Origin of the sequence: Leifsonia stereocauli (assembly GCF_038432415.1) — a bacterium.
In the GTDB taxonomy this organism is placed as follows: domain Bacteria; phylum Actinomycetota; class Actinomycetes; order Actinomycetales; family Microbacteriaceae; genus Orlajensenia; species Orlajensenia stereocauli.
The window spans coordinates 1,249,830-1,306,835 of the sequence record NZ_JBCAUN010000001.1 but is presented as its reverse complement, the minus strand read 5'-3'; the positions used below and the strand labels follow the sequence as shown (position 1 = coordinate 1,306,835).

The 57,006-nt window shown below is 68.1% G+C and carries 55 protein-coding genes, 2 tRNA genes and 1 pseudogene (2 of these 58 running past the window's edge); 40 read left to right on the top strand and 18 right to left on the bottom strand.

The genetic code is table 11. The features are described 5' to 3' along the window. From murD to dnaE, 13 genes are all read left to right on the top strand, one after another. Positions 1-371 carry the end of a UDP-N-acetylmuramoyl-L-alanine--D-glutamate ligase gene (gene murD / locus AADV74_RS06345; RefSeq protein ID WP_342112621.1) on the top strand. The gene continues 1,171 nt to the left of window position 1, outside the view, so only the last 371 of its 1,542 coding nucleotides appear in the window; the start codon falls outside the window, past its left edge; its stop codon occupies positions 369-371. Beyond that, positions 337-1,560 carry a putative lipid II flippase FtsW gene (gene ftsW, locus AADV74_RS06340; protein ID WP_342112620.1) on the top strand — a complete coding sequence of 408 codons (1,224 nt, stop codon included), beginning with the start codon at positions 337-339 and terminating at the stop codon, positions 1,558-1,560. Before murD ends, ftsW begins: the two co-directional genes overlap by 35 nt. Beyond that, positions 1,557-2,657, top strand: a complete 1,101-nt coding sequence (locus AADV74_RS06335) for a UDP-N-acetylglucosamine--N-acetylmuramyl-(pentapeptide) pyrophosphoryl-undecaprenol N-acetylglucosamine transferase (protein WP_342112619.1) — start codon at positions 1,557-1,559, stop codon at positions 2,655-2,657. The genes ftsW and AADV74_RS06335 overlap by 4 nt, the downstream gene beginning before the upstream one ends. Positions 2,658-2,703: 46 nt before the next feature. Then, on the top strand, positions 2,704-4,104 hold the full coding sequence (gene murC / locus AADV74_RS06330; protein ID WP_342112618.1) for a UDP-N-acetylmuramate--L-alanine ligase: 1,401 nt from the start codon (positions 2,704-2,706) through the stop codon (positions 4,102-4,104). 13 nt (positions 4,105-4,117) lie between these two features. Next, positions 4,118-5,224, top strand: a complete 1,107-nt coding sequence (locus tag AADV74_RS06325; protein ID WP_342112617.1) for a cell division protein FtsQ/DivIB — start codon at positions 4,118-4,120, stop codon at positions 5,222-5,224. Between the two features lie 205 nt (positions 5,225-5,429). After that, positions 5,430-6,626, top strand: a complete 1,197-nt coding sequence (gene ftsZ / locus AADV74_RS06320; protein WP_342112616.1) for a cell division protein FtsZ — start codon at positions 5,430-5,432, stop codon at positions 6,624-6,626. A 22-nt stretch (positions 6,627-6,648) separates the two neighbouring features. Then, the gene (locus tag AADV74_RS06315; RefSeq protein WP_056163553.1) at positions 6,649-7,332 is read left to right on the top strand and encodes a YggS family pyridoxal phosphate-dependent enzyme; all 684 of its coding nucleotides are present in this window, start codon (positions 6,649-6,651) and stop codon (positions 7,330-7,332) included. A gap of 30 nt (positions 7,333-7,362) precedes the next feature. Continuing rightward, positions 7,363-7,842 carry a cell division protein SepF gene (locus AADV74_RS06310; protein ID WP_056163549.1) on the top strand — a complete coding sequence of 160 codons (480 nt, stop codon included), beginning with the start codon at positions 7,363-7,365 and terminating at the stop codon, positions 7,840-7,842. 6 nt (positions 7,843-7,848) lie between these two features. Further along, positions 7,849-8,145: a YggT family protein gene (locus tag AADV74_RS06305; protein ID WP_342112615.1), complete on the top strand. Its 297-nt coding sequence runs from the start codon at positions 7,849-7,851 to the stop codon at positions 8,143-8,145. Between the two features lie 124 nt (positions 8,146-8,269). After that, positions 8,270-8,944, top strand: a complete 675-nt coding sequence (locus AADV74_RS06300; RefSeq protein WP_342112614.1) for a DivIVA domain-containing protein — start codon at positions 8,270-8,272, stop codon at positions 8,942-8,944. Next, positions 8,934-9,590: a signal peptidase II gene (gene lspA, locus AADV74_RS06295; RefSeq protein ID WP_342112613.1), complete on the top strand. Its 657-nt coding sequence runs from the start codon at positions 8,934-8,936 to the stop codon at positions 9,588-9,590. Before AADV74_RS06300 ends, lspA begins: the two co-directional genes overlap by 11 nt. Before the next feature lie 2 nt (positions 9,591-9,592). Then, positions 9,593-10,513: an RluA family pseudouridine synthase gene (locus tag AADV74_RS06290; RefSeq protein WP_342112612.1), complete on the top strand. Its 921-nt coding sequence runs from the start codon at positions 9,593-9,595 to the stop codon at positions 10,511-10,513. Positions 10,514-10,657: 144 nt separating this feature from the next. Next, the gene (dnaE, locus tag AADV74_RS06285) at positions 10,658-14,128 is read left to right on the top strand and encodes a DNA polymerase III subunit alpha (RefSeq protein WP_425287275.1); all 3,471 of its coding nucleotides are present in this window, start codon (positions 10,658-10,660) and stop codon (positions 14,126-14,128) included. A gap of 82 nt (positions 14,129-14,210) precedes the next feature. Here the strand turns inward: dnaE and AADV74_RS06280 are convergent, their stop codons facing one another. The 3 genes from AADV74_RS06280 to AADV74_RS06270 all read right to left on the bottom strand — a co-directional run bounded on the left by AADV74_RS06280 (position 14,211) and on the right by AADV74_RS06270 (position 16,469). Further along, positions 14,211-14,819, bottom strand: coding sequence for a GNAT family N-acetyltransferase (locus AADV74_RS06280; RefSeq protein WP_342112611.1), 609 nt, complete (start codon positions 14,817-14,819; stop codon positions 14,211-14,213). A 9-nt stretch (positions 14,820-14,828) separates the two neighbouring features. Continuing rightward, complete coding sequence (locus tag AADV74_RS06275; protein ID WP_342112610.1) at positions 14,829-15,806, bottom strand: hypothetical protein; 978 nt, start codon at positions 15,804-15,806, stop codon at positions 14,829-14,831. 120 nt (positions 15,807-15,926) lie between these two features. Next, positions 15,927-16,469 carry a flavin reductase family protein gene (locus tag AADV74_RS06270; protein ID WP_056163531.1) on the bottom strand — a complete coding sequence of 181 codons (543 nt, stop codon included), beginning with the start codon at positions 16,467-16,469 and terminating at the stop codon, positions 15,927-15,929. 129 nt (positions 16,470-16,598) lie between these two features. Between AADV74_RS06270 and hisD the strand changes: the two genes are divergently transcribed. The 6 genes from hisD to AADV74_RS06240 all read left to right on the top strand — a co-directional run bounded on the left by hisD (position 16,599) and on the right by AADV74_RS06240 (position 21,845). Beyond that, positions 16,599-17,900: a histidinol dehydrogenase gene (gene hisD, locus AADV74_RS06265; RefSeq protein ID WP_342113105.1), complete on the top strand. Its 1,302-nt coding sequence runs from the start codon at positions 16,599-16,601 to the stop codon at positions 17,898-17,900. 106 nt (positions 17,901-18,006) lie between these two features. Beyond that, positions 18,007-18,489 carry a helix-turn-helix transcriptional regulator gene (locus tag AADV74_RS06260; protein ID WP_342112609.1) on the top strand — a complete coding sequence of 161 codons (483 nt, stop codon included), beginning with the start codon at positions 18,007-18,009 and terminating at the stop codon, positions 18,487-18,489. 10 nt (positions 18,490-18,499) lie between these two features. Continuing rightward, positions 18,500-18,910 (top strand): VOC family protein, encoded by a 411-nt coding sequence (locus tag AADV74_RS06255; protein WP_342112608.1) that lies wholly within the window; start codon positions 18,500-18,502, stop codon positions 18,908-18,910. Between the two features lie 52 nt (positions 18,911-18,962). Further along, positions 18,963-19,436 (top strand): transcriptional regulator NrdR, encoded by a 474-nt coding sequence (gene nrdR, locus AADV74_RS06250; protein WP_055904295.1) that lies wholly within the window; start codon positions 18,963-18,965, stop codon positions 19,434-19,436. 5 nt (positions 19,437-19,441) lie between these two features. Next, positions 19,442-20,470: a quinone-dependent dihydroorotate dehydrogenase gene (locus AADV74_RS06245; RefSeq protein ID WP_342112607.1), complete on the top strand. Its 1,029-nt coding sequence runs from the start codon at positions 19,442-19,444 to the stop codon at positions 20,468-20,470. Positions 20,471-20,783: 313 nt separating this feature from the next. Continuing rightward, positions 20,784-21,845 carry a ScyD/ScyE family protein gene (locus AADV74_RS06240; protein WP_342112606.1) on the top strand — a complete coding sequence of 354 codons (1,062 nt, stop codon included), beginning with the start codon at positions 20,784-20,786 and terminating at the stop codon, positions 21,843-21,845. 16 nt (positions 21,846-21,861) lie between these two features. On the opposite strand, the gene AADV74_RS06235 is transcribed toward AADV74_RS06240, so the two are convergent. The 4 genes from AADV74_RS06235 to AADV74_RS06220 all read right to left on the bottom strand — a co-directional run bounded on the left by AADV74_RS06235 (position 21,862) and on the right by AADV74_RS06220 (position 25,092). Then, on the bottom strand, positions 21,862-23,175 hold the full coding sequence (locus AADV74_RS06235; RefSeq protein WP_342112605.1) for a DUF445 domain-containing protein: 1,314 nt from the start codon (positions 23,173-23,175) through the stop codon (positions 21,862-21,864). Between the two features lie 81 nt (positions 23,176-23,256). Further along, positions 23,257-24,174, bottom strand: coding sequence for an alpha/beta fold hydrolase (locus tag AADV74_RS06230; protein WP_342112604.1), 918 nt, complete (start codon positions 24,172-24,174; stop codon positions 23,257-23,259). Beyond that, positions 24,171-24,875 (bottom strand): hypothetical protein, encoded by a 705-nt coding sequence (locus AADV74_RS06225; RefSeq protein WP_342112603.1) that lies wholly within the window; start codon positions 24,873-24,875, stop codon positions 24,171-24,173. The genes AADV74_RS06230 and AADV74_RS06225 overlap by 4 nt, the downstream gene beginning before the upstream one ends. A gap of 143 nt (positions 24,876-25,018) precedes the next feature. Further along, a tRNA-Gly gene (locus AADV74_RS06220) sits at positions 25,019-25,092 on the bottom strand. Between the two features lie 224 nt (positions 25,093-25,316). Between AADV74_RS06220 and AADV74_RS06215 the strand changes: the two genes are divergently transcribed. The 8 genes and pseudogenes from AADV74_RS06215 to AADV74_RS06180 all read left to right on the top strand — a co-directional run bounded on the left by AADV74_RS06215 (position 25,317) and on the right by AADV74_RS06180 (position 32,433). After that, a tRNA-Pro gene (locus AADV74_RS06215) sits at positions 25,317-25,393 on the top strand. A gap of 41 nt (positions 25,394-25,434) precedes the next feature. Further along, entirely contained in the window at positions 25,435-26,868 is a 1,434-nt protein-coding gene (gene tig / locus AADV74_RS06210) for a trigger factor (RefSeq protein ID WP_342112602.1), read from the top strand. 72 nt (positions 26,869-26,940) lie between these two features. Continuing rightward, entirely contained in the window at positions 26,941-27,444 is a 504-nt protein-coding gene (locus tag AADV74_RS06205; protein ID WP_342112601.1) for a tetratricopeptide repeat protein, read from the top strand. 88 nt (positions 27,445-27,532) lie between these two features. Next, the gene (locus tag AADV74_RS06200; protein WP_342112600.1) at positions 27,533-28,120 is read left to right on the top strand and encodes an ATP-dependent Clp protease proteolytic subunit; all 588 of its coding nucleotides are present in this window, start codon (positions 27,533-27,535) and stop codon (positions 28,118-28,120) included. Between the two features lie 28 nt (positions 28,121-28,148). After that, positions 28,149-28,832 (top strand): ATP-dependent Clp protease proteolytic subunit, encoded by a 684-nt coding sequence (locus AADV74_RS06195; protein WP_425287253.1) that lies wholly within the window; start codon positions 28,149-28,151, stop codon positions 28,830-28,832. Between the two features lie 184 nt (positions 28,833-29,016). Then, a complete protein-coding gene (clpX, locus tag AADV74_RS06190) occupies positions 29,017-30,291 on the top strand; it encodes an ATP-dependent Clp protease ATP-binding subunit ClpX (protein WP_056163499.1) in 1,275 nt (424 codons plus the stop codon). A gap of 8 nt (positions 30,292-30,299) precedes the next feature. Continuing rightward, positions 30,300-31,598: pseudogene (locus AADV74_RS06185) on the top strand (benzoate/H(+) symporter BenE family transporter). Then, positions 31,576-32,433, top strand: coding sequence for a hypothetical protein (locus tag AADV74_RS06180; RefSeq protein ID WP_342112599.1), 858 nt, complete (start codon positions 31,576-31,578; stop codon positions 32,431-32,433). The pseudogene AADV74_RS06185 and the gene AADV74_RS06180 overlap by 23 nt, the downstream one beginning before the upstream one ends. Here the strand turns inward: AADV74_RS06180 and AADV74_RS06175 are convergent. Together AADV74_RS06175 and sepH are read right to left on the bottom strand one after the other, a co-directional pair. Beyond that, entirely contained in the window at positions 32,430-32,717 is a 288-nt protein-coding gene (locus AADV74_RS06175; RefSeq protein WP_342112598.1) for a hypothetical protein, read from the bottom strand. The genes AADV74_RS06180 and AADV74_RS06175 overlap by 4 nt on opposite strands. 101 nt (positions 32,718-32,818) lie before the next feature. Further along, positions 32,819-33,910: a septation protein SepH gene (gene sepH / locus AADV74_RS06170; RefSeq protein ID WP_342112597.1), complete on the bottom strand. Its 1,092-nt coding sequence runs from the start codon at positions 33,908-33,910 to the stop codon at positions 32,819-32,821. 200 nt (positions 33,911-34,110) lie between these two features. On the opposite strand from sepH, the gene AADV74_RS06165 reads away from it, so the two are divergent. Continuing rightward, positions 34,111-34,404, top strand: coding sequence for a DUF4193 domain-containing protein (locus AADV74_RS06165; RefSeq protein WP_342112596.1), 294 nt, complete (start codon positions 34,111-34,113; stop codon positions 34,402-34,404). Here the strand turns inward: AADV74_RS06165 and AADV74_RS06160 are convergent. Beyond that, complete coding sequence (locus AADV74_RS06160; protein ID WP_342112595.1) at positions 34,401-34,871, bottom strand: DUF3093 domain-containing protein; 471 nt, start codon at positions 34,869-34,871, stop codon at positions 34,401-34,403. The two genes, AADV74_RS06165 and AADV74_RS06160, sit on opposite strands and share 4 nt — an antisense overlap. Positions 34,872-34,909: 38 nt before the next feature. On the opposite strand from AADV74_RS06160, the gene dut reads away from it, so the two are divergent. The 4 genes from dut (at position 34,910) to acnA (ending at position 39,805) form a co-directional block, all read left to right on the top strand. After that, the gene (gene dut / locus AADV74_RS06155; RefSeq protein WP_342112594.1) at positions 34,910-35,383 is read left to right on the top strand and encodes a dUTP diphosphatase; all 474 of its coding nucleotides are present in this window, start codon (positions 34,910-34,912) and stop codon (positions 35,381-35,383) included. Next, positions 35,380-36,006 (top strand): DUF3710 domain-containing protein, encoded by a 627-nt coding sequence (locus tag AADV74_RS06150; protein ID WP_342112593.1) that lies wholly within the window; start codon positions 35,380-35,382, stop codon positions 36,004-36,006. Before dut ends, AADV74_RS06150 begins: the two co-directional genes overlap by 4 nt. Further along, on the top strand, positions 35,999-36,805 hold the full coding sequence (locus AADV74_RS06145; RefSeq protein WP_342112592.1) for a DUF3159 domain-containing protein: 807 nt from the start codon (positions 35,999-36,001) through the stop codon (positions 36,803-36,805). Before AADV74_RS06150 ends, AADV74_RS06145 begins: the two co-directional genes overlap by 8 nt. A gap of 186 nt (positions 36,806-36,991) precedes the next feature. Further along, positions 36,992-39,805, top strand: a complete 2,814-nt coding sequence (gene acnA / locus AADV74_RS06140; RefSeq protein ID WP_342112591.1) for an aconitate hydratase AcnA — start codon at positions 36,992-36,994, stop codon at positions 39,803-39,805. Between the two features lie 98 nt (positions 39,806-39,903). On the opposite strand, the gene AADV74_RS06135 is transcribed toward acnA, so the two are convergent. Continuing rightward, entirely contained in the window at positions 39,904-40,251 is a 348-nt protein-coding gene (locus AADV74_RS06135; RefSeq protein WP_342112590.1) for a LysR family transcriptional regulator, read from the bottom strand. A gap of 164 nt (positions 40,252-40,415) precedes the next feature. Here AADV74_RS06135 and dxs point away from each other — a divergent pair, with 164 nt between their 5' ends. From dxs to AADV74_RS06115, 4 genes are all read left to right on the top strand, one after another. Beyond that, positions 40,416-42,359, top strand: coding sequence for a 1-deoxy-D-xylulose-5-phosphate synthase (dxs, locus tag AADV74_RS06130; RefSeq protein ID WP_342112589.1), 1,944 nt, complete (start codon positions 40,416-40,418; stop codon positions 42,357-42,359). Positions 42,360-42,413: 54 nt separating this feature from the next. Then, positions 42,414-42,797 (top strand): MerR family transcriptional regulator, encoded by a 384-nt coding sequence (locus tag AADV74_RS06125; protein ID WP_342112588.1) that lies wholly within the window; start codon positions 42,414-42,416, stop codon positions 42,795-42,797. Continuing rightward, positions 42,794-43,765, top strand: coding sequence for an aldo/keto reductase (locus AADV74_RS06120; RefSeq protein ID WP_342112587.1), 972 nt, complete (start codon positions 42,794-42,796; stop codon positions 43,763-43,765). The genes AADV74_RS06125 and AADV74_RS06120 overlap by 4 nt, the downstream gene beginning before the upstream one ends. 180 nt (positions 43,766-43,945) lie before the next feature. Beyond that, positions 43,946-44,722, top strand: a complete 777-nt coding sequence (locus tag AADV74_RS06115; RefSeq protein WP_342112586.1) for a DarT ssDNA thymidine ADP-ribosyltransferase family protein — start codon at positions 43,946-43,948, stop codon at positions 44,720-44,722. Between the two features lie 69 nt (positions 44,723-44,791). Here AADV74_RS06115 and AADV74_RS06110 read toward each other — a convergent pair whose 3' ends face one another. The 4 genes from AADV74_RS06110 to AADV74_RS06095 form a co-directional block, all read right to left on the bottom strand. Beyond that, a complete protein-coding gene (locus AADV74_RS06110) occupies positions 44,792-46,930 on the bottom strand; it encodes a 3-hydroxyacyl-CoA dehydrogenase NAD-binding domain-containing protein (RefSeq protein WP_342112585.1) in 2,139 nt (712 codons plus the stop codon). A gap of 6 nt (positions 46,931-46,936) precedes the next feature. Next, a complete protein-coding gene (locus AADV74_RS06105) occupies positions 46,937-48,142 on the bottom strand; it encodes a thiolase family protein (RefSeq protein WP_342112584.1) in 1,206 nt (401 codons plus the stop codon). Between the two features lie 75 nt (positions 48,143-48,217). Then, positions 48,218-49,417, bottom strand: a complete 1,200-nt coding sequence (locus AADV74_RS06100; RefSeq protein WP_342112583.1) for a ribonuclease D — start codon at positions 49,415-49,417, stop codon at positions 48,218-48,220. After that, complete coding sequence (locus AADV74_RS06095; RefSeq protein ID WP_342112582.1) at positions 49,414-50,004, bottom strand: DUF3000 domain-containing protein; 591 nt, start codon at positions 50,002-50,004, stop codon at positions 49,414-49,416. Before AADV74_RS06095 ends, AADV74_RS06100 begins: the two co-directional genes overlap by 4 nt. A 79-nt stretch (positions 50,005-50,083) precedes the next feature. Here AADV74_RS06095 and AADV74_RS06090 point away from each other — a divergent pair, with 79 nt between their 5' ends. Then, entirely contained in the window at positions 50,084-51,274 is a 1,191-nt protein-coding gene (locus AADV74_RS06090; RefSeq protein ID WP_342112581.1) for an alpha/beta hydrolase family protein, read from the top strand. 67 nt (positions 51,275-51,341) lie between these two features. On the opposite strand, the gene AADV74_RS06085 is transcribed toward AADV74_RS06090, so the two are convergent. Continuing rightward, positions 51,342-51,779 carry a SufE family protein gene (locus tag AADV74_RS06085; RefSeq protein ID WP_342112580.1) on the bottom strand — a complete coding sequence of 146 codons (438 nt, stop codon included), beginning with the start codon at positions 51,777-51,779 and terminating at the stop codon, positions 51,342-51,344. A 58-nt stretch (positions 51,780-51,837) separates the two neighbouring features. Continuing rightward, positions 51,838-52,743, bottom strand: coding sequence for a sulfurtransferase (locus AADV74_RS06080; protein WP_342112579.1), 906 nt, complete (start codon positions 52,741-52,743; stop codon positions 51,838-51,840). A 144-nt stretch (positions 52,744-52,887) separates the two neighbouring features. Here AADV74_RS06080 and zapE point away from each other — a divergent pair, with 144 nt between their 5' ends. The 3 genes from zapE (at position 52,888) to AADV74_RS06065 (ending at position 56,016) form a co-directional block, all read left to right on the top strand. After that, complete coding sequence (zapE, locus tag AADV74_RS06075) at positions 52,888-53,931, top strand: cell division protein ZapE (protein WP_342112578.1); 1,044 nt, start codon at positions 52,888-52,890, stop codon at positions 53,929-53,931. 215 nt (positions 53,932-54,146) lie between these two features. Beyond that, on the top strand, positions 54,147-55,406 hold the full coding sequence (locus AADV74_RS06070) for an ammonium transporter (protein ID WP_342112577.1): 1,260 nt from the start codon (positions 54,147-54,149) through the stop codon (positions 55,404-55,406). A 304-nt stretch (positions 55,407-55,710) separates the two neighbouring features. After that, entirely contained in the window at positions 55,711-56,016 is a 306-nt protein-coding gene (locus tag AADV74_RS06065) for a type II toxin-antitoxin system PemK/MazF family toxin (protein ID WP_342112576.1), read from the top strand. Between the two features lie 93 nt (positions 56,017-56,109). On the opposite strand, the gene AADV74_RS06060 is transcribed toward AADV74_RS06065, so the two are convergent. Beyond that, positions 56,110-57,006: the 3' portion of a cation diffusion facilitator family transporter gene (locus tag AADV74_RS06060; RefSeq protein ID WP_342112575.1), read on the bottom strand. It continues 15 nt past the right edge of the window; only the last 897 of its 912 coding nucleotides appear in the window; its start codon lies beyond the right edge, outside the window; the stop codon is at positions 56,110-56,112.

Sequence of the window (57,006 nt, the reverse complement as noted above, 5' to 3'; positions counted from 1 at the left end):
GGATCGCGGGCGGCCTGCTCAAGGGCGTCGACATCGACGATCTCGTGCGCAGCCACGTCTCACGCCTGCGCGGCGCCGTCGTCATCGGGGTCGACCGCAGCGAGCTCGTCGCCGCATTCGCACGACACGCCCCCGCCCTGCCTGTCGTGGAGGTCGTGGTCGATGACACTGGAGAGGTGATGCCCCGCGCAGTCCGACTGGCTGCCGAGGTGGCCGGAGCCGGAGACACGGTTCTCCTCGCACCGGCCGCGGCCTCGATGGATCAGTTCGCTGACTACGCGGAACGCGGGCATCTGTTCGCACAGGCTGTACGAGAGTTCTTGGGAGGTGAGGCGGATGACCAGTCCGCCTCGGACCGACCCGACGCCTAGGCTCGCCCCCGTCGAGGACGCGGTCTCCTCTGCCCGCATCTCGCTCGGCCGTGTCTTCCAGGCCGAGGGCTCCACCTACTTCCTCCTCCTCGGCACCACCCTCTTCCTCGTCGTCTTCGGCATCGTCATGGTGCTCTCGTCGTCGTCGGTCGGCTCCTACCTCGACAACGAGACGCCGTTCGGCGGAGCCTGGAAGCAGCTGCTGTTCGCCAGCCTCGGCATCCCGCTCATGCTCATAGCGAGTCGGATGCCGGCCATCTTCTGGCGGCGGGTCTCGTGGCCGGCGCTCCTGATCGGCTGCGTGCTCCAGATCATCGTGGTCGCGACGCCGCTCGGCATCGAGGTCGGCGGCAACACCAACTGGCTCGCGGTCGGCTCGTTCCAGTTCCAACCGTCGGAGATCATCAAGGTCGCCCTCGTGATCTGGCTCGGCAACATCCTCTGGATGAAGCGCGACAAGCTCGACGACTGGAAGCAGACACTCATCCCGGTCTTCCTCGTCGGCGGCGGTTCCACCGCTCTGGTGCTGCGAGGAGGCGACCTCGGCACTGTCATCGTGATGGGCTCGATCCTCTTCGGGGCGCTGTTCTTCGCGGGCGTGAAGCTCCGCCACATCGCGATCCCGCTGGTCGTCGCCGTCGTCCTGGCACTCTTCGTCGCGGTCTCGAGCGAGAACCGCATGAAGCGCATCACCGCATTCTTCAGCGAGTCCTGCGCCGGCAAGGAGCAGGGCGACTGCTGGCAGACCAACAACGGCGACTACGCCCTGGCAAACGGCGGCATCTTCGGCGTCGGCCTCGGCAACTCCAAGGCCAAGTGGTCGTGGCTTCCGGCAGCCGACAACGACTTCATCTTCGCCGTCATCGGCGAGGAGCTCGGGCTCATCGGCGCCATCGTCGTACTCGCGCTGTTCGTGCTCCTCGCGATCACGTTCCTCCGCATCATGCGCCAGGCGCCCGACCTGTTCTCCAGGGTCACCACCGGCTCCGTCATGGTCTGGATCATCGGCCAGGCCTGCATCAACATCGGCGTCGTGCTCGGAGTGATCCCGGTGCTCGGCGTTCCGCTCCCGCTCATCTCGGCCGGAGGAACGGCATTGCTCACCACACTCTTCGCCATCGGCATCGTGCTGTCCTTCGCGCGTGCAGGATACAAGCCCCTCGTCGCTCCGGCCCGGCGGCTGTCGTGAAGCGCTATCTCCTCGCCGGCGGAGGTACCGCCGGCCATGTGAACCCGCTGCTCGCCGTCGCCGACACCATCAGTGCCGCCGAGGAATCGAGCGAGGTGCTCGTGCTCGGCACGGCCGTCGGCCTCGAGGCGCGTCTCGTGCCCGCACGGGGCTACGAGCTCCTCACCATCCCGAAGGTGCCCTTCCCGCGACGACCGAACACCCAGGCCGTCACCTTCCCCCGACGATTCCGCGCCACCATCGACGCCGTCGAGGCGATCATCCGCGAGCGCTCCATCGACGTCGTCGTCGGCTTCGGCGGCTACGTGTCGACTCCCGCCTACCTCGCCGCGCGCCGGGCGGGCATCGGCATCGCCATCCACGAGGCCAACGCGAAGCCCGGCCTCGCCAACCGCCTCGGAGCCCGGTACACGAAGCAGGTCGGGGTGGCGTTCGCCGGAACCCGCCTACCGAACGCGCGGTTCGTCGGCATGCCGCTGCGACCCGAGATCGAACAACTCGACCGCGAGGCGGCCCGCCCCGTCGCCGTCGCCTACTTCGGTCTCGACCCCGACCGTCCCACACTGCTCGTCACGGGCGGCTCCCTGGGGGCGCGTCGCATCAACGGCACGATCGTCGAGTCGGCCGCATCCGTCGTCGACGCGGGCTGGCAGGTGCTGCACATCACGGGTGACGCCGCCGAGATCACAGACCCCGGCATAGCGGGCTACACGATCCTGCCGTACTGCGACCGCATGGACCTCGCCCTCGCGGCTGCCGACTTCGCCGTCTCGCGGGCCGGAGCCGCGACGGTGAGCGAGCTGTCGGCACTCGGCATCCCCGCCGTCTACGTTCCCTATCCCGTCGGCAACGGCGAGCAGCGCTTCAACGCCGCCGGTGTCGTCGAGGCCGGAGGGGGAATCCTCGTGGATGACGCGCGATTCCTGCCGACCTGGGTCACCAGCGAGCTGCTGCCGATCCTCGACGATGAGCCGGGTCGGGAGGCGATGGCGGATGCCGCAGCCTCCGTCGGCGTGCTCGACGGGTCGCAGCGCTTCACGGCTCTGGTGGCCGAGGCGCTGCGGGGCGATCCGGGGAAATCCAGCGCGGACGCGTAACGTTGACGGCGACCCCGTTCCAGAGACACGAGAAGAGCACCGCGCAGTGACGATCAAACCCGACCTCGGCATCACGATCCCCGACGACCTCGGAACCGTGCACTTCGTCGGGATCGGCGGCTCGGGCATGAGCGGCATCGCGCGGCTCTTCCTCGGCGCCGGACACGCTGTCAGCGGCTCCGACGTGCGCGACTCCGCCAACGTGCAGGCCCTGCGCGATCTGGGCGCGACGGTGCACATCGGCCACGATGCCGCCAACGTCGGCGACGCGGACACCCTCGTCGTCACCGGAGCGCTCTGGCAGGACAACCCCGAGTACCAGCTCGCGCTCGAGCGCGGCCTGCCCGTGCTCCACCGCTCGCAGGCCCTCGCCTGGCTCGTCTCCGGTCAGCGGCTCATCGCCGTCGCCGGCGCGCACGGCAAGACGACCTCGACCGGCATGATCGTCACCGGACTGCTCGGCCTCGGAGAGGACCCGAGCTTCGTCAACGGCGGCGTCATCGACACCCTGGGTGTCAGTTCAGCCCGCGGCGATGGCGAGCTGTTCGTCGTCGAGGCCGACGAGTCCGACGGGTCATTCCTGCTCTACGACACCTCCGTCGCCCTGATCACGAACGTCGACCCCGACCACCTCGATCACTACGGCTCTCTCGAGGCGTTCCAGCAGGCCTTCGTCGACTTCGCCTCGGCCGCGAGCGAGACCGTCGTCATCTCCTCCGACGATCCGGGAGCGGTGCGCGTCGGCGCTGCTCTGACCGGCGGCAACGTCATCACCTTCGGCCAGGCCGCAGATGCCGACGTGCGCGTCTTCGACGTGGCCACAGACGGCCCCGTCGCCTTCACCCTGTCGTGGAAGGGCGAGGAGTACCGCGCCCAGCTGCGCATCCCCGGCGTGCACAACGCCATCAACGCCGCCGGCGCCTTCGCGGTGCTCGTGAGCGTCGGCCTCGACCCGGCGGCCTCGCTGGCCGCCATCGCCCAGTTCGGCGGAACCGAGCGCCGCTTCCAGCTGCACGGAACAGTGCGCGGCGTGAGCGTCTACGACGACTACGCGCACCACCCGACCGAGGTCGCCGCAGCCCTCTCCGCTGCGCGCACCGTCGTGGGCGATGGTCGCATCATCGCCGTGCACCAGCCTCACCTGTACAGCCGTACGCGCCTGTTCGCCCAGGAGTTCGCCGACGTGCTTGAGCAGTACGCGGACGAGACCGTCGTGCTCGACGTCTACGGAGCCCGCGAGGACCCGGAGCCCGGAGTCACCGGCGCCCTCGTCAGCGAGCGGTTCACCGATGCCTCACACGTCGCCTTCGTGCCCGACTGGCAGGCTGCTGCAGACCACACGGCCTCGATCGCCCGCGACGGCGACTTCGTGATCACGCTCGGATGCGGCGACGTCTACCGCATCGTTCCGCAGCTGCTCGGTTCGCTCGAGGCCGAGCGCGAATGAGGCGGTCCGCCCGATGAAGCGGCCGCAGGGCTTCGAGCCGCCGCCGGCGGGCAAACGGCCGGCGCAGCCCCAGTCCGACGCACCCCAGTCGTCGACGACGTCGACGAAGAAGAAGAAGACGATGACGGATGCCGCACATTCGGCATCCGTCGATTCCGTCGCGCCGGTGATCCTCTTTGATCGGGAGGCCGCCGAGGCGGCGGCAGCCACCGCAGCCGCCGAGGCCGAGCGCCGCGCGGCCAGGAAGACACGCGGATCGCGGTCGGCGAAGGGTGCGTCGACGGCGGCATCCGTCGGCGGTTGGTCCGAGGCGTCCTCAGGCTCGACCGAGACCTCCGCAGCCACAGGACCGGACGAGCCCGCTCGCTCCGCCTGGGCAACGGCCGCAGGCATCCGCGCGGCCAGACGCGGCCGCAAGCGCTACGAGCGCGCGGAGGTGCGCCGCTTCACCGCAGCGTCCCGTCGTCGTCGCCGTACCTGGCTCATCAGCGGGGGAGCACTGCTCGCGATGGTGCTGGTCGTCGCCGGCACGGCCTTCTCGCCGATGATGGCGCTGCGCGTCGTCACGGTTGAGGGTGCCCAGCGCGTGGCTCCCACGCAGATCGTCACGGCACTGAGCGACCAGCTCGGCACGCCGCTGCCCCTCATCGACCTCGCCGCCGTGCGCGAGAAGCTCTCGGGCATGACCCTCATCCAGAGCTACTCGACCGAGAGTCATCCGCCCGACACCCTCGTCATCCGCATCGTCGAGCGCGACCCGATCGGTGCGCGGACCACTGATGCCGGATTCGAGCTCGTCGACTCCGCCGGCGTCGTCATCTCGTCCTCTCCCGAGCGACCGGCCGGCTACCCGCTTCTCGACACCCCGACGCCGACGGCTCTGGCCGCAGCCGGAGAGGTGGTCCGGGCGCTCCCGGCCGACCTCCGCGCGGGCCTGGACTCCGTCACGGCCGGGACCCGGGACGATGTCACGCTGCAGCTCGCCGGTGGCCCGTCCATAGTCTGGGGGAGCGCCGACGACTCGGTCATCAAGGCGACGGTGCTCGCGAGGCTCCTGGCCGTCGCTCCCGGTGCGGCGAACTACGACGTCTCATCGCCGTCGAGTCCCGTCTACAGCTGACGATCGCCTCCGGATTCCGTCCGGCATCCGCCCGGTTCCCGTGGGAATCGGTGTCAGCGCGGCGACTTTCGGCCCGGTGTTCCGACACGCCCGCGCTTGTCTGACCCGCTTCGCCCCGGTCGACCTAACGTCAAGTCAAGAAATGCATACCCAGCATAACTTTAAGCTTCCACTTGAGGTTTAGGGTTTCAACCGGAGGCCGGACGTGTCAACAAACCAGAACTACCTCGCCGTCATCAAGGTCGTCGGAATCGGCGGCGGCGGCGTCAACGCCGTCAATCGAATGATCGAACTGGGCTTGCGCGGAGTCGAGTTCATCGCCATCAACACGGATGCCCAGGCACTGTTGATGAGCGACGCCGACGTCAAGCTCGACGTGGGCCGCGACCTCACCCGCGGCCTCGGTGCCGGAGCGGATCCCGAGGTCGGCCGCCGCGCCGCCGAGGACCACGCCGAGGAGATCGAGGAGGCCCTCGCCGGGGCCGACATGGTCTTCGTCACTGCCGGAGAGGGTGGTGGAACCGGAACCGGCGGCGCACCCGTCGTCGCCCGGATCGCCAAGTCCATCGGAGCGCTCACCATCGGTGTCGTCACGAAGCCGTTCGGCTTCGAGGGACGCCGTCGTCAGACCCAGGCCGAGCAGGGCGTCGCGAGCCTCAAGAACGAGGTCGACACCCTCATCGTCGTTCCGAACGACCGGCTGCTCGAGATCAGCGACCGCGGCATCAGCATGCTCGAGGCGTTCTCGACGGCCGACCAGGTGCTCCTGGCCGGTGTGCAGGGCATCACCGACCTCATCACCACGCCGGGACTCATCAACCTCGACTTCGCCGACGTGAAGTCCGTCATGCAGGGTGCAGGCTCCGCCCTTATGGGCATCGGCTCCTCGCGTGGCGCCGACCGTGCCATCAAGGCAGCAGAGCTCGCCGTGGCGAGCCCGCTGCTCGAGGCGTCCATCGACGGCGCGCACGGCGTGCTCCTCTCGATCCAGGGCGGATCGAACCTCGGAATCTTCGAGATCAACGACGCCGCGCGCCTCGTGCAGGAGGCCGTCCACCCGGAGGCCAACATCATCTTCGGTGCCGTCATCGACGACACCCTGGGTGACGAGGTGCGGGTCACCGTCATCGCCGCAGGCTTCGACGGCGGAGAACCGCAGCCGATCGACGAGGCAGCCCGCAAGGCCGGCCAGACCAAGGCCAGCCTCGGTGCCGCCGCGGCCGCCGTCGGCATCGCGGTGAGCCCGACGGCCGCCGACTCCCTCGACGGGGAGTTCGACATCGAGGAGCTCGTGGACTCGCCGGTCTGGACCGCCGACTCCGGTGTCGTCGAACAGGTCGTCGCCGATCCTGCGTTCGCCGACGACAGCGAGGACATCGACATCCCCGACTTCCTGAAATAGGACGCGGGCGAAGCGACTCACGATGACGGATGCGACGCTCGCCGAACGCCTCGGCTCCCTGCGGCTCGCCGTCTCCGACGCCGCAGCGGAGGCGGGTCGATCCGTCGACGACATCACCACGATCGCCGTCACGAAGTTCCACCCGGCCGCGCTCATCCGCGACCTGGTGGAGCTCGGCGTGCACGACATCGCCGAGAACCGTCATCAGGAGGCCAGGGACAAGGCCGCCGAGCTGTCGGGGCTGCCCATCCGCTGGCACTTCGTGGGCCAGGTGCAGGGCAAGAAGGCCAGGCAGGTGCGGGCCTACGCCGACGTGATCCACTCCGTAGACAGGTCGTCGCTCGTCGACGCACTGGCGTCGGAGGAATCGAGCATCGACTGCTTCGTGCAGGTGAACCTCACCGCGGACGAGTCCCGCGGCGGGGCTACGCCGGCCCGGCTTCCCGGGCTCGTCGACGAGGTGCTCGCCGCCCCCGGGCTGCGGCTGCTCGGCCTCATGGCGGTCGCCCCGCTCGATGAGGACCCGCGCCGGGCGTTCGCCCATGTGCGAGCACTGTCCGAGCGAATCCAGCGGCAGGCGCCGCACGCCACCTCGCTGTCCATGGGCATGTCCCAGGATTTCCGAGCCGCCATCCTCGAAGGGGCGACACACCTTCGAATCGGCACCATCATTACCGGGAATCGTCCTGACCCCCGGTTAATCTGAACCTGTAGTGATCACGCAACGGAGGTAGCGATGTCCAACCCGCTCAAGAAGACCATGGTCTATCTGGGTCTGGCCGACGAGGAGCTCGAATACGAGACTCCCGCGGCGGCTCCTGCCGCGCCCGTCGCGGCGGCACCGGCTCCGGCACCCGCTCGCGGTGGCGCACCGGTGACCCCCCTGCGCAAGTCCTCGACTCCGAAGGTGGTTGCACCCGTGGCATCCGAGATGAACGAGATCCTGACCGTGCACCCGCGCCAGTACCGCGACGCCCAGGTCATCGCCGAGAGCTTCCGCGAGGGCATCCCCGTGATCATCAACCTCTCGCAGATGTCGGACGGCGACGCCCGTCGCCTCATCGACTTCGCGAGCGGACTGTCTCAGGGCCTCTACGGCAAGATCGAGCGCGTCACCAACAAGGTCTTCCTGCTCTCGCCGCAGCACGTCATGATCTCCGGTGAGAACGGTGCTGCGGAGTCCGACGTCGAAGCGTCGTTCTTCGCGCAGCCGTAACAGTACGTGGCGATCGTCTCGCTCCTCGCGAGCATCCTCTACTACCTGCTGCTGATCTACTTCTTCGTCATGTGGGCGCGTTTCGTGCTCGACCTGGTGAAGACCTTCAACCGCAGTTGGCGTCCGCATGGCTTCGGTCTGGTGCTCGCCGAAGGCGTGTACACGGTGACCGAACCGCCCATCCGTTTCTTCCGCCGTCTGCTTCCTCCGCTGCGGGTCGGCGGTGTGGCGTTCGACTTCGGCTGGAGCCTGACGATGCTCATCGTCATCATCCTGATGTGGATCGTCCCGCTCTTCGCCTGAGCGGGCGCCCGATGTCGATACGACGTCGGACGTCGGCGCGCCGTGCGAATCCCCAGCGGACTTTGCTAGCGTTAGTCGAACGTTTCCAAGACCAGTTCGAATCAAGTTCAAAGGGTGGCAGGCCATGGCGCTTACTCCGGAAGATGTTGTCAACAAGCGGTTCCAGCCGACGAAGTTCCGTGAGGGATACGACCAGGACGAGGTCGATGACTTCCTCGACGAGGTCGTCGTCGAACTGCGCCGTCTGAACGGCGAGAACGAGGAGCTGCGCCAGCAGCTCGCGTCGTCCGGTTCGCGTGGCGAGGAGGCTCCGGCCGCCGTCGCTCCGGTGCCCAGCTTCGCCGAGCCCGTCGCAGCCGTCCCGGCACCCGTCGTCGCGGCCCCGGTGGCAGCGGTCGAGGACGAGCAGACCAGCACCACGAACCTCCTGCAGCTGGCTCGCCGCCTGCACGAGGAGCACGTGCGCGAGGGCATCGAGAAGCGCGACGCGCTCATCGCCGAGGGCCACGCCACCGCAGCGCGCGTCGTCGCCGAGGCCGAGGCCAAGCAGCGCGCCCAGATCGGAGCGCTCGACGCCGAGCGTCAGGGTCTCGAGACCCGCATCGACGAGCTGCGCAACTTCGAGCGCGACTACCGCTCCAAGCTCAAGGGCTACATCGAGGGTCAGCTGCGTGAGCTCGACGCGTCGGGCGGAGCCTCGGCTGCACCCGCTGCAGCCCCCGCTGGCCAGACCTTCGGTTCGCCGGTGAGCGCCTCCGGCGACCAGCAGGCTCCGAGCTTCCAGGGCTTTGGCGCGTAGCGCCGGCACGAAGAAGAGGGTCAGCTCCACCACACTCGCGCTTCTGGCCGGGGTCGCGCTCTGCGCATACGGCCTCGACCAGTTGAGCAAGTACCTCGTCGTCAGCAACCTGACGGAGGGGGAGACGGTACCGGTTCTCGGTCCCGTGCTGCAGCTCCTGTTCGTGCGTAATTCCGGAGCTGCGTTCTCCCTCGCGAGCGGCATGACGTGGATCTTCACGATCATCGCCTCGCTCGTGATCGTGTTCATCATCTGGTTCGCCACGCGCATCCGCTCCAAGGCGTGGGCCGTCGTGTTCGGCCTGCTCCTGGGCGGGGTGCTGGGCAACCTCACCGATCGCTTCCTGCGGGAGCCCAGCTTCGGCATGGGGCACGTGATCGACTTCATCTCGACACCGTGGATCGTGCCGGCCATCTACAACGTGGCCGACATGGCCATCGTGTCGAGCATGATCCTGTTCCTCATCCTGACCCTGAGGGGCATCGGCCTCGACGGTTCACGACCGAGCAAGGACAAGCCCGACGCTGAGCCCGATGCGGCAGGCGCCGTTGACGCCGATGCGACGGTGACGGATGCCGCAGCTCCCGCTGCGCCGGCGGCGCCCACAGCTCCGGCAGCACCCACTGCTCCCGAGAGTCGCGACTGAGCATGGAGACGCGCTCCCTGCCCGTGCCCGACGGTCTGGACGGCACCCGCGTCGACGCCGCGATCGCCAAGCTCCTCGGCTTCTCCCGCACCTTCGCGGCCGAGGTCGCGGAGGCAGGCGGCGTCAGTGTGGACGGGCGCACCGTCGACAAGTCCGACAGGCTGCGGGGCGGCTCCTGGCTCGAGGTGAGCTGGGCGCCGAAGCAGGCTCTCGAGATCGTGCCGATCCCGGTGCCCGACCTCGGCATCGTCCACGACGACGACGACATCGTCGTCGTCGACAAGCCTGCAGGCGTCGCAGCGCATCCCTCAGTCGGCTGGGAGGGTCCGACCGTGGTCGGCGCTCTCGCCGCCGCCGGTTTCCGCATCTCCACGTCGGGGGCTCCAGAGCGCGCCGGAGTCGTGCACCGCCTCGATGCCGGCACCAGCGGCCTCATGGTCGTCGCCAAGAGCGAGAAGGCCTACACGGCCCTAAAGCGCGCCTTCCACGATCGCGAGGTCGAGAAGATCTACCACGCCGTCGTGCAGGGGCACCCCGATCCGCTCCTCGGCACGATCGACGCGCCCATCGGGCGGCATCCGCGCTCCGACTGGAAGTTCGCCGTCATCGCCGACGGCAAGCACTCCGTCACCCACTACGAGACACTCGAGGCGTTCCCCTACGCCTCCCTGCTCGAGGTCCACCTGGAGACAGGGCGAACGCACCAGATCCGCGTGCATATGGCGGCCCAGCGGCATCCGTGCGTCGGAGATGCCATGTACGGAGCGGACCCCAAGCTGTCGGCCAAGCTCGGTCTCACCAGGCAGTGGCTGCACGCCCACCAGCTCAGCTTCGACCACCCGTCGAGCGGAGAATGGGTCACCTTCCGGTCGCCGTACGCGCCAGAACTGCAGCACGCCCTCGACGTTCTGCGCGGCGACTGACCGACACGCTCGCGACGCGCCGATGCGCGGCCGCGCAGGTCTTAAGCTGGACACTCACCACCCGCTCGTCCCCTCTCGTCAGGAGTGAATCTGCCCTCCAACGGTGACTCCTTCGTCCACCTGCACGTACACAGCGAGTACTCGATGCTCGACGGCGCCGCGCGCGTCAAGCCGCTCATCGAGGCCGCTGTCGAACAGGGCATGCCCGCCGTCGCCGTCACCGACCATGGCAACGTGTTCGGAGCATTCGACTTCTGGCGCACGGCCACCGAGGCCGGCATCAAGCCGATCATCGGCACCGAGGCCTACGTCACCCCGGGCACCCACCGCGGCGACCGCACGCGGGTGCGGTGGGGCAACGGTGGCGAGGACGACGTGTCGGGTGCCGGCGCCTACACGCACATGACCCTGCTGTCGTCGACGACCGAGGGCATGCACAACCTGTTCAGGCTCTCGAGCAAGGCGTCGATGGAGGGCTACTACTTCAAGCCCCGCATGGACCGGGAGATCCTCTCCGAGTACAGCACCGGCCTCATCGCCACGACCGGCTGTGTGAGCGGCGAGGTGCAGACCCGCCTGCGACTCGGGCAGTACGACGAGGCGGTCAAGGCCGCCGCCGACTTCCAGGACATGTTCGGCAAGGAGAACTACTACGCCGAGATCATGGATCACGGCCTGCCGATCGAGCGGCGCACCATGAACGACCTGCTCAAGCTCGCCAAGCAGCTCGACATGCCCCTCGTCGCCACCAACGACCTGCACTACACGCACGCCCACGACGCGACCAGCCATGCCGCCCTCCTCTGCGTGCAGTCCGGTTCCACCCTCGACGACCCGAACCGCTTCAAGTTCGACGCAGACGAGTTCTACCTGAAGAGTGCGGACCAGATGCGGTCGCTGTTCCGCGACTACCCGGAGGCCTGCGACAACACCCTGCTCATCGCCGAGCGCTGCAACGTCGAATTCGACACCAACGCCAACTACATGCCGCGCTTCCCCGTGCCAGAGGGGGAGACCGAGGACTCGTGGTTCACCAAGGAGGTCGACGCCGGCCTCGCCGAGCGCTACCCGAACGGCATCCCCGACGACGTGCGCAAGCAGGCCGACTACGAGGTCGGCGTCATCCTGCAGATGGGCTTCCCCGGCTACTTCCTCGTCGTCGCCGACTTCATCAACTGGTCGAAGCGCAACGGCATCCGCGTCGGCCCCGGCCGTGGCTCGGGTGCCGGATCGATGGCCGCCTACGCCATGAAGATCACCGACCTCGATCCGCTGCGCCACGGGCTCATCTTCGAGCGCTTCCTCAACCCCGACCGCGTCTCCATGCCCGACTTCGACGTCGACTTCGACGATCGTCGCCGCGGCGAGGTCATCAAGTACGTGACCGAGAAGTACGGCTCCGAGCGCGTCGCCCAGATCGTGACCTACGGCACCATCAAGGCCAAGCAGGCGCTCAAGGACTCGTCCCGCGTGCTCGGCTTCCCCTTCGGCATGGGCGACAAGCTCACGAAGGCGATGCCGCCGCCCGTCATGGGCAAGGACATCCCGCTCACCGGCATCTTCGACAAGGCGCATCCGCGATTCAAGGAGGCCAGCGACATCAGGGCCGTCGTCGAGACGGACCCCGACGCCCGCACGGTCTTCGACACGGCTCTCGGCATCGAGAACCTCAAGCGCCAGTGGGGCGTGCACGCTGCCGGCGTGATCATGTCGAGCGACCCGCTCATCGACATCATCCCGATCATGAAGCGCGAGCAGGACGGCCAGATCGTCACGCAGTTCGATTACCCGGCCGCTGAGTCGCTCGGCCTGATCAAGATGGACTTCCTGGGGTTGCGCAACCTCACGATCATCTCCGACGCCCTCGACAACATCGAGGCGAACCGCGGTCACAGGCTCGACCTCGAGTCGCTCGAGCTCGACGACCAGCCCTCCTACGACCTGCTCGCCCGTGGCGACACCCTCGGCGTGTTCCAGCTCGACGGCGGGCCCATGCGCGGCCTGCTGCGCCTGATGAAGCCCGACAACTTCGAGGACATCTCGGCCGTGCTGGCGCTCTACAGGCCCGGCCCGATGGGTGCCGACTCCCACACCAACTACGCGCTCCGCAAGAACGGCCTGCAGCCGATCACGCCGATCCACCCCGAGCTGGCCGAGGCCCTCGAGGACGTGCTCGGTGGCACCTACGGCCTCATCATCTACCAGGAGCAGGTGATGTCGATCGCCCAGAAGGTGGCCGGCTTCTCGCTCGGCCAGGCCGACATCCTGCGGCGCGCGATGGGCAAGAAGAAGAAGAGCGAGCTCGACAAGCAGTTCGAGGGCTTCTCAGGCGGCATGACGGCGAACGGGTACTCCGCTGCCGCGATCAAGACGCTATGGGACATCCTGCTGCCGTTCTCCGACTACGCCTTCAACAAGGCGCACTCGGCGGCCTATGGCGTCGTGTCGTACTGGACCGCGTACCTGAAGGCGCACTATCCGGCGGAGTACATGGCCGCGCTGCTCACCAGCGTCGGCGACTCCAAGGACAAGATGGCCATCTACCTGAACGAGTGCCGCCGCATGGGCATCAGGGTGCTGCCGCCCGACGTGAACGAGTCGATCGGCTTCTTCGCCGCAGCAGGCGAGGACATCCGCTTCGGCCTCGGCGCCGTGCGCAACGTGGGCATGAACGTCGTCGACGGCATCCGTGCCGCCCGAGAGGAGAAGGGCCGCTTCGAGTCGTTCCACGACTACCTGCGCAAGGTCCCGATCCACGCTACGAACAAGCGCACGATCGAGTCCCTGATCAAGGCCGGCGCCTTCGACTCCCTCGGCAACACCCGCCGCTCGCTCGTGGAGATCCACGAGCAGGCCGTCGAGTCCGCGGTGAAGATCAAGCGCGACGAGGACAACGGCAACGTCGGCTTCGACTTCGACAGCCTGTTCGAGGACGCGGGGGCCGCGCCCGTCTCGCACGTTCCCGATCGCCCGGAGTGGTCGAAGCGCGACAAGCTCGCCTTCGAGCGCGAGATGCTCGGCCTCTACGTCTCCGACCACCCGCTCGCGGGGCTCGAGGTTCCGCTGGCCAAGCACGCCGACATCGCGATCGCCGACCTCATGGCGAACGAGAACACCCAGGACGGCGAGACAGTCACGATCGCCGGCCTGGTCACGAGCGTGCAGCACCGCACGGCGAAGAACTCGGGCAACCAGTACGGCATGATCCAGGTGGAGGACTTCGGCGGCGAGATCACCGTGATGTTCATGGGCAAGGCCTACCAGGAGTTCGCCCCCGCCCTGGTCGGCGACTCCATCGTGGTCGTGCGCGGGCGCGTCAGCCTGCGCGATGACGGCATGAACCTGCACGCCTACAGCATCTTCAGTCCCGACCTCGGTCAGGGCGACATGGATGGCGCACCCGTCGTCATCTCGGTGCCGGAGTCGCGGGCGACGACCGACATCATGCAGTCGCTCGGCGATGTCCTCATCCGTCACTCCGGCGAGACCGAGGTGAGGCTGAAGCTCGTGAAGGGCTCGACGGCGCGCGTGTTCGAGGTGCCCTATCCCGTGCGCGTGACGGCCGACCTCTACGGTGAGCTCAAGAGCCTGCTCGGCCCCAACTGCCTGGTCTGACCATGTCTGCTCGCTGAGGCCCGCGCAGCGCGCGGTCGACGCGCTACCTGACGGCGCTTCGACCACGGACTCCGTCCGGGCCTCAGCGAGCGGGGCCCAGCTCCACCGTGAACACGATCGGGCCGTCGCCGGCGCGTTCCTGCCTCGTGAAGCCCACGCGCGGATAGAACGCCTGCCCTCCGACGTTCCGAGGGTCGACGGCCAGATGCAGCCCGGTCACGCCGGCCTCCCGCAGCGCGTCGAGCGCCTTCCCGATGAGGACTCGCCCGAGCCCCTGCCCCTGCAGGCGCGGGTGCAGGTCGATGTGGAGGTGCGCCGGGTAGCGCACCAGCACGTCGTCGGCGATGCGCTCGGGCTCGTGGAACAGCGCGACGAGGGCGTTGTCGGCATCCGTCGCGGCTGATCCCACCGGGTACTGGGCGCGCAGGGCCGGCCACCACTCGCTCTCCTCCCACGCCTCGAAGGCACGGGTGTCCGGTGCGGCGAGCACGTACCCGCCGATGCCGCGCTCGTCGGCGACGACGAAGGCGAACTCCGGATGACGCACGGCGTACGGGCCGGCGTAGACGTGTCCGATCAGGTCGGGGTTCTCGTACACGCCCCTGCCGTCGGCGCCGGCATCACCCGTCGCCAGGCAGATGTCGTAGATGCCGGGCAGGTCGTGGGGGAGCGGATGGCGGATCTCGGTCACGCGTCAACGTTAGCGGCGCGCTGCTGCACCCTGACGGAGGCTGAGCCCGATGCCGATCAGCGCCACGCCCACGATCGCCGCGCCGCCGAGCAGGGTGGCTGCGTCGGGCAGCATGATGGACTGCCCGCGCAGCGCCTGCCACGTCACCAGCGCCATGACGGCACCGTAGATCGCGAAGGTCGTCCAGACCAGGCCGACCCGCACGCGCACGTCGGCGAGCACGGCGACGCGACGCGCGGCGAGCTCGATGAGCAGCAGCGCGAGAGGAAGCACCTGCAGGGCGTGCATGCCGATGAAGTGCGGGATGCGCAGGTCTCCGTGCTCGGTGCTCCAGCCGAGCAGGAGCAGGCCGGACCCGCCGTCATCGGCTCCCACGGTGTGGGCGCCGATGATGCCCTCGTAGTCGTCGAGTTGCGCGGGCAGGGGCATCGTCATGAGGAAGCCGAGGCCGAGACCCACGAGGCAGAGTGCCGCCCCGAGCCTGATCGCCAGCGAGCGCGCTCGATCGGCCAGAGGCGTGAACCACAGCAGCACGGCGGCGACGAGGGTGGCGATCCAGAGCACGGCGATCGATGTGCCCATGATCGACCAGACGGCCTCGTCGAACGGGTTCGCCTGGTTGAAGTGGCTGCGATGACCGCGCACCGTCTGCAGCACCATCAGCACGGTCTCGATCGCGAGGGTGGCGGCGATCACCGTGCCAGCCCACCAGGCCGTGCGTCGGAACCGTGTGAGCTGACCGATGAGCCACGCCCAGGTCACGGCGTAGATCGCGATCGAGATGGCGAACTTCAGCGGCTTCGCCCACACGGGCGCACCCACGAGTTCGCGCTGGTCGACCAGTAGGCCGATCGTGGCCACCACTCCGAGGACGACCATGCCGATGGCGAGGGCGATCAGCGGTCCATGCCAGCGGACGGGCGGCGGAAGCAGCATCGGCGAGCCCGCCGGCGTCGTGGCCGCCCTGGTCGGAAGTGTCGTGGACATGGTCGCCTCGTCTCTCGACCCGGTGGGTCTCGAGAGCACGGTAGCGACGGTCGACGCGTGGCCGGCATCCGCTCGCCCCCCGAGGAATGCGGGGGAATACCCCCGAAAAGCGAGGGATGCTCAGTCGGAGAGCACGTCACCCGGGGCGTGGTAGAACCGCTCGTGGTAGAGCAGCGGGGCGTCGATCGGGCCGAGGGCGCCGGTCTCTATCTGCACGACCACGACGGCGCTGTTGTGCACCAGGACGCGCTCGATGATCCGGCCCTGCATCCACGCCGTCACGTCGGTGAGCACGGGGAGGTCGTGCGGGCCGGGCGTCCAGTGGTCGCCCGAGAAGCGCTCGGCGGCAGGACCCGCCATGATCTGCGCGAGCCCGCGGTTGCGGCGCCCGAGCATGTGGATGACGAGCCGATCGGTCTCGGCCAGCGCCGGCCACGAACTGGCGGAGCGCGCCATGTTGAAGGTCGCGAGCGGCGGGACGGCCGAGAGCGACGCGAGCGAGGTGGCCGTGAAGCCGACAGGGGTTCCCGACGAGTCGAGCGCCGTGATGACGGCGACTCCCGCCGCATGACGGCGGAACGCCTGCTTGAACGAGAGCAGGTCCTCGGGCGTTGCAGCGTCGGAGAACGTGATGGAGCTGGAGGCGGGGGCTGACTCATTCATACGAATGCTTCAATCATCGTCCTGCCGGGGCTATTCCTGAAACGGGGTCGTCACGAGGGTACGTATTCGCCGCGAGGCTTCGTCTCCGAACGCGGATGCCGCGGCCCGGCCCATAAACTCGAAGGCGTGATGCACACGATCGACCTCCGAGGCCGCACCCACACGTCGGCAGAACTGCTCGCGCTCGTTCCGAGGGCTGCAGTCGACGTCGCCGTGGCCAGCGAGGCCGCTTCGGCACTCATCGACGAGGTGCGCGTGGGCGGATCGGAGGCGCTGCTCGCCCAGGCCGATCGCTTCGACGGCGGACGCCCGCCGGCCCTCCGCGTTCCGGCGGCCGAGATCGCAGAAGCTGTCTCGACCCTCGACCCCGCCGTCCGCCGGGCCCTCGAGGAGACCATCCGCCGCGTCAGGCTCGCGAGCACGGCCCAGGTGCCTCCGAACACCGTCACCGAGATCGGGCCCGGCGCGCGCATCCGTCAGCGCTGGCAGCCCATCGCCCGTGTCGGCCTCTATGTGCCCGGCGGCAAGGCCGTCTACCCGTCGAGCGTCGTCATGAACGTGGTGCCGGCCCAGGTCGCCGGGGTCACCTCGATCGCCCTCGTGTCGCCGCCGCAGCGCGACCACGGCTCGCACGTGCACCCCGTCGTGCTCGCGGCCGCCGGGTTGCTCGGCATCGACGAGGTCTACGCGATGGGCGGTGCCGGTGCCATCGGCGCCCTCGCCTACGGCGTCGACGACCTCGGCCTCGAGCCAGTGCAGCTCGTCACCGGGCCGGGCAACGTGTATGTCGCCGCGGCCAAGCGCCTCATCCGCGGCCAGGCCGGAATCGATGCCGAGGCGGGTCCCACCGACATCCTCGTGATCGCGGATGCCGCAGCCGACGCCAGGCTCGTGGCCGCCGACCTCATCAGCCAGGCCGAGCACGACGAGCTCGCCGCCGCCGTGCTGGTGACGGACTCGACCGAGCTCGCCGATGCCGTCGTCGCAGAGGTCGAGCGCCAGGTCGCTCTCACGACCCACCGTGAGCGCGTCACGGCGGCGTTGACCGGTGAGCAGTCCGCCGTGGTGCTCGTCGACGATCTCGACGCGGCCGCCGCCTTCAGCAACGCCTTCGGACCGGAGCACCTGGAGATCCAGACGACGGATGCCGAGGCCGTGCTCGCCGGCATCCAGAACGCCGGCGCCATCTTCCTCGGACCGCACTCGCCGGTCAGCCTCGGCGACTACGCCGCAGGCTCCAACCATGTGTTGCCGACGGGCGGACAGGCACGATTCGCCGCTGGGCTGAACGCCGCGACCTTCCTGCGGTCGCAGCAGGTCGTCGAGTACACGAAGGACGGCCTGTCCGATGTCGCCGAGTCGATCGCCGCGTTGTCGGCGACCGAGGCGCTGCCGGCCCACGGCGACGCCGTCGTGGCGCGCTTCAGCTGAGGCGCGGCGGCTCCGGAGGTCGAGCCTGCGAACGGCCACGACCGCGGCCGGACGTCGCGCCCGCGGCATCCGTGACCTGCGAAAACCGCGGTGCTACCGTGGGATCATGACGCCGCAGGAGCTCGAGAACCTCGCTCACCTGCGCCGTGCCCGCGACCTGATCGACCGCGACTACGCCCAGCCGCTCGACGTGCCGACCATGGCGGCGAAGGCCCTGATGTCTCCGGCGCACTTCTCGCGCAGTTTCCGAGCCGCATACGGAGAGACGCCGTACAGCCATCTCATGACCCGCAGGATCGAGCGGGCCATGGCGTTGCTGCGTGCCGGGTCGAGCGTGACCGATGCCTGCATGGCCGTCGGGTGTACGTCGCTCGGATCGTTCAGCTCGCGCTTCCTCGAGATCGTGGGCGAGACGCCCTCGGCCTACCGCAGCCGGGGACACGACGCCGTGGAGGCGATGCCGGCCTGCATCGCGAAGGTGTACACGCGGCCGAAGCGCACTGCGACGAGTGCCAGTGAGCCGGCTGCTCCGGCAGCGACGTCGGATTCGAGCAGGATCGGAGAAGCGGGCGTCTCGAGCGCGGCGTAGCGTCGGCTTCATGACCATCGCACTCCAGTTCACCAACATCACCGTCAACGACGTCGACGAGTCGCTGCCGTTCTACCGCGACGCCCTCGGGCTCGAGGTTCAGAACGACGTCGCCTCTGGCGATTACCGCTGGGTCACCCTGGGCAGTGATGCCCAGCCGGGACTCGGCATCGTGCTGTCCGTGCCGCACGCCGGACGTTCTCAGGCCGACGGCGACGCCATGCAGGAACTCCTCACGAAGGGCGTGCTGCCGCTGCTCGTGTTCGCCTCCGACGACGTCGACGCCACCTTCGAGACCCTGCGCGCCTCGGGCGCCGAGGTGCTGCAGGAGCCGATCGACCAGGGCTGGGGTCCGCGCGACTGCGCCTTCCGCGACCCGTCGGGCAACACCGTGCGCATCGCCCAGGCCCCCGCGGCCTGAGCGACCTGCGGCATCCGGAACCCGCCCGCCCGTTCGCTAGGCTGGGGGCACGATGTTCTGCCCTTTCTGCCGTCACCCCGACTCCCGCGTCATCGACTCCCGCACCAGCGATGACGGCCTCAGCATCCGTCGTCGTCGTCAGTGCCCCGAGTGCGGTCGACGCTTCTCCACCACCGAGACGGCGAGCCTCTCGGTGATCAAGCGCAGCGGAGTCGTGGAGCCGTTCAGCCGCGAGAAGGTCGTCAGCGGCGTGCGCAAGGCCTGCCAGGGGCGTCCGGTGACGGATTCCGACCTCGCGGTGCTGGCGCAGAAGGTCGAGGAGACCATCCGTTCGACCGGTGCATCGCAGCTCGACGCGAACGACATCGGCCTCGCCATCCTCCCGCCGCTGCGTGAGCTCGACGAGGTCGCGTACCTCCGCTTCGCCAGTGTCTACCAGGCCTTCGAGTCGCTCGACGACTTCGAGTCGGCCATCGAGCAGCTCCGCGACGAGCACGGCCGCCTCCCGGCCCGCCCGCAGGAGTAGCGCCGGTGTACGACTTCATCTTCCGCACCTTCTTCGCGCGCATGGACCCTGAGCGCGCCCATCACCTGGGCTTCGTGGTCATCCGGATGCTGGGCTGGCCGGTCATCGGACCTCTCGTCGCCCGCTTCACGCGTTCACCGAAGCCGCAGCCCGTCCGCGCGCTCGGCCTGACCTTCCCGACGCCGTTCGGTGTCGCTGCAGGGTTCGACAAGAACGCGCACGCCGTGATCGGCCTCGGCCGTCTCGGCTTCGGCCACATCGAGGTCGGCACCATCACGGCCCACGCCCAGCCGGGCAACGAGACCCCGCGCCTGTTCAGACTCATCCCAGACCGTGCCGTGATCAACCGCATGGGATTCAACAACGCCGGTGCTGATGTCGCGCGCACCCGTCTCGTCGCCCTGCGGCGCAGGCGCAACCGACCCGTCATCGGCGTGAACATCGGCAAGAGCCGCATCACGCCGGTCGAGGAGGCCACCGAGGACTACCTCGCCTCGACCCGCCTGCTCGCGCCCCTCGCCGACTATCTCGTCGTCAACGTCTCGTCGCCGAACACCCCGGGCCTGCGTGGCCTGCAGGAGCTGGAGCTGCTGACGCCGCTGCTCACCGCGGTGAAGGCTGCTGCAGGCACGACTCCGCTGCTCGTGAAGATCGCTCCCGACCTCGAGGACGACGCCATCGACCGCATCGCCGGCCTCGTCGTCGAGCTCGGACTCGACGGCATCATCGCCACCAACACCACGATCTCCCGCGAGGGTCTCGCCACGGCGGCGTCGGTCGTCGAGGCAGCCGGCGCCGGCGGTCTCTCGGGTGCGCCGCTCGCGGCTCGCTCGCTGGCCGTGCTCCGCCGCATCCGTGCGGTCGTGCCCGACTCGCTCTGCGTGATCTCCGTCGGCGGTGTCGACACTGCGGCGGATGTCGCAGAGCGCCTGGCGGCCGGAGCAACGCTCGTGCAGGGCTACACGGCGTTCCTCTACCGCGGCCCGCTCTGGGCGCGTCAGATCAACCGCGGCCTGGCGTCGCTCCGCCGGTAGCTCGGCGCCGGTAGCTCCGCCGCGAGCCCCGCGCGCCCCTGCGAGTCAGCGGAGTTCGGCGCCCTAACGCGCCAGGATCGCCGGTCTGCAGCATCCGGGGCCCCTCAACTCCGCTGACTCGCACGCGCTTCATGAGAAACGGAGCCCACTCCTTGACCTCGGCGCCGCAGCGGAGGAGCGTGTTGTGCAGCTGCGGTGGCGAAGGAGCATGCAGCGGTGTTCTGATTCGTCTCGAGCGGCTCCACCCAACGCCGGTCGCTCGAGTGACGCATGGCGGCCGGTACCGACGCATGTCGACCGGAGGAAAACTCTCATGAGAATCAGAAGAACGCTGCTCTCGGGCGCCGCTGTCGCGGCTCTCGTCCTCTCGTCGCTGCTCGCCCCAGCTGCGGCGAGCGCGACCACGCAGTCAGGCGGAGGCAACGGCCATGGCGGCCCCGCCGAGACCATGCTCGTCTCGGGGCTGCAGGGTGCCAGTGGCAGCACCATCGGACCTGACGGCGCGCTCTACGTCACCGAAGGCGCGATAGGCCAGGTGACGCGGGTCGATCTGCGAACCGGGGCGACGTCCCCACTGGTGACAGGGCTCCCGCCCGCGATCATCGGCATCGGCGGTGCCATCGACGTGGCATTCATCGGTCGCACCGCCTACGTGCTCGTGACGATGGTGGGCGATGACGTGCCCGGTGCCACGACCAATGACACCGTCGGCATCTACAGGGTCGACGGACCGGACAGCTTCACCGTCGTCGCCGACATCGGCCAGTGGTCGATCGAGAACCCGCCCCCGGCCGACATCGACATCTTCATCGCACGTGGAGTGCAGTTCGCGATGCAGCCTTCACGTGGGGGATTCCTCGTGACGGATGGGCACCACAATCGAGTGCTCAAGGTGTCGCTGTCCGGGGCGATCAGTCAGCTCGTCCAATTCGGCAACATCGTTCCGACCGGCCTGACGACCCGCGGCTCCGTCGTGTACATGGCCGAGGCCGGCCCGGTGCCGCACGACCCCGCCACAGGCAAGGTCGTCTCCTTCGGTCGATGGAACCCGAATCCCCGCGACGTCGCATCCGGCTACAGCCTGCTCGTCGACGTGGAGTACGGCGCCTGCGGGCTCTACGCGCTCTCACAGGGCGACTCGCCGGGCGCGGTTCCCGAGGGATCGCCCGCCCTGCCCGACAGCGGTGAGCTGCTGAAGGTCAACCGCAACGGCACGTTCTCCGTCGTGGTCGACGGCCTCGACCTGCCGACGTCCGTCGACTTCAGGGGCGACACCGCCTATGTCGTCACGCTCGGTGGTGAGGTGTGGAAGATCACCGACATCGCGAACCACCACCGTGGCGGTTGCGGAGGGACCGGGCATCACGGACGGTGATGCGACCTGACACCCATCAGAACAGCGCGTGCACCCCTGTGGCGACCGCGTAGATCGTGACGCCGGCCAACGCTCCCACCACGGTGCCGTTGATGCGGATGAACTGCAGGTCCTTACCGACCTGCAGTTCGATCTTCTCGGTCGTCTCGCTGGCGTCCCAGCGCTCGACGGTCTCGGTGATCACAGCGGCTAGGTCGTGCCTGTAGTTGAGCACCACGTAGGTGGCGGCATCCGCGATCCACGCGTCGACCTTGCCCGCCAGCACCGTGTCCTTCGAGAGTCGCTGTCCCACCTCGACGAGCGCGGCTTCAGCGCCGACGCGGAGTTCGCTCGACGGGTCGGCCAGCGAATCGGCCAGGCTCACCTTCACCGAGCTCCACAGCTCCTCGGCGAATTCGCGCAGCCTGGGGGAGTCGAGGAAGTCGGCCTTGATCGCCTCGACGCGCTCGATCATCTCGGGGTCGTGCTGCAGCCTGTCGGTGACTCCGGCGAGGTACTGGTCGATCGACAGGCGGAGGGGATGCTGCTGATCCTCGCGCACCGCCTGCAACAGCTTCAGCACCTCGCGGTGCGCGCGGTCGTCGACGATCCCGCTGACGAAGCCGGGCACCCAGCGTGGGAGGCGCTCCGAGACCACGTCGCCGAGAGCATCCGGATGCGCCACCAGCCACGTCTCGGTGGCATCGAGCACGGCATCCACCGCGGCCCGCTGCTGGTCGGCCGCCACGAGCTGCGACCCGACCCGACCGAGCGACGGCGCCCACTCCGGCTCGAACAGGTGACGACGCGCGAGCCGCTCGATCACGTCGCGCACGTCGTCGTCGCTGAGCAGCTTCAGCATGCCCTGCGCCGCGACGGCCCCCTCGGCGCTGACGCGAGCTGCGTTCCGCCGATCCGCCAGCCAGGTTCCCACCTTGTCGGCGACGCTGAAGGTGGCGAGCTTGCCGCGCACGACCTCCTCCGACAGGAAGTTCTCCTCCACGAACTCGCCGAGGCTCGCCCCGATCTCGTCCTTGCGGGTCGGGATGATCGCCGTGTGCGGAATCCTGAGGCCGAACGGATGCCGGAAGAGCGCAGTCACAGCGAACCAGTCGGCGATGGCGCCGACCATCGCGCCTTCGGCGGCGGCGCGCACGTACGCGAGCCACGGGTAGACATCCTGCAGTGAGAAGGACACGGCGAACACGACGGCGGCGAGCACGAGGAGCCCGCCGGCGATGCGCTTCATCTGCCGGAGCGCGACCAGCCTGTCGGCATCCGCGTCGCTCAGGATTCGCGTCGCCGGGTCCACGCCACGCGTCGCAGTGAGCGGATCTGCCTCCCGAGTCATCGAGCCCCCTTCAGATGGTGAGTGTCACTCCTCCCACCGTAGGCCTCGTCGAGCCTGCACTCGCTCGTGCGCGGGATGCGGCTACTCGGCACCGATGGGAGGAAGGTGTTCGCTCCGGTGGATCTCGTAGGTCACGGCGTTGCCCGGGGAGTCCGGATCGTCGGTGATCGGCTTGTCGTCCATGAACAGCCGGATCGCGTGGGCCAGCTCACCAGGGTGGCTGAAGTTGATGGCGTGCGCGGCACCCTCGATGACGACGAGGAGGATGTGGTTGTCGGTGCGCACGGCGATGTCGTGCACTCTTTGCGGCCCCGGCATCAGCGGGTCTCGCGTGCCGAGCACCACGAGAGTGGGGATCTGCAGGGCGAGCAGGCGCTCGAGCGATGGATACTTCGTGAGGGCTCGGAACATCCTGACCGTGCTCGGAACGCCGAAGCGCAGGTAGTCGGGAGTGGCGACGCCGACCATCTTCGTCGGTTCGCGGCCACCGTCGCGTGCCAGCTGACCGACCGCCCGCCGGAGGGGTTGATTGTGGATTCCGCCGGCGGGGGACACCAGGACCGCCCGGTCGAGACGTTCCGGATAGTGGTGCGCGAACTCCAGGATCACCGGGCAGCCCATCGAGTTCCCCACCAGAGTGACCGACTCGACGCCGCGGTCGTCGAGGAATCGAGCGGCCGCGTGGGCGAGATCGGGTACATCGAGTGTGGACGGCGCCTTACCGCTGCGCCCGAAACCCGGCAGGTCCGGCACCAGCGTGTGGAACTCGTCGCTCAGCAGGGCTGCCGTCGGCAGGAGATAGCGACCTGACAGTCCGAAGCCGTGCAGGTGCATCATCACCGGTGCGCCCAGGGGCGGCTCCGGTGATTCCCGGTAGAAGACGTCGATGCCGTCGACGGTGGTCCAGCGCTCGGCGAGACTCGACGCGGGTTTGCGCGGAGTGCGACGCTCTCGACGACGCGCGTCTGCTGACTGTCGGGACGGCTTCCGATCCTTCACCGGTGACTCCTGTCGGTCGGCCCGTGCGGCGGCGTGGGACTGACAGGCACGAACGAGGCGAGCGAGCGCCTGTAGCCGCGAAACCCGAGTACCAACCAGGTCAGGACCGAGAGCACTGTCAGCACGGCGCCGAGGATGATCGCCAGGGGGTACAGGCCGGTGAGAGCGGCCAGCAGGCCGCCCACGAACAGACCGAGCACCGCCGAGTTCACGACGATGATGAACACCATCGAACTCCCGGCGACCTGAGTGGAGCCACGCGGGCGGAGGAATGAATAGGTCCTCATCATCCCGGCTTCGTCGTCGTGTGCCGATGCGAAGAAGTACCGCTCCACCCCGGGGTCGATATCGACATATGCGGCTCGCAGCCGATTCATCGCAATCACGAACATCATGTCCTCGTCGGCGACGTTGATCACGCGGATCTGGGTCAGGATGCCGATCACATACAGCAGACCGAGGATGCCCAGCGCTGACGGGGCGAAGGGTCCGCCGTACTCCGTCGCCTGTCCGAGCAGACTCACGCTCACGAGCGCTGCGGAGACGAGGGTGAGGAAGATCGCGATGCGCGTGAGCACCTCGGCCTGCGAGGTGCTGCGCGACGCGAGGAGGCCCCAGTGCTCGGTGGCGAGGATCTGCGCTCGGACCGAGGGCGGAACCGGCTGCGGCTCCGCGGAGGTCGGCGATGCCGCATCCGTCATGGGACACATTGTGCTCCCGTGATGCGTGCGACCGCCAGAGCCAGGGGCATCGGGCGCCGCGTCGGCCGCGGTTGCGCGGTCGTGCGGCGGCGCGCCGGGAACGACGAAGGCCCGGCCACTCGATGAGTGTCCGGGCCTCGTACTGGAGGGGATGACGGGAATCGAACCCGCGTGATCAGTTTGGAAGACTGAGGCTCTACCATTGAGCTACATCCCCGTGGCCTCGTGAAAAGGCAACTCGACCATCGTAATACAGACTCGAGGGTGCTCCGTCCACGTCGACGTCGAGCCGGGAGTCGAGCCGCACGTCGAACGAGATGCCGAGCCGTCGCTCTGACGGAACGCACGGATGCCGTGCAGTAGACTTTCCGAGGTTCCCCGCTATTCGCGTGCCTTGGCGCGCGCCTCGCGTTGGATCGAGAACGAGTTGAGCGGATGACTCGGGGCGTAGCTCAGCTTGGTAGAGCGCCCGGTTTGGGACCGGGAGGTCGCAGGTTCGAATCCTGTCGCCCCGACCACCGCATCGACACACCCCCTCATCTACAGGAGATCTTCCCCCATGCCGAACACCTCGGTTGAGAAGCTCAGCCCGACTCGCGCGAAGCTCACCATCTCGGTGACGCCCGAGGAGCTGAAGCCCAGCATCACCCACGCGTACAGCCATATCGCCGAGGAGATCAACATCCCCGGCTTCCGCAAGGGCAAGGTTCCGCCCCCGATCATCGACCAGCGCGTGGGCAAGCTCGCCGTTCTCGAGCACGCGGTCAACGAGGGCCTCGACGGCTTCTTCCGCGCCGCCGTCGCCGAGCACGACCTCCGCACCCTCGGACGCCCGTCGGCCGACATCGTCGAGTGGCCCAGCGACAAGGACTTCTCGGGCGACCTGCTCGTGCACATCGAGGTCGATGTGCGTCCCGAGATCGACCTCCCCGACTACAACGGCATCGCACTCACCGTCGACGCCGTCGAGGTCGGCGACGAGGAGATCCAGAAGGAGCTCGACACCCTGCGCAGCCGCTTCGGCACCCTGAGCACGGTCGACCGTCCCGCCAAGAGCGGCGACTTCGTCACCATCGACCTGATCGCCACCATCGACGGTGCCGAGGTCGACACCGCCAGCGGCATCTCGTACGAGCTCGGCTCCGGTGACCTCATCGAGGGCATCGACGAGGCCCTCGACTCCCTCACCGCCGGCGAGGCCACGACCTTCGAGTCGAAGCTGCTCGGTGGCGACCACGAGGGCGAGACCGCTGAGATCGCTGTCACCGTCATCGCCGTCAAGGAGCGCGAGCTCCCCGAGGCCGACGACGACTTCGCCCAGATCGCCAGCGAGTTCGACACCCTCGACGAGCTCAAGGCCAGCCTCGCCGAGCAGGCCGGCCGTTCCAAGACCTTCGAGCAGGGCGGCCAGGCGCGCGACCTCCTCATCGAGAAGCTCACCGAGCTCGTCGAGGTTCCGGTTCCCGCCGGACTCATCGAGGACGAGGTTCACCGTCACCTCGAGAACGAGAACCGCCTCGAGGACGACGAGCACCGTGCAGAGGTCGCCATCTCCAGCGAGAAGACCTTCCGTACGCAGATCCTGCTCGACGCCATCGCCGAGGCCGAAGAGGTCAAGGTCAGCCAGGACGAGCTCTCGCAGTACCTCATCCAGGGTGCGGCCCAGTACGGCATGGACCCGAACGAGTTCGTCCAGGCACTGAGCAGCAACGGTCAGATCCCCGCCATGGTCGGAGAGGTCGCCCGCAACAAGGCCCTCGCCCTCGTGCTCGGCAAGGCCGTCGTCACCGACTCCAACGGTGCAGCCGTCGACCTGTCCGACTTCGTCGTCACCGAGGAGGACGAGGACGAGGCTGAGGCCGAGGTCGTCGCCGAGGCTGAAGAGGTCGTCGAGGAGGCCGAGGCCGCCGACGCCGTCATCGAGGCGGAGGAGAAGCCGAAGAAGAAGGCTCCCGCCAAGAAGAAGGCAGCTTCGAAGTCCGACGCCGAGTAGTCAGCAGTTCATCTCGAGAGGGTCGATCGCATCTCATGCGGTCGGCCCTCTCGCGTATCCGAGGGAGAACGGATGCAGCATCCCACGCCGTCCGACGACTGGAACGCCCGCGTGGAGGCCGTCTGGGCCGCAGCTGACGAGCTCGGTGACGACGCCGTCATCGAGCGCATCGACGCCCTCGCAGCCGAGCGGGGTGCTGACGACGCCCGTGCACTGTTCGAGAGGGCCGGAGCCCGCGACTCGGCCGGCCTCGAGTCCGAGGCGGCTCCGCTCTACCGCGAGGCCCTCGCAGGAGGCGGCTTGGACGAGGTGCACCGTCCGCAGGCCGTCATCCAGCTTGCGAGCACCCTCCGCAATCTCGGCGAGGTCGAGGAGAGCATCCGGATGCTCGAGGCCGAGCGCGTCCAGCATCCGGAGTCGCCGCTCGACGACGCGGCCGCGGCGTTCCTGGCGCTGGCGCTCGTGACGCGCGGAGACGCCGAGAGGGCGGCATCCGTGGCTCTCAGCGCACTCGCACCGCACCTTCAGCTCTACACGCGCTCGGTGCACGCCTACGCGGCGGAGTTGGCACTCTGACACCGACTCTGCTCACGGCGAACATGGCCCGGTTCCGGTGATCCGCTCGGTTAGATTCGTCTTACGCGATAACTGAAGGAGCGACACAATGGCCGAACCGACACTGGGACCCAGTGTTTTTGACCGCCTGCTGAAGGACCGCATCATCTGGCTCGGTTCCGAGGTGCGCGACGAGAACGCCAACGAGATCGCGGCGAAGCTTCTGCTCCTCGCCGCCGAGGACTCGAAGCGGGACATCTACCTCTACATCAACTCTCCCGGCGGCTCGATCACGGCCGGCATGGCGATCTACGACACCATGCAGTTCGTTCCCAACGACATCGTCACCGTCGGCATCGGAATGGCGGCCTCGATGGGCCAGCTCCTCCTCACCGCCGGCACCAAGGGCAAGCGCTACATCACCCCGAACGCCCGCGTGCTGCTCCACCAGCCGCACGGTGGCTTCGGTGGAACGTCGAGCGACATCCAGACCCAGGCTCAGCTCATCCTCGACATGAAGCGGCGCCTCGCCGAGATCACTGCGGCCCAGACCGGCAAGACCGTCGAGCAGGTCAACGAGGACGGCGACCGCGACCGCTGGTTCAACGCCCAGCAGGCACTCGAGTACGGCTTCGTGGACCACATCCGCGAATCGGCGCTCGACGTGTTCGGCGGCGGCGGCACGGACGCCCAGTAGAGCACCGAAGAGAGACAAGGACCTAGACATGACCATCCCCAGCTTCGGTGGATCCGCAACGAGCTCGATGGGCGGCAGCGCGCTGCACCAGCCGTCCTCGCGCTACATCCTGCCCACGTTCGAGGAGCGCACGGCCTACGGCTACAAGCGCCAGGACCCCTACGCCAAGCTCTTCGAGGACCGCGTGATCTTCCTCGGCGTGCAGGTCGACGACGCGTCGGCCGACGACATCATGGCGCAGCTGCTCGTGCTCGAGAGCATGGACCCCGACCGCGACATCATGATGTACATCAACTCGCCCGGTGGCTCGTTCACGGCCATGACGGCGATCTACGACACCATGCAGTACATCCGTCCGCAGATCCAGACCGTCGTGCTCGGCCAGGCAGCGTCCGCTGCTGCCGTGCTGTCGGCCGCCGGAACCCCCGGCAAGCGGCTCGCCCTGCCGAACGCCCGCATCCTCATCCACCAGCCGGCCGTCGGCCAGGCCGGCCAGGGGCAGGCGTCCGACATCGAGATCCAGGCGCAGGAGATCCTCCGCATGCGCGTCTGGCTCGAGGAGACGCTGGCCAAGCACTCCAACCGCACGCAGGAGCAGGTCAACAAGGACATCGATCGCGACAAGATCCTGTCGGCGGCAGACGCCCTCGAGTACGGCCTGATCGACCAGGTTCTGACCTCCCGCAAGGGTCTCGCGGCCATCGCCAAGTAAGAACACTGCACGCCTGAGAACGGCGGATGCCCCGGCTCGACGCCGGTCGGCATCCGCCGTTCTCGCATTCATCGCGTGATTCGCGCAGGGCGAACGACGCGCGGCCCTGCAATGGCGGCATGCTTCCCGCAATTGTCCGTGGCACAGGTTAGGCTCGGTTCCAGTTGCACTGAAGGGGGCACTGATGGCTCGCATAGGCGAAAGCGCCGACCTGCTCAAGTGTTCTTTCTGCGGAAAGAGCCAGAAGCAGGTGCAGCAGTTGATCGCGGGTCCGGGTGTCTACATCTGCGACGAGTGCGTCGAGCTCTGCAACGAGATCATCGAGGAGCGACTCGCCGAGGCGGGCGAAGAGGTCTCCGACGAATTCGATCTTCCCAAGCCCCGCGAGATCTTCTCCTTCCTCGAGGAGTACGTCATCGGCCAGGAGGCCGCCAAGCGCGCCCTCGCCGTCGCCGTCTACAACCACTACAAGCGCGTGCGCGCCCGCACCACCATCGGGCCGGCCGACGCCATCGACGACATCGAGATCGCCAAGTCGAACATCCTGCTGATCGGCCCGACCGGCTGCGGCAAGACCTACTTGGCGCAGACACTCGCGAAGCGCCTCAACGTGCCTTTCGCCGTGGCGGATGCGACCGCGCTCACCGAGGCGGGCTACGTCGGTGAAGACGTCGAGAACATCCTCCTCAAGCTCATCCAGGCCGCCGACTACGACGTCAAGCGCGCCGAGACCGGCATCATCTACATCGACGAGGTCGACAAGATCGCCCGCAAGGCCGAGAACCCGTCGATCACCCGCGACGTCTCCGGCGAGGGTGTGCAGCAGGCGCTGCTCAAGATCCTCGAGGGCACGGTCGCCTCGGTTCCTCCTCAGGGCGGCCGCAAGCATCCGCACCAGGAGTTCATCCAGATCGACACGACGAACGTGTTGTTCATCGTTGCCGGCGCCTTCGCCGGCCTGGAGGAGATCATCTCCTCTCGCGCGGGCAAGAAGGGCATCGGCTTCGGCGCCCCTCTGCACATCAAGGGCAACGAGCAGAACCTCTTCAGCGAGGTCCTCCCTGAAGACCTGCACAAGTTCGGCCTGATCCCCGAATTCATCGGCCGCCTTCCCGTCGTCACCACCGTCACGCCGCTCGACCAGGCCGCGCTCATGCAGATCCTCACCGAGCCGCGCAACGCCCTCGTCAAGCAGTACCAGCGCATGTTCGAGATCGACGGCGTCGAGCTCGAGTTCGAGACCGACGCCCTCGAGGCCATCGCCGACCTGGCGGTTCTCCGCCAGACCGGCGCCCGCGGCCTTCGCGCCATCATGGAGGAAGTGCTCGGGCCCATCATGTTCGAGGTCCCCTCCAGTGATGACGTCGCCGGTGTCGTCGTGACGCGCGCCTCGGTCCTCGAGAACGCGGCTCCCACGATCGTGCCCGTCAAGGCGCGCCGCGAAGAGAAATCCGCCTGACCGGCACCGTGAACCCGGAACGCCTCGCGCGTCCGAGGAGAGACGGGGGAGGCCTCTTCCACACTGTCCTCGCCGGCGTCATCGCCGCGATCACCGGGTTCGCCAGTTCCTTCGCCCTGGTCATCGCGGGCCTCGGAGCCGTCGGGGCCACGGACGGGCAGGCCTCGTCGGGGCTCTTCGCCCTGTGTCTGGCCACGGGCATCACCTGCATCGTGCTGCCGCTCGTGATGCGCATCCCGATCTCGTTCGCGTAGTCGACGCCGGGAGCGGCACTCCTCATCGCCGCCGGTGCCGTGACGGGGGAGTTCGCGGCAGCCGTCGGCGCGTTCCTCGTGTGCGGTGTGCTCATCGTGCTGGCCGGATTGTGGCCGGCACTCGGTCGGGCGATCACCAGCATTCCCAAGCCCATCGCCAGCGCCATGCTCGCCGGCATCCTGTTCCCCATCTGCCTCGCCCCCGTCACGGCATCCGTCACCGAACCCGCCATCGCGATCCCCATGGTGCTCGTCTGGCTGCTGTTGGCCAGGCTCGCACCACGCTGGGCCGTGCCGGCGGCCATGCTCGTGGCAGTGATCGGCATCGGCATCGCGGCTGGCCCCGGCGTCTTCGCCAGCGCATCGGCGGCCCCGCACCTCGAGTTCGTGATGCCGGTCTTCGATCCCCTCGTCATCGTCAGCCTCGGGCTGCCACTGTTCATCGTGACGATGGCCGGGCAGAACGTTCCGGGGTTCGCCGTCATGTCGACGTTCGGCTACACGCCGGCTCCCCGCCCGGTCCTGGTGAGCAGCGGTCTCGGCACGATCGGCGCCGCGCTGTTCGGTGGCCACGCGGTCAACCTCGCAGCGATCACAGCGGCCCTCATGGCGTCGCCCGAGTCGCACCCCGACAGGTCGAAGCGCTGGATCGCCACCTTCACCTCCGGCGTGGTGTACCTCGTGCTCGGCCTGTGCGCCGGGCTCGCGGCGGCCGTCGTCGCAGCAGCTCCGCCGATCATCATCACCGCCGTGGCGGGCCTCGCGCTCCTCGGTGCCTTCGTCACGGCCATCAGCGGGGCGCTCGAGGCGCCTCAGCACCGCATCACCGGCATCGCGACCTTCCTCGTCACGGCATCCGGCATCTCGATCATCGGAATCGGTTCCGCGTTCTGGGGCCTCATCGTCGGCGGGGTGCTGATGGCGTGGCTGTCACCGTGGAAGCGGGTCAGCCCGGATACGGCCGGGGGAGCGCACCCAGCAGACTCAGTACCCGACGTGCCGGCGCAGGCACGCCTCGACGAGGAGATCCATGATGAGCCAGACCGCCCCTGAGCCGACAACCGACGGCCGCACGACCTCCGCCACGACTTCCGCGGCGAGCTCGGCCTCTGGCGGCTCGGCATCCGGTTCCGCCGCCGTCAGCCGGTGGCGGCGCATCGCCGTGATCGTCATCGTGGCGTCGTTCTCGATCACCGCCCTCGTCGGCATCCTCGCCCTGCTCCTCGGGAGTCTCGGCGATGTGCAGTGGCGCATCCTGGGCACGACGTCGCTCGTCGGCACGTTCAGCGTGCTCGCGCTCTGCCATCTGGCCGTCGTCGCCGGGGCGTACCGATGGATCGCCGCTGCGGGGCTGCTGGTCAGCGCCCTCGCACTGCTGATCGGCCTCGGGATGATCTGGGCTCCCGACGACTGGATGTTCCGCTCCACATTCGGTTGGCAGAGCTTCGGCATCACCGCCGTCCTCGCCGTGAGTGCCGCTCACGCCAACCTGCTCCTCATCCTGGGCCGACGCCGGCGCCCGCTGGTGCGCATCGGACTCTGGGTCACGATCGGCCTCATCGCCCTCCTCGCGGCTCTGCTCGTGCTCGAGATCGCCACCGAGTGGGGCATCAGCAGCGACGGCTTCACGCGCCTGATCGGAACCGTCGCCATCCTCGACGTGCTCGGAACCGTCGTCGTTCCTGTTCTGGCGGTCTTCCTCCGAGACGATGCAGGCTCAGCCGCGACACCGGATGCCGCAGACTCGACCGACAGTGCGGCCGTGCCGGTGTCGTCCGTGACGGCCGAGCGCCTCGACACCCTGCGTGCAGGTCGTGGTATCAGCCGGGAGCGCCTGATCGAGGAGCTCGTGGCGGCGGCGGACGAAGCCCGCCGCAGCATCAGCTAGTCGAAGACCCGCACCAGGTTCCAGCGCGTTCGCCCGTCGTACTCGACGTCGAACACGTGGGTCTCCCCGTCGTCGGCACTGGCTTGGAACCGCCAGCCGCAGATCTGCAGTGGAGCCCGGCCGTAGCCGAGCTCATGGCGGGCGAGTGGCTGCCACCAGTCGCACGGCCCCACGAGGGCGGTCGGCACGTCGTTCACTCGGTATCGACGCGACCGCCAGACGATGCGCTGCGGTTCTCCACTCTCGGTCGTCCACACGGCCACGGCCTCGTCGATCTGGGTCATGCTGCCTCCACCGGACACTCGAACGTACGTTCGACTGTAGCACCGGCGCACGACAACGGCCCCGTCGCATCGTGAGCGACGGGGCCGGTGGGAGGTCTGGTCTAGGCCAGGTCGTCGTCGGTGCGAGCGCCGAAGACGATCTCGTCCCAGCTCGGCATCGACGTGCGGCCCTTCTTACGGGAAGCCGATGGCACGCCGCCGGTCTGGTTCGCCCAGTCGCGACGTGCTCCGGATGCCGCCGTGGGAGCGGATGCCGGAGGAGCGATCGTGGCTGGGATCGGGAGCTCGGGCTGGTCGGTGACGTTCCCCGAGCGGGCCGGAGCGACGCTGGGAGCGTCGGTCGGATCGCCATCGAAGTTCGCGGTCTCGCGCTCCCCACGACGGCGACGGAGCGCCTCGAGGAGGTCGGCCGTCTCGCTCAGCGACTTGGGCGGGTCGTCGGCCCGGTTGATGGCGGCTTTGGTGACGGCGGCGCTGGAGACCCCGGTGCGTCCATACGGGATCGGCTCGGCCGGGACGTCGACCTCGGCCTGCTCGATGAGCGGGTCGCGGAAGGTGAAGGCACCACTGTCGAAGCGCGACTGATCGGCATCGGTCGTGTCGACCGCGCGCAGCCGGGGGATGAGCGAACCTGAGAGTTCACCCTGCTGCGAGAGGGTGACGGCCTCGCTGTTGAGGGGTGCCAGGGCCAGTTTCTTCGGCTCGAATCCCCAGCGGGCGTCGTGATCGATGGAGTCGGCCGTGAACTCGAGCTTGATGATCCAGCCGCCTGCCGGCTCCTTCCAGCTCGCCCAGCGTTCATTGAACGCGCCGAGGGAGGCGAGGCGCTGGCGCATCACGCCACCGAAGCTGGAGTCGTCATCCGCCGGATCGGGTTCCTGGGTGGGGTGAACAGGAACGCTCAGCGCGCTCGTGAGCACGTGCTCGCGCTCGGCGAGTACCGGTCCCTCGAACCGCTGGATGTACTCGAGCGAGGCGCCAGTGACCGCTGCGACGTCTTCGGCGCTCATGCCGGAGCGTACGTAGGCCTGAACCTCGCGTGGCGACGGCTTCTGGCTGCCTGCCGGCTCGGGGTTCGCTCGACGCAGGCGTGACTGCATCACCTCGTCGATCACGATCCGGAAGCGGTCGCCGTCGTCAGAGGCGACGACCAGAGCCCCGTTCTCGACTCCGATTACCTTCAATTCCTGCATCGGGATAGCCCTCTCGTGCTCGCAACTTCAAGGCAAGGGTCGCACGTCGAGTCCCCAATTCGCGGGAATAGCATCCGCGTGCCGGAAGTTGTCTCGGATGACCTGAGAAGGCGCCGAATGGCCGTTTGCTATTCCCGCCCGATTGGGGCACACTATCGTCGCCGTTCTCATGAGGAACGGCGGTAACTGAATGGATGGGCATGGCAACGGATTACGACGCACCGCGAAAGACTGACGACGATTCTGATTCGATCGAAGCACTCAAGGAGCGAGTACCCGACAAGATGTCCGGCGTCGTCGACGTCGAAGACGCCGACAACCCCGGCGGTTTCGAGCTGCCCGGTGCAGACCTCTCCGACCTTGACCTCGACGTGGTCGTTCTGCCTCCCCAGGCAGACGAATTCACCTGCGTGAACTGCTTCCTCGTGAAGCACCGCTCGCAGATCGACCACGACAGCAAGCTCGGCCCGGTGTGCCTGGAGTGCGCCGCCTAGGACACATCGTCGTTCGACTCGACTGGCCGTTGCGATCCATTGATCGCAGCGGCCAGTTCTCGTCCATGGCGGCTCGAGACGATCCAGTACGGAGCCGGGTCCTCGGCCGCAGGCAGCAGCGGCACCTTCACAACGTCGTCGACGTAGCCGCGGATCATCAGCCAGGCTCTGGCATCGAGGTTCGGCCCCCGCTCACGCCAGGCCGCCTGCCCGCTGAACGAGGTCGCCTCGCCCACGAGCGAGACCGGGATCGACGCCTTCGCCGCACGCAGCACGCCGTCCTCCACCGTCACCGTGGGCGCCGTCAGGATGAGCCCCGCCACGCAGCCGCCGTAGAGCACGACCGCCGTGATGATCCCGGCCGTCAGTGAGATCGGGGCCAGCACGAGGATCGAGGCGGGGATGACGAGGGCTGTCGAGATGAACAGCCACGGAGCCGGCCAGAGGCGTTCGCGGTAGAGGGGCATGGCTCTATTCGATCAGATATCTGCACTACCCTCGACACGTGGCAGATTCCGTCGAGGTCCTCATCACAGCGTCCACCCTCCCGAGCTACTCCCACCCGGGCGACGCTGGAGCCGACCTGCATTCATCAGAGGCACTCGTCCTCGAACCCGGCCAGCGGGCCACGGTCGGAACCGGCGTCGCGATCGCCCTGCCCGACGGCTATGCGGCGTTCGTCGTTCCGCGCAGCGGCATGGCCTCGAAGCACGGCATCACCATCGTCAATTCACCGGGAACGGTGGATGCCGGCTACAGGGGCGAGATCAAGGTCGCTCTGCTCAACACCGACTCGTCGATGCCGTACTCTGTCGCAGTCGGCGATCGCATCGCCCAATTGATCATCATGCCCGTCACCCGGGCCCGCTTCGTCGAGGTCGAACGCCTCCCCGGAAGCGACAGGGGTGAGGGCGGATTCGGTTCCACGGGCACTGCCGCCCGCACGGCATCCGACTCGACTGCAGGAGTGAACGCGTGAGCGACATCGAGACCATCGGCGACATCCCCGTCGACCAGCCCAAGTCGGCCCCTGAGGACCGCGGAGAGAACGGCCCGTTCGACGAGGCCGAGGCCAGCCCGGTTCGCCCGTACGTCGATCTCGGCGGTGTGAAGATCCTCCCGCGCGAGGGCCTGCACCTGCGACTGGAGATCGAGGAGGAGTCCAAGCGCGTTGTGGCCATCGGCCTGGACTACGCCAACTCGACCCTCCAGGTGCAGCCGTTCGCCGCACCCCGTTCCAGCGGCCTGTGGCACGAGATCCGCGATCAGATCAGTGACCAGATCGCCAAGCAGGGCGGAACGACGACTCTCCGCGAGGGTCCGTTCGGGCCAGAGCTGCTGGCGCAGATCCCCGTCGCGAGCGCCACGGCCACTCCGGGCACCACCCGGCTCGCCCGGTTCATCGGCGTCGACGGACCGCGCTGGTTCCTGCGCGGGGTGATCGCCGGGGAGGGTGCCGTGAACGCTGATGCCGCCGCCGCTGTCGAGGACCTGTTCCGCAGCATCGTCGTCGTGCGCGGCACGACGCCCATGCCCCCGCGCGACCTGATCCCGCTGCGCATGCCGGCCGACCCGGCCGGAGACACCACGACCGGTGTCTGAACCGACGAACCCCGGGCCCGGGGAATCCGCTCCCGACGAGTCCGCCCGCACTGCCTCCAGCAGCGACGCCCGCGGAACCGACCCGAAGCGCGGCAGTGACGAGCCGGAGCTCGCGACGACCTTCGCAGCCCAGCTCGCCGGAGCGGCCGAGAAGGCAGGGCTCGGGCAGATCGCCCGGGACGACACGCTCTCGAGCGGCGACATCCTCAAGGCGTTGGGCGGCATCCGGGGTCTCGCCGAGGCGATCCTCCCCGGACTCGTCTTCCTCATCGTCTACACCTTCGCGAAGGACCTCGTGCTGGCGCTCGTGACGTCGGTCGGCCTCGCCGCCGTGTTCACGGTCATCCGATTGGCCACCCGCACGCCCGTCACCCAGGCCTTCGCCGGCCTCATCGCCGTGGCGGCATCCGCTGCGCTCGCGCTGTGGACGGGACGCGGCCAGGACAACTTCGTGCTGGGTCTCATCACCAATGCCGCCTACGTCGTCGCTCTCCTCACCTCGTTGCTGGTGAAGTGGCCGCTGTTGGGTCTCGCCGTCGGCTTCCTGATGGGCGATGGGCTCGCGTGGAAGTCCGACAAGCGCAAGTACCGCGCGATGGTGCTCATCACCGTCTGCTGGCTCGCCCTCTTCGGCCTGCGCCTCGTGGTGCAGCTTCCCCTCTTCTTCGCGGGCAACGTCGAGGCGCTCGGTGTCACGAAGCTGCTCATGGGAGTACCGCTCTACGCGATCCTGCTCGTGGTGTCGTGGCTCATCGTGCGCACCGTCTACCCGAAGACCGACACGGCCGCAGCTCGCTGAGACCTGCCGTATCCGGTGCTAGAGTTATCTTGATATCAAGATAGATTTCACGGCCGGTACAGTCCGGATCAGCACTGCCGCGGGGCGGACCGCTTAGGTTAGCCTTGCTGGATCAGAGCAGGACCCGGCCACGAAGATGAAGTGTTGCCGGATTCACTCCGGGCGGACCACCTAAGGAGATGCGACGTGTCTGCAGTAAACAGTTTCGGGGCGAAGGACACCCTCCGGGTCGGTGAGACGGACTACGAGGTCTTCCGCATCGACACCGTCGACGGCTACGAGAAGCTCCCGTTCAGCCTCAAGGTGCTCCTGGAGAACCTGCTGCGCACCGAGGACGGTGCGAACATCACCGATGCGCACATCCGTGCCCTCGGCTCGTGGGTTCCCACGGCGGAGCCCGACACCGAGATCCAGTTCACGCCGGCGCGCGTCGTGATGCAGGACTTCACCGGTGTCCCGTGCATCGTCGACCTCGCCACCATGCGCGAGGCCGTCGAGGCCCTCGGCGGAGACCCCAAGAAGATCAACCCGCTCGCTCCGGCCGAGATGGTCATCGACCACTCGGTCATCGCCGACCTCTTCGGCACCGAGAACGCGCTCGAGCGCAACGTCGAGATCGAGTACGAGCGCAACGGCGAGCGCTACCAGTTCCTGCGCTGGGGCCAGACCGCGTTCGACGACTTCAAGGTCGTCCCGCCCGGAACCGGCATCGTGCACCAGGTCAACATCGAGCACCTGGCCAAGGTCATCTACGACCGCCCGGTCAACGGCGTGCTCCGCGCCTATCCGGACACCTGCGTCGGAACCGACTCGCACACGACCATGGTCAACGGCCTCGGCGTGCTCGGTTGGGGCGTCGGCGGCATCGAGGCCGAGGCGGCCATGCTCGGCCAGCCCGTCTCCATGCTCATCCCGAAGGTCGTCGGCTTCAAGCTCTCCGGCGTGATCCCCACGGGTGTCACGGCGACGGATGTCGTGCTGACGATCACCGACATGCTGCGCAAGCACGGCGTCGTCGGCAAGTTCGTCGAGTTCTACGGAGCCGGCGTCGCCTCCGTGCCCCTCGCCAACCGCGCCACCATCGGCAACATGAGCCCCGAGTTCGGTTCGACCGCCGCCATGTTCCCGATCGACGACGTCACTCTCGATTACCTGCGCCTGACCGGGCGCAGCGAGCAGCAGGTCGCGCTCGTCGAGGCGTACGCGAAGCTGCAGACCCTCTGGCACGACGCCGACAAGGAGCCGGTCTTCAGCGAGTATCTCGAACTCGACCTCTCCACTGTCGTCCCCTCGATCGCCGGACCGAAGCGCCCCCAGGACCGCATCATCCTGGCCGAGGCCAAGAGCCACTTCGAGAGCGACCTCACCGACTACGCCGAGGTCGCCCACGACCTCGTCGACCTCGAGGGATCCGAGTCGTTCCCGGCATCCGACCCGCCCGGAAACACGCCGGAGGACGAGCACTCGACCCACGCGCACCACCACCACAGCCACGCTCCGAAGAACATCTCGAAGCCGACCGCCGTGGAGCTCGCCGACGGCCAGAAGTTCACACTCGACCACGGCGCTGTGACGATCGCCGCGATCACGTCGTGCACCAACACCTCGAACCCCTCCGTCATGCTCGCCGCAGGCCTCCTGGCCCGCAACGCCGTGCGCAAGGGCCTGAAGGCCAAGCCGTGGGTCAAGACGACGCTGGCTCCGGGCTCGAAGGTCGTCACCGACTACTACGAGAAGGCCGGACTCACCCAGGACCTCGAGGACCTCGGCTTCTACACCGTCGGCTACGGCTGCACGACCTGCATCGGCAACTCCGGCCCCCTCATCGAGGAGGTGTCCGCAGCGATCAACGAGAACGACCTCGCCGTCACCGCCGTGCTCTCGGGCAACCGCAACTTCGAGGGTCGCATCAACCCCGACGTGAAGATGAACTACCTCGCGAGCCCGCCGCTCGTGATCGCGTACTCGCTCGCCGGCTCGATGAACTTCGACTTCGAGGCCGACGCGCTCGGCCAGGACGGCGACGGCAACGACGTCTTCCTCAAGGACATCTGGCCCGACGCCGCCGAGGTGCAGTCCACGATCGACACCTCCATCAACAAGGAGATGTTCACGCACCAGTACGCGAGCGTCTTCGAGGGCGACGACCGCTGGCGCAACCTGCCGACCCCCACCGGCGCCACCTTCGAGTGGGATGCCGAGTCGACGTATGTGCGGAAGCCCCCGTACTTCGACGGCATGACCATGGAGACCACCCCCGTCACCGACATCGTCGGTGCGCGGGTGCTCGCCAAGCTCGGCGACTCCGTCACGACCGACCACATCAGCCCGGCCGGAAACATTAAGGCGGACAGCCCGGCCGGTCGCTACCTCGACGAGCACGGTGTCGAGCGCAAGGACTACAACTCCTACGGCTCGCGTCGTGGCAACCACGAGGTGATGATCCGCGGAACCTTCGCGAACATCCGTCTGAAGAACCAGCTGCTCGACGGCGTGGAGGGCGGCTACACCCGCGACTTCACGCAGCCAGATGCCCCGCAGTCGTTCATCTACGACGCCAGCCAGAACTACCAGGCTGCAGGCACTCCGCTCGTCATCTTCGGCGGCAAGGAGTACGGCTCCGGTTCGTCTCGCGACTGGGCAGCCAAGGGCACCAGCCTCCTCGGCGTCAAGGCCGTCATCACCGAGAGCTTCGAGCGCATCCACCGCTCCAACCTCATCGGCATGGGCGTCGTGCCGCTGCAGTTCCCCGCCGGTGAGAGCTGGGCGTCGCTCGGTCTCGACGGCACCGAGGTCGTCTCGATCTCGGGCATCGAGGAGCTGAACAACGGCACCACTCCGAAGACCGTGCACGTCACGGCCGCGCCGAGCGAGCACTCGCCCGCAGGCAAGGAGACCATCGAGTTCGACGCCGTCGTGCGCATCGACACCCCCGGTGAGGCCGACTACTACCGCAACGGCGGCATCCTGCAGTACGTGCTGCGCTCGCTCGTCGCGTAGTCACCGCAACGAAGAACCGCCCGTCTCCAGTGCTTCGGCACTGAGGCGGGCGGTTTCGCGTCGGGGACGAGCCGCGGATGCGCAGGCTCGAGCGACCGTCAGCGCGACTGGCGCTTCTTGTACGGAAGGGGCTCGCCCTTGACCTTCGGCGCGCGTCCGACGCCCTTGGAGGCCTTGGCCTTGCCGCCGGTCTTCGGCGCTGGCGGAGCATTCGCGGCATCGAACGCGGCGATCTCATCGTTCGCCGTCGCCAGGAACAGCTCTCCGGCATCCGTCAGCGTCATCGGCCCGTTGCCGCGGCGGATCAGCACTGCGCCGGCGACGGCCTCGAGCTGGTTCAGCGATCCGCTGAGGGTCGAGTGCGAGACGCCGAGTACGGATGCAGCACGCCCGAGGTCGAGTTCGCTCGCCAGGGCGACGTAGTGGCGGAGCATGGTGATGTCCACGGGGGTGGCCCTTTCGTCAGGTCGTGCGTTCCACGGCCGAGTCCAGCGTACGGTGCCAGTGCCGAGCGCAAGCCCTCCAGCCGACTCAGGGCCGATCGGAATCGACCGCGTAGACTCGATTGAAGCCACCGGGCACCCTCGGTGGCGAGCGAAAGGCGGTTGCGATGACCCTTCTGGAGACGATCAGAGGCCCCAGAGACCTCGACGCCCTCACGAAGGAGCAGTTCGAGCAGCTGGCCACGGAGATCCGCGAGCACCTCGTGCTGAACGTCGCGAAGACCGGCGGGCACCTCGGGCCCAACCTCGGCGTCGTCGAACTCACGCTCGCCATCCACAGCGTCTTCGACTCACCCCGCGACTCGATCGTCTTCGACACGGGTCACCAGTCCTACGTGCACAAGATCCTCACGGGGCGTCAGGACTTCTCGACCCTGCGCCAGACCGACGGCATGGCCGGCTACCCGCAGCGCGCGGAGTCCGAGCACGACATCGTCGAGAGCTCCCACGCCTCCAGCTCGCTGTCCTGGGCCGACGGCATCTCACGGGCATTCTCGATGACCGGCCAGGATGACCGCAGTGTCGTCGCCGTCGTCGGCGACGGAGCGCTCACCGGAGGCATGACGTGGGAGGCGCTGAACAACATCAGCGACGACAACGACCGTCGCCTGATCATCGTCGTGAACGACAACGGGCGCTCGTACGCGCCGACCATCGGCGGTATGGCGCGCTTCCTCAACACCGTGCGCACCCGCCGCAGCTACCGCAGCCTCTATCTCACCAGCCGCGAGGCCTTCGACAAGCTGGGAGCCCCCGGGCGGGCTGTCTACCGCGGGTTCCGCGGCGGCCTCCACGGCTTCCTCGCGCGTTTCACCAACAATGAGGCGCTCTACTCGAACCTCGACATCAAGTACATCGGCCCGGTGCACGGACACGACATCGAGGCGATGCGCGAAGCCCTCGAGCAGGCGAAGCACTACGGCGCCCCGGTCATCGTTCACGCCATCACGGAGAAGGGCCGCGGCTACGGGCCGGCGCTCCGCGACGTCGCAGACCAGTTCCACGCCGTCGGTCAGATCGATCCCGAGACAGGCGAGTCCCTCGAGATCGGGGGAGCCGCAAGCTGGACCAGCGTCTTCGCCGACCGTCTCGTCGAACTCGCGGCGGACGATGACCGCATCGTCGGCATCACCGCCGCCATGCTGCGTCCCACAGGACTGCACAAGATGGCCGAGCGATTCCCGGGACGCGTCATCGACGTCGGCATCGCCGAGCAGCACGCCGCAACGTCGGCAGCGGGTCTCGCCTTCGGCGGCATGCACCCCGTCGTGGCGATCTACGCCACCTTCATCAACAGGGCGTTCGACCAGGTGCTCATGGACGTGGCCCTGCACAAGGCCGGTGTCACGTTCGTGCTCGACCGGGCCGGCGTCACTGGCCCCGACGGTCCCAGCCACCACGGGGTGTGGGACCTGGCCATCCTCCAGGTCGTTCCCGGCATCCGCCTGGCCGCTCCGCGCGACTCCGTGCGCCTCGAGGAGGAACTGACCGAGGCCGTGGCCGTGGACGACGCTCCGACGGTGCTGCGGTTCCCCAAGGGCAGTGTCGGTGCGAGCATCGATGCCCTCCGTCGCACCGATGACGGCGTCGACGTGCTCTACGAGGGACCGGGACGCGACGTGCTGATCGTCACCGTCGGACCCATGGCCGGGGTCGGCCTCGAGGTCGCAGAGAGGCTCGCCGCCCAGGGCATCGACGCCACCGTCGTCGATCCGCGCTGGGTCGTCCCCGTGCCGCGCAGCGTCGTCGACATGTCGGCGCAGCACCGCCTCGTCGTGTGCATCGAGGACGGCATCCGCGTGGGCGGAATCGGAACGCGCATCCGCCAGGACCTGCGCGAGGCCGGAGTCGACACCGCCGTCACCGAGGTCGGGCTGCCGGACGAGTTCCTCGACCACGGTTCCCGGGCCGACATCCTCGAACGCACGGGCATGACGCCGCAGCACATCGCCCACGACGTCGTCGGCATGGTGCTCGGCTCCAAGCTGCCGCACGCCAGGCCGATCGACACCGGCTCCACCCCGATCACCGCGGGTTCGAACGAACTCTGAGCATCTGCCGGATGCGTTTGACTTCGAGTGCGCTCGAAGTTCTATCGTGGCCGTATGGAGACACTCGAGCACACGTTCTCGATCTCGGAAGCCGCTGAGCGCACGGGCCTCACAACCCACACGCTCCGCTATTACGAGCGAACAGGACTGATGCTGACCCCCGTCGACCGCGCATCGTCGACCCACCGCCGCTTCACCGAGCAGGACATCACCTGGGTGTCGTTCCTCACGAAGCTGCGGGCCACGTCGATGCCGATAGCCCGTATCCGCGAATACGTCGAACTCGTGCGCGAGGGCGACGAGTCGACGGCGTCGCGGCTCGAGCTCCTGCTGCGCCACCGCATCACGGTGGTGGCCCAGCTCGCGGACATGCAACGGTCGCTGACCGCCATCGACGTGAAGATCGCCATCTATGAAGAGAAGGTCGCACACGCATGAAGCACGCAACACTCGGAACCCTGGACGTCTCCCGCCTCGGCCTCGGCTGCATGGGCATGTCGGCGTTCTACTCGGGTGCCGGAACCGATGAGGCCGAGTCGATCCGCACGATCCACCGCGCGATCGACCTGGGCATCACCTTCTTCGACACGGCCGAGATCTACGGCCCCTACGTCAACGAGGAGCTCCTCGGCAAGGCTCTGGCCGACCGCCGCGACCGGGTCGTGGTCGCCACGAAGTTCGGCACCATCCTGCACCGCGGAGACGGGTCGCGGGGCCTCGACGGTTCGGCCGAGAACGTGCGGCTGTCCGTCGAGGGGTCGCTGAAGCGGCTCGGCACCGATCACATCGACCTCTACTACCAGCACCGCATGGACCCCGGAGTCCCGATCGAGGAGACTGCCGGCGCTCTCGCCGAGCTCGTCGCCGCCGGGAAGATCGGCCACTACGGCCTCTCGGAGGCCGCGCCCGACACCATCCGTCGCGCCCACGCCGTACACCCCGTCACCGCCGTGCAGACCGAGTACTCGCTGTGGTCGCGCGACCCCGAGGCCGAGATCCTCCCCGTCCTGCGCGAGCTCGGCATCGGCTTCGTGCCGTACTCGCCGCTCGGACGCGGATTCCTCACCGGAGCCCTGCGCTCGGTCGACCAGCTCGACGCGTCCGACTTCAGGCGCAGCAATCCGCGCTTCGAAGGCGAGAACTTCGACGCCAACCTGCGCATCGTCGACGCCGTCGAGCAGGTCGCGGCCGAGGTCGGCGCCACCCCGGCGCAGATCGCGCTGGCGTGGCTGCTCGCTCAAGGCGACGACATCGCCCCGATCCCCGGAACCAAGCGCGTCTCCAGGGTCGAGGAGAACGCGGGGGCGGATGCCGTGGAGCTGAGCGTAGCGCAGCTGGGCACCCTGAGCGACCTCCCGGCGCCCGTCGGCGACAGGTACGCGGACATGTCGCCGCTCAATCGGTAGCCGATCGACGCCATCTGTGTCGGCAGAGCGGTGCTGCGGCGCGTAACGTAGAGAGAGGTGGTTTCGAGGCGTTCGTCTCGAGGGGCGGGTGCCACGCACGCGAGAGGTTTCGACTTGGACGAGGAATGCATTCACGGATTCGGACGCGGCGATTGCGCGGCGTGTTATCCGGCGGCTCCGGTGGTCGTCGCACCCCCGGTGCGGAAGGCGAGGACCGCTCCGAAGTCATCGCTGCGTGACCCCGTCGGCGGCAGTGGCACGGCGTCTGCGAAGTCGCTCCGTCGCCCGCCCGTCGACGTCGGCGACCGGCGCATCTACCACGTGACCCATGTGGCGAACCTCGCCGGCATCATCGCACAGGACATGCTCGTGCCAGACGCCGGAGACGCGACGGCGGAGACCGACGTTCAGGTGTTCTCGGCCGACGAGCGCGCCGCCCGCCGGAGCACGCCGGTGCCGGGACGCGACACCGTCGTGGCCGACCACGTGCCGTTCAGCCTCACGCCGAACTCCAGTGCGTGGGAGAGCATCCGTGCCGGAATAGACGATCCCCGCATCGATCCGACGGCTGCGGCATCCGCGGCGTCTGAATTCGTGGTGCTGGTGAGCACCATCCGCGAGGCACTCTCGGTGCAGGTGACGGATGACGGCATCTCGTCGACCGGCATCGTCGTCACCGACGGCTACGCGCCGGGTCCCCTCACTCGCTTCGCCACCACGTCGGATGACGTGCAGCGCATGCTCGTGGCGCTCGGCGACGAGGACGAGCCCGATGCCCTGCTCCGTGCCGAACTCCTCGCCCCCGGCGTCTTCCCGCTGGCCAGCATCACGTTGATCGGCGTCGCGAACGACAAGGTGCGCGACGAGGTGCGCGGCATCCTGCGTGCAGCGGCCCACAAGCCCAAGGTCGCCGTCTACCCGCCGTGGTTCCAGGCGGCAGACGAGGTGCGCTACTGAGCCGACGGGGCCAGAAACGAGAAGAGGGGCGGATCGTGTGATCCGCCCCTCTTCTCGTCCGTGCAGCCGTTATTGTCCGACGCCCACGATCCGCGGGTCGTGGAAGGTGGAGCCGAAGGCCCGCTCGCTCGCGCCGACCCTGTCGAGGTAGGGCGTGAGGCCGCCCATCTGGAACGGGAAGCCCGCGCCGAGGATCATGCACAGGTCGATGTCCTCTGCCGCGGCCACGACGTCGTCCTCGAGCATGCGGTGCACCTCGTCGGCCAGGCCGTCCTGCAGGCGCACGAGGATCTCCTCGGCCTGCATCGGCTCGGTGCCGCCGGCCACGATCTTGAGCGCGCCCTTGTCGAACCCCTTGACCTTGCCCTTGGAGTCCTTCTCGAGCAGCGTGCCGTACTCGGCCAGCTCGTGCAGGTTCTCGCTGCGGTAGAAGCGGTCGGGGAACGCGGCGTGGTGCGTGTCGAGCACGTGGGCTCCGACCTTCAGGCCCACGAGGTCGAGAAGCGCCGACGGCGCCATGGGAAGTCCCAGGGGCGCCATGGCCTCGTCGACGACGGAGAACGGGGTGCCCCGGTCGACCGCGTACATCGCCTCGCCGAGCAGCTTGGCGAGGACGCGGTTCACCACGAAGCCGGGTGTGTCTGCCGTGATGACGGCGTTCTTCCGCAGCTTCGCGGCTGTGACCATGGCCGTCGACAGCGTGGCGTCGTCGGTGTGCGGCGTCCTGACGACCTCGATCAACGGCATGACGGCCACCGGCGTGAAGAAGTGGAAGCCCACGAGGCGCTCCGGATTCTTCAGCTTCGCGCCGATCTGCTCGACCGAGAGCGACGAGGTGTTCGTGGCCAGCACGGCCTCGGGGGAGATGTACTGCTCCACCTCGGCGAAGACGTCCTGCTTGATGCCGAGCTCTTCGAAGACGGCCTCGATGACCCAGTCGCAGTCGGCGAAGTCGGCCTTGTCGGTCGTCCCCGTCACCAGGGCGCGCAGGCGGTTGGCCTCGTCTGACCCGATTCGACCCTTGTCCGCCAGCTTCTGGATCTCGTCGTGGATGTACCCGACGCCCTTGTCGACACGGGCCTGGTCGAGGTCGGTGATGACCACGGGCACCTGCAGACGGCGCAGGAACAGAAGCGCGAACTGGCTGGCCATGTAGCCGGCACCGAGTACGCCCACCTTCGTGACCTTCTTGGCGAGAGCCTTGTCCGGCGCACCGGCCGGGCGCTTGGCCCGCTTCTGCACCAGGTTGAAGGCGTAGATGGACGCCTGCAGTTGATCTCCGGCGATCAGATCGGCGAGGGCGTCGTCCTCGAGGGCGAAGCACTCCTCCTTCGTGCCGTTCTTGGCGGCCTTCAGGAGGTCGAGCGCCGCGTACGGGGACTTCGGGATGGTGCCGAGACGGCTCGCGACGGTGTCGCGGGCGATCTTGATGGCGATGTCCCACTTGGCGATGCGCTCGAGCTTGCCCGGGGCGTTCTTGCGGACGACCTTCTCGGTTCCGCTCAGCACGCCGTCGGCGAAACGGATCGAGTCCTCGAGGAAGTTGACCGGCGAGAAGATGCGGTCGGCGATGCCGAGGTCGAAGGCGTCTTGGGCCTTCAACGTGCGGTTCTGCTTCAGCGGGTTCTCGATGATCACCTTGAGGGCGTTCTCGATGCCGATCAGGTTGGGCAGCAGGTAGGTTCCGCCCCATCCCGGGATGAGGCCGAGGAAGACCTCGGGCAGGGCGAGCGCCGCGGCGGACGAGTCCACGGTGCGGTAATCGGCGTTCAGCGGCAGCTCGACGCCCCCGCCCAGGGCGAGGCCGTTGATGAACACGAACGACGGAACGCCGAGGGTGGCCTGCTTGCCGAGGACGTGGTGCCCGAGCTGGGCCATCTTCTTGGCGATGTCGCGCGTCGGGATCTCGGCGATCTTCGACAGGTCGGCGCCCGCGGCGAGGATGAACGGCTTGCCCGTCGTCGCGACGGCGTGGATCTCGCCCTTCGCCGCCCTGTCAGCCAGTGCGTCGTAGGTGGCGCTCAGTTCCAGCAGCGACGCCGGACCGAAGGTGCTCGGACGCGTGTGGTCGCGTCCGTTGTCGAGGGTCACGAGGGCGAGTGTGCGGCCGGAGGAGAGGGGGATGTCGCGCACATAGGAGTGCGTGACGACCTCGTCATCGCTGAGGGATGCCAGCTCGGAGAAGTCGATCGTCGAGTAGTCGGTCATGTCGGCTCAGCGGCCCTTTCCGTACTTCTTGTGGTGGGGGTTCTCCCAGATGACGCTTCCGCCCTGTCCGAGGCCGACGCACATGGCGGTCAGGCCGTAGCGCACCTCGGGGTGCTGCTCGAACTGGCGGGCGAGCTGGATCATCAGGCGCACACCGCTGGCGGCGAGGGGGTGGCCGATGGCGATGGCGCCGCCCCACTTGTTCACCCGCGGGTCCTCATCGGCGATGCCGAAGTGGTCGAGGAACGAGAGCACCTGCACGGCGAAGGCCTCGTTGAGCTCGAAGAGGCCGATGTCCTCGATCGACAGACCGGCGTTCTTCAGCGCGCGCTCCGTCGACGGGATCGGACCGATGCCCATGACCTCGGGCTCGACGCCGGCGAAGCCGAAGCTCACCATGCGCATCTTCGTCTGGAGGCCGAGTTCCTTTACGGCGGCGGACGAGGCGAGGATCGACGCCGTGGCGCCATCCGTCAACGGAGATGCGTTGCCGGCCGTGACGCGACCATGCGGGCGGAACGGCGTCTTGAGCGACGCCAGGCCCTCCATGGTCGTGTTCGGTCGCATGCCCTCGTCTTCGGTGGCGAGGCCCCATCCGGCATCACTGCGGAGCGACACCGGCACGAGGTCGGGCTGGATGTCGCCCGACGCGTAGGCGGCGGCCACCTTCTGCTGGCTCAGCATGCCGAAGCGATCTGCGCGCTCCTTTGTGAGCGACGGGAAGCGGTCGTGCAGGCGCTCGGCGGTGTTGCCCATGTTCAGGGCGTCTGCCGCGACGAGCTTCTCGGAGAGGAAGCGCGGGTTGGGGTCGACGCCCTCGCCCATCGGGTGGCGCCCCATGTGCTCGACTCCACCGGCGATGACGACGTCGTACTGCCCGAAGGCGATGCCGGAGCCGCTCGTGGTGACGGCGGTCATGGCGCCGGCGCACATGCGCTCGATCGCGTAACCGGGAACGGTGGTCGGAAGGCCGGCGAGCAGCGCCGCCGTGCGGCCGAGGGTCAGTCCCTGATCGCCCTGCTGCGTCGTGGCCGCGATGGCCACCTCGTCGATGCGGTCCTTCGGCAGATTGGTGTTCCGCTCCAGCAGTCCGACGATGGCCTTGACCACCAGATCGTCTGCTCGGGTGTTCCAGTACATGCCCTTTTCGCCTGCTCTGCCGAACGGGGTGCGTACCCCGTCGACGAACACGACATCAGCTCTTTCGGCCACTTCGCCTCCACTATCGGATCAGTCTTCCTAGATCCTAGGCAGGGCGCCGATGGCCACTGAATCGTTTGACAGAACCTACGAAAGGGCTTCCGTGCTCTGGTCGGGCTCTTGGCCAGCATCCACAAAGGCATCGGCGATCGCCTGTGAGGTTGCTGCAACCTGCCACGGTCGCGCCCCCAGTCGGGTGAGTTCGTCGGCGACGGATGCAGCATCGATGAGGGCCGGGGGAGTCCAGGCCACGCGGCGCAGCAGGTCGGGGGTGAGCAGGTTCTCCATAGGGATGGATCGCTCCTCGGAGATCACGGCCACGGCGGCTCGAGCGCCCTTGAGGCGTGCGTCGGCCTCGGGGTTCCTGTCGCTCCAGGCGCGGGGCGGAGGCAGGGTGTTGTCGCCGGCCTGCTTCATCACGGGAAGGTCGGTCGTGGTGAGACCCGTCTCCACGGCCTGCCACCAGCGCTCGAGCTCCGAGCGGCTGGCGCGCCCGGTGAACTCCCGCAGGTCGGCGAGGGCGCGTTTGGTGGTGGGCATGGCGCGGGCCACGGCGACGAGGGAGGCATCCGGAACCAGACGACCCGGTGCGATGTCGCGCTCCTGGGCGAGGGCGTCGCGGGCCAGCCACAGCTCGCGCGCGACGGCCAGGCTGCGCTGGCCGCGCAGGGCGTGCACGCCGGAGAGCCGGCGCCACGGATCGGCCCGAACGGCCTTGACCTCCCGATCGAGGGTGGCCTGGAACTCCTCACCGGCGATGCCGCGCTTGTCGGAGTCGTCGAGCATGACCGCGAGGGCGTCTCGCAGGTCGACGAGCAACTCGACGTCGAGGGCGGCGTACTCGAGCCAGGAGGCGGGGAGAGGACGCGTCGACCAGTCCGCCGCGGAGTGCTCCTTCGCCAGGTGGATGCCGAGGAGCTCCTCGACGACGGTTCCCAGCCCCACGCGCGGCAGGCCGAGCAGGCGTGCGGCGAGTTCGGTGTCGAAGATCACGGCGGGATCGAGCCCGACCTCGCGGAGGCATGCCAGATCCTGGCTGGCGGCGTGCAGAACCCATTCGACGTCGGCGACAGCGTCGTCGAGTTCGGTCATGGCGCCGATGGCAGGAGGGTCGAACAGGAAGACGCCGGCATCGCGGCGGAAGACCTGGATGAGGTAGGCGCGCTGCGAGTAGCGGAAGCCGCTGGCGCGCTCGGCGTCGATCGCGATCGGGCCCGTGCCGGCTGAGATCGAATCGACGGCGGCGAGGTATTCCTCACGCGTCTCGATGACGTGGCGGTCTGTCACTTGCCCGCCCGACGGGAGCGGATGGAGGTGACGCCGTCGGCTGCAGGCGGGAGGCCGGCGAGCATGCACAGCAGTTCGCTCCAGCCCTCGACGTGCGCGGTGACGTCGTGCTCGAGCGGCGTCCAGGATGCACGCAGTTCGATCTGGGCGCCATCGCCCTGACGGGCGAGTTCACCGAAGCCCGACGAGAGGATCTTGGTCGCGGTTCCGGATGCAGCCGTGTATTTGGCATTCCGGGTGTCGAGCGCGTCGACGAGCCAGGACCAGGCGACTTCGGCGAGGAACGGATCCGTGCCGATGTCGGTCTCGAGCGGAGCCTGGGCGAAGCAGACGACGCGGAAGGATCCGCCCCATGACTCGGGTTCCTCGGGGTCGTAGAGCAGCACGAAACGACCTGTGCCGAGCTCGGAGTCTCCGCCGTGGCGGGTGGGCGAGACGTCGGCGGCGAGGGCGACGGCCCAGGGGGCGAGGCTCGACGGCGCCGCGATCTCGGAGATCACGAGCTCAGGGCGCGTTCGCGCCCGACGCACGGCGTCGAGGGCCGCGGCGAACTCCGGGGGAGTCGGCACTGGTCGGGTTTCGGACACGTGTGCAGACTAGAGTCTTTTCGCATCGGCGTCCTTCAGGCACGCCGACTGCTCGTCGGCGATGAAGGGGGCCCCGCGGATGCCGCAGGATGACGCCGACGCGCCCCGGTTCGCGCGGCGTGTCGGAATCCTCGTCACGGGCATCGTGGCCGTCTCGTTCTGGATCGTCATGCTGCTCGGAGCGCTGGCGGTCGTGACCCGCTTCGTGCGGACGATCGTCGTGCCCCGAGCCAAGCGCACGGAGCCGGTGCGCGTGCGCAGGGTCGATCTCGAGCACGGCGAGATCGAGTTCGACGCCGACGGCGATTCCCGCACTCCGGGCCGGTACAGCTTCTGGTTCGACGACGACGAGGGGCATGCCAGGGTCGGCGACATCACCGGCGGCGGCGCCGTCGCAGTGACGCGGCACATCATCGGCGTGGACTTCGGCGACCTGAGGAGTGTGGACCGCGGCAGGCTCGGCAGCTGGTTCCACCTGGCTCCCGGCGAGTTCGGGCATCCGTACTCCGACGTCACCATCGAGACCGAGCGCGGCCCAGCCCCGGCCTGGCTCATCCCGGCCGCCGAGCCGACGGACCGGTGGGTCGTGATGGTGCACGGATGGGGCGGCCGACGACCGGAGTGCCTGCGCGCCGTGGAGACGTTCCATCGCGCCGGCTACACCTGCCTCATCGTCTCCTACCGCAACGACGGCGAGGCACCCGACAGTGCCGACGGCCGCTACGGCCTCGGCGACACCGAGTGGCGGGACGTCGAGAGTGCCCTGCTCTTCGCTCGGGACCACGGCGCCGGAGGTGTGGTGCTCGCCGGTTGGTCGATGGGCGGCGCCATCTCTCTGCAGACGGTACTGCGCTCCCAGCATGCGGCATCCGTCACCGGCATCGTGCTCGATTCGCCGGCCGTGGACTGGCACGACATCCTCGCGTTCCAGGGCACGCTCAACCGCCTGCCCGAGCCGATCACGCGCACCGTCGTGGGGACCCTCGGCAACGGGTGGGGGCGCACCATCAGCGGCCTGGCCAACCCGATCGACTTCGCCCGTCTCGACGTGCTCCGACAGGCGGGTCGGCTGACGGTGCCCATCCACATCCTGCACAGCCGCGACGACGGCTTCGTTCCGCACAACGGCTCAGCCCGCTTGGCCGCACTCCGCCCCGACATCGTCAGCTATGACGAGTGGGGAGTCGCGCGGCACGCCAGGCTGTGGAACTACGACTCCGATCGATGGGAGCGCAGCGTCGGAGCGTGGTTGAGCGGCCTCGAGGGCTGATCACGGCGAGGGGCAGCAGATGCGGCTGGTGCAGCGGGGTCGACTGAGATCGGCGGATGCCGCAGGCTCAGGCCGCGGCGCGCTCGCGCAGCTGGCGCTTGGCGCGGCCGAGCAGCGCCGTCATGCCCCGGATGCGCAAGGGGGAGACGGCCTCGGTGAGGCCGATGGTCAGCGGGAAGTCATCGGGAATCGCGAGGACCTGGTCGACGGTCAGCGAGTCGAGTCCCTGCGCGAGGATCGAGGCGAACCCACGCGTGGTCGGGGCTTCGCGCGGGGCCGTGGCATAGAGGTGCACGAGGCCGTCATCCACCTCCACGAAGATGAAGACCGGCGACTGGCACTCCTCCACTCTCTCGAACAGGTCGGGGTGATCCCGGTAGCGCTCGGGCAGCTCCGGCAGCTCGTTGGAGAACTCCAACAGCATCTGCAGGCGATCGGGCACCGCGAGGGCCAGGAAGTCGTCTCGGATCTCGGCGAGCTGGTCGGGAAGGGGAATCTCGTTCATCATCTCAATCCTCCCACTTCCCGACGCAGACATCGTCGGCGCATGAGGCGCCGACTGATCAGACGCGGGCCGCTGGTGCCTCGCCCGGCTCGCTCCCCTTGACGATGGGAACCCGCACGGCGGATCCCCACTCGGTCCAGGATCCGTCGTAGTTGCGCACGTTCTCGAACCCGAGCAGGTGGGTGAGCACGAACCACGTGTGGCTCGAGCGCTCACCGATGCGGCAGTAGGCGATGATCTCGTCGCCGGCCTCGAGCCCGGCCTCGCCGAGGTAGATGTCGTCGAGCTCGGCGCGGGTCTTGAACGTCGCGTCGGGTGCCGCGGCCCGTGCCCAGGGAACCGATGCCGCCGACGGGATGTGTCCGCCGCGGAGTGCACCCTCCTCGGGGTAGGCCGGCATGGTCGTGCGGACGCCGCTGTACTCCTCTGGGGAGCGCACGTCGATGAGCGGATTGCCGAAGTGGGCAAGCACGTCGTCCTTGAAGGCGCGGATGGTGGCATCGTCACGGGCGATCACGGGGTACTCGACGGGCACGGGAGTCGAGGCATCCGTCGTCGTCTCGCGTCCCTCGGCGATCCAGAGGTCGCGTCCGCCGTCGAGCAGGCGCACGTCCTCGTGGCCGAACAGGGTGAAGACCCAGAGCGCGTACGCGGCCCACCAGTTGTTCTTGTCGCCGTAGATGACGACTGTGGTGTCCCGGGCGATGCCCTTCGAGCCCAGCAGGGCGGCGAAGCGCTCGCCGTCGATGTAGTCGCGGGTGACGTCGTCGTTGAGGTCGGTGTGCCAGTCGATCTTCACGGCACCAGGGATGTGACCGGTCTCGTACAGGAGGACGTCCTCGTCGGACTCCACCACGACGAGTCCGGGGCGATCGAGGTTCGCGGCGAGCCAGGCCGTGGAGACGAGCCGCTCCGGGTGGGCGTAGGCGCTGAACTTCGGCGACGGGTCGGGGTCGACGGTCATGGGGGAACCTCCTGGGTGAGCCTGGTCAGGCGGGGGATGAGGGGAAGCGGATTAGGCTGGTGGTCTGTCCGCTCTCCAACCTACGCGGCGCACGAAGGCGACTGCAGCCCGTCGCGAAACGAACAGAAACGAAACCTCGAACGCATGTCTCCGGCTCGTCCCGTCATCCGCCTGACCGACCGTTCACCGAGCATCACCGGGGCAGAGATCGCTGCTGAGCTCGTTCCGCCGCCCCAGTTCGAGCACGCGTCGTTCGAGTCCTACCGTCCGGACTCGAACTACCCGTCGCAGCTCGAGGCCGTCGAGGCTCTGCACGAGTTCGCCGGCGTGTGGAGGGCGCAGCGCCCCGGCGGGTTCTTCTCCCGCAACCGCAAGCCCAAGGCCGCCCTGCCCGGCATCTACCTCGACGGCGGCTTCGGCGTCGGCAAGACCCACCTGCTCGCAGCCCTCTGGCACCAGGCACCTGGGCGGAAGTACTTCGGCACCTTCATCGAGTACACGGCCCTCGTCGGCGCACTCGGCTATGCCCCGACGGTCAAGCTGCTCACCGGCACCCAGCTCATCTGCATCGACGAGTTCGAGCTCGACGACCCGGGCGACACCATGCTCATGACCCGCCTGCTCGGCGAGCTGATGGCCACGGGCACCCAGGTGGCCGCCACCTCGAACACGCCGCCGAACGCCCTCGGCGAGGGCCGATTCGCCGCCTCCGACTTCCTGCGGGAGATCCAGGCCCTGTCGGCGCAGTTCCGCACCATCCGCATCGACGGACTGGACTACCGCCGTCGCGATGTCGAGGGCGCCGCCGTCAGCGTCGACGACGATGCGCTCGACCGCATGGTCGCCGGCATGGGGGAGAAGGGCGAGCGCGTGTCGCTCGACACCTTCGACGGCCTCATGGCCCACCTCGCCACAGTGCATCCGTCGAAGTACGTCAAGGTCATCGATGCGCTCGACGTCATCGCCCTCAGCGGAGTGCACGAATTGCACGACCAGACGGATGCCCTGCGTCTCGTGGCATTCATCGACCGCGTCTACGACGCGGAGATCCCCATCATCGCCAGCGGGTTCCCCCTCAGCGAGGTCTTCGACGAGACCATGCTCGCCGGCGGGTATCGCAAGAAGTACCTGCGTGCGATGTCGCGTCTCATCGCCCTCACGACTGGCGAACTCCCTCCGCACGACTGACGTCGCAGGATCTCCCAGCCGAGCACCAGCATCAGTCGGGAGATTCCGGGCGGCACGAAACACGATGTTTACGAACGGGCCGTTCACGTAACAGACCCGAAACATCCGAACCTCCCCGACGAAACGTGCCGCGTCAAAACTGACGTCTACACACCGGTGGAGCCGCAGGCGGTTGCCTGGTGTCCCGAGCACAGACCCCAAGGGAGACCATTCGTATGTTGTTGACTGCAGCAGCCGACTACGACGCGGCCACGAGCGTTAACTCGCTGTGGCTGCTCGTCGCAGCGGCACTCGTTCTTCTCATGACGCCCGGCGTCGCATTCTTCTACGGCGGGATGGTGAAAGCCAAGAGCGTCATCTCGATGATGATGATGAGCTTCGGCGCCATGGCGCTGGTCGGTGTGCTCTGGGTGCTCTACGGCTACGGACTCGCGTTCGGCACGCCGCTCATCCCCGGCATCGTCGGCAACCCCTTCGACGGCTCGATCGGCCTCACCAGCCTCCTCGGCCTCGGCGAGGGCGGCGCGATGGACCCCGACCTGCCCGGCTTGGCATTCGCCGGCTTCCAGGCGACCTTCGCCATCATCACCGTCGCCCTGATCTCGGGCGCGATCGCCGACCGCGCGAAGTTCGGTGCATGGATCGTCTTCGCGGCCATCTGGGTCACGCTCGTCTACTTCCCCGTCGCATTCATGGTGTTCAACCTCGCTGAAGGCTGGGCTCCGGTCTGGGGAGTCAACGACTTCGCCGGTGGAACCGCCGTTCACATCAACGCCGGCGCAGCAGCCCTCGCCCTCGCCCTTGTCCTCGGCAAGCGCGTCGGATTCCAGAAGGGCATCCAGAAGCCGCACAACGTGCCGCTCACCCTGCTCGGTGCCGCCCTGCTCTGGTTCGGCTGGTTCGGCTTCAACGCCGGCTCCGAGGCCGCCGTCGACGGCGTCGCCGCCATCGCCTGGATCAACACCCTCGCCGCTCCGGCAGCAGCCATCCTCGGCTGGCTCGTCGTCGAGAAGCTCAAGGACGGCAAGCCGACGGCCATCGGTGCAGCATCCGGTGCCGTCGCCGGCCTCGTCGCCATCACCCCTGCCTGCAACATCCTGACGCCGGGCTGGGCCATCGTGCTGGGCATCCTCGCCGGTGCCGTCTGCGCCATCGCGATCGACCTCAAGTTCAAGCTCGGCTTCGACGACTCGCTCGACGTCGTCGGCATCCACCTGGTCGGCGGCCTGATCGGAACGCTCTACATCGGCATCTTCGGCGCCGGCATCGGCCTCATCGACACCGGTTCGTTCGAGCAGCTCTGGAAGCAGTTCGCGGCAGCGTTCGTCGTGCTGGTCTACTCCTTCGTCATGGCCTTCGCCATCGGCTGGATCATCCAGAAGACCATGGGCTTCCGGATCACCAACGAGGACGAGGTCGCCGGAGTCGACACGATCGTTCACGGCGAAGAGGGCTACGCGCTCGAGACCGTGTAACACGGGACACCGCCACGGAACCTGGCGGTGCGGGGCGGTGGAGGAGACTCCACCGCCCCTTTTCGTGTGCTTGCTATGGTGCGGGGGTGGCGACATCGAATGGATTCCCGGCCTTCCTCGCAAGCGTGGGGCGGATGCTGCGCGGCCAGCGCACCTCAGACGTGCCGGTCGCATCCGGTGCCCCCCACACGGTTCGGGAGGGCAGTGCCTCCGCCACGGTCGAGCTCGACCCGCGCAGCGTCGGAGCTGTGCGCATGACGTACTCGCCGACCACGGACGGCGATCCCGACCCCGGCGAGATCGTGTGGACCTGGGTGCCTACGAGGAGAACGACGGGCGCGGCAAGGACCGTCCCGTCGTGGTCGTCGCCGCTGAGCCCTCAGGAACGCTGTTGGCGGCCCAGCTCACCAGCAAGGACCACGCGGGCGAGCGCGGCTTCGTGGAACTCGGAGTCGGACCGTGGGACGCCGAGGGGCGGGCGAGCTGGGTGAACATCGATCGCATCTTCCGGGTGAGCCGTACCGGGATGCGGCGGGAGGCCGCCGCGCTCGACCGGCGACGGTACGAGCTCGTCGAGAGCGCTCTGCGCGCCAGGTACGGCTGGACCTGACCGGCCCCTGACCTGTCGATCTGCGCGTGCAACCCGCACTGCCGGTCCGGTGACAGGTACGTCGACCGGGCCGCCCGCAGGACGCGGAGCCTCCTAGTCGACGAGGTCGCGGTCCGTGGTGAGAGCCACGGTGGCCCATACATCGAGCCCCAGATGCGAAAGACCGTCGATGACTGCATGCCGGACGCCGTCCTCTTCGCTCACATCCCATTGCGACGCGGCCACCAGGAAATCGACCTCGACGTAGAGCTTCCGACCCACCTTGCTTGAGCGGATGGCGGGCTCGCCGAGCCCGTACCGGTTCCGAACCTCGTCGACGACACGAGCGATCTCCTCGGTGGTCGCGGGGGGCGGTGCGCCCTCGAGGAGTTCGTTCAAACCCGACCGGACCAGTCGGATCGGAATCGGGACGAGGACGACGCACGAGATGAGGACGAGCACCGGGTCGATGTACTGCACGACTTCCCGCAGGTCGGTCATCTCTATAAGCAACGCGGCGACCGCACCAACCGTCATCACGATGCTGAGAACAGCTCCTGCGCGCCATTGCGCCGCCTCGGCCGCGACGAGGTCCGACCTGCCCGCTGCCCGTGGCAGCCACCAGGCCACAGCAGATCCAATGGTTGCCGTCACCGCGCCGTAGGCCGCGATGACGACGGGGTTCACATCCGTGCCGCCATCGCGGATGATCACGACGGCGTCCCCTGCCGCGAACAGCAGCGTTCCCGCGATGGCAACGCCCTGGATCGCGACGACGAACGGCGCCAGAGCGTCGCGGCCGAACGGGAACCGGCGGGTGGGGCCTGCAGCCACGGCGCTCGACGCCCGCAGCGATGCCCACGACAGGATGAGGCCGATGAGCATATAGGCGCCATCGAAGATGACGATGCGCGTGCCGGAGGCGACCCCCACGATCAGGGCGATGGCGGCCAGCGCCACCGAGAGCCCGATCGACAGGCGCAGGGCACCCTGCTCCGCGCGTTCGCTCTC

Excerpts from the sequence above, each read along its gene's own strand:
- AADV74_RS06180 (WP_342112599.1), top strand. The coding sequence starts at position 31,576 with ATGATGAGCCAGACCGCCCCTGAGCCGACAACCGACGGCCGCACGACC.
- ftsW (WP_342112620.1), top strand. The coding sequence starts at position 337 with ATGACCAGTCCGCCTCGGACCGACCCGACGCCTAGGCTCGCCCCCGTC.
- AADV74_RS06175 (WP_342112598.1), bottom strand. The coding sequence starts at position 32,717 with ATGACCCAGATCGACGAGGCCGTGGCCGTGTGGACGACCGAGAGTGGA.
- dxs (WP_342112589.1), top strand. The coding sequence starts at position 40,416 with ATGACCCTTCTGGAGACGATCAGAGGCCCCAGAGACCTCGACGCCCTC.
- nrdR (WP_055904295.1), top strand. The coding sequence starts at position 18,963 with ATGTTCTGCCCTTTCTGCCGTCACCCCGACTCCCGCGTCATCGACTCC.
- hisD (WP_342113105.1), top strand. The coding sequence starts at position 16,599 with ATGCACACGATCGACCTCCGAGGCCGCACCCACACGTCGGCAGAACTG.
- AADV74_RS06275 (WP_342112610.1), bottom strand. The coding sequence starts at position 15,806 with ATGTCCACGACACTTCCGACCAGGGCGGCCACGACGCCGGCGGGCTCG.
- AADV74_RS06315 (WP_056163553.1), top strand. The coding sequence starts at position 6,649 with ATGACGGATGCGACGCTCGCCGAACGCCTCGGCTCCCTGCGGCTCGCC.
- AADV74_RS06085 (WP_342112580.1), bottom strand. The coding sequence starts at position 51,779 with ATGAACGAGATTCCCCTTCCCGACCAGCTCGCCGAGATCCGAGACGAC.
- AADV74_RS06205 (WP_342112601.1), top strand. The coding sequence starts at position 26,941 with ATGCAGCATCCCACGCCGTCCGACGACTGGAACGCCCGCGTGGAGGCC.
- AADV74_RS06125 (WP_342112588.1), top strand. The coding sequence starts at position 42,414 with ATGGAGACACTCGAGCACACGTTCTCGATCTCGGAAGCCGCTGAGCGC.
- AADV74_RS06120 (WP_342112587.1), top strand. The coding sequence starts at position 42,794 with ATGAAGCACGCAACACTCGGAACCCTGGACGTCTCCCGCCTCGGCCTC.
- clpX (WP_056163499.1), top strand. The coding sequence starts at position 29,017 with ATGGCTCGCATAGGCGAAAGCGCCGACCTGCTCAAGTGTTCTTTCTGC.
- zapE (WP_342112578.1), top strand. The coding sequence starts at position 52,888 with ATGTCTCCGGCTCGTCCCGTCATCCGCCTGACCGACCGTTCACCGAGC.
- AADV74_RS06200 (WP_342112600.1), top strand. The coding sequence starts at position 27,533 with ATGGCCGAACCGACACTGGGACCCAGTGTTTTTGACCGCCTGCTGAAG.
- AADV74_RS06165 (WP_342112596.1), top strand. The coding sequence starts at position 34,111 with ATGGCAACGGATTACGACGCACCGCGAAAGACTGACGACGATTCTGAT.
- AADV74_RS06300 (WP_342112614.1), top strand. The coding sequence starts at position 8,270 with ATGGCGCTTACTCCGGAAGATGTTGTCAACAAGCGGTTCCAGCCGACG.
- AADV74_RS06160 (WP_342112595.1), bottom strand. The coding sequence starts at position 34,871 with ATGCCCCTCTACCGCGAACGCCTCTGGCCGGCTCCGTGGCTGTTCATC.
- AADV74_RS06195 (WP_425287253.1), top strand. The coding sequence starts at position 28,149 with ATGACCATCCCCAGCTTCGGTGGATCCGCAACGAGCTCGATGGGCGGC.
- AADV74_RS06110 (WP_342112585.1), bottom strand. The coding sequence starts at position 46,930 with ATGACCGACTACTCGACGATCGACTTCTCCGAGCTGGCATCCCTCAGC.
- AADV74_RS06270 (WP_056163531.1), bottom strand. The coding sequence starts at position 16,469 with ATGAATGAGTCAGCCCCCGCCTCCAGCTCCATCACGTTCTCCGACGCT.
- AADV74_RS06225 (WP_342112603.1), bottom strand. The coding sequence starts at position 24,875 with ATGACGGATGCGGCATCGCCGACCTCCGCGGAGCCGCAGCCGGTTCCG.
- AADV74_RS06080 (WP_342112579.1), bottom strand. The coding sequence starts at position 52,743 with ATGACCGTCGACCCCGACCCGTCGCCGAAGTTCAGCGCCTACGCCCAC.
- AADV74_RS06090 (WP_342112581.1), top strand. The coding sequence starts at position 50,084 with ATGCCGCAGGATGACGCCGACGCGCCCCGGTTCGCGCGGCGTGTCGGA.
- AADV74_RS06325 (WP_342112617.1), top strand. The coding sequence starts at position 4,118 with ATGAAGCGGCCGCAGGGCTTCGAGCCGCCGCCGGCGGGCAAACGGCCG.
- AADV74_RS06290 (WP_342112612.1), top strand. The coding sequence starts at position 9,593 with ATGGAGACGCGCTCCCTGCCCGTGCCCGACGGTCTGGACGGCACCCGC.
- AADV74_RS06255 (WP_342112608.1), top strand. The coding sequence starts at position 18,500 with ATGACCATCGCACTCCAGTTCACCAACATCACCGTCAACGACGTCGAC.
- sepH (WP_342112597.1), bottom strand. The coding sequence starts at position 33,910 with ATGCAGGAATTGAAGGTAATCGGAGTCGAGAACGGGGCTCTGGTCGTC.
- tig (WP_342112602.1), top strand. The coding sequence starts at position 25,435 with ATGCCGAACACCTCGGTTGAGAAGCTCAGCCCGACTCGCGCGAAGCTC.
- AADV74_RS06240 (WP_342112606.1), top strand. The coding sequence starts at position 20,784 with ATGAGAATCAGAAGAACGCTGCTCTCGGGCGCCGCTGTCGCGGCTCTC.
- AADV74_RS06260 (WP_342112609.1), top strand. The coding sequence starts at position 18,007 with ATGACGCCGCAGGAGCTCGAGAACCTCGCTCACCTGCGCCGTGCCCGC.
- AADV74_RS06235 (WP_342112605.1), bottom strand. The coding sequence starts at position 23,175 with ATGACTCGGGAGGCAGATCCGCTCACTGCGACGCGTGGCGTGGACCCG.
- AADV74_RS06310 (WP_056163549.1), top strand. The coding sequence starts at position 7,363 with ATGTCCAACCCGCTCAAGAAGACCATGGTCTATCTGGGTCTGGCCGAC.
- dnaE (WP_425287275.1), top strand. The coding sequence starts at position 10,658 with ATGCTCGACGGCGCCGCGCGCGTCAAGCCGCTCATCGAGGCCGCTGTC.
- AADV74_RS06070 (WP_342112577.1), top strand. The coding sequence starts at position 54,147 with ATGTTGTTGACTGCAGCAGCCGACTACGACGCGGCCACGAGCGTTAAC.